The 43933-nt window shown below is 56.5% G+C and carries 54 protein-coding genes and 1 other annotated feature (1 of these 55 cut by a window edge); of the genes, 38 read left to right on the top strand and 16 right to left on the bottom strand.

From position 1 onward, the window contains the following. Positions 1 to 274 precede the first annotated feature (274 nt). From clpB to rluD, 3 genes are all read right to left on the bottom strand, one after another. Positions 275 to 2848, bottom strand: a complete 2574-nt coding sequence (gene clpB / locus PU683_RS09140; protein ID WP_277171189.1) for an ATP-dependent chaperone ClpB — start codon at positions 2846 to 2848, stop codon at positions 275 to 277. Between the two features lie 128 nt (positions 2849 to 2976). Continuing rightward, complete coding sequence (yfiH, locus tag PU683_RS09135; protein WP_277171188.1) at positions 2977 to 3708, bottom strand: purine nucleoside phosphorylase YfiH; 732 nt, start codon at positions 3706 to 3708, stop codon at positions 2977 to 2979. Continuing rightward, a complete protein-coding gene (gene rluD / locus PU683_RS09130; protein WP_277171187.1) occupies positions 3705 to 4685 on the bottom strand; it encodes a 23S rRNA pseudouridine(1911/1915/1917) synthase RluD in 981 nt (326 codons plus the stop codon). Before rluD ends, yfiH begins: the two co-directional genes overlap by 4 nt. 131 nt (positions 4686 to 4816) lie before the next feature. On the opposite strand from rluD, the gene bamD reads away from it, so the two are divergent. From bamD to pheA, 4 genes are all read left to right on the top strand, one after another. Then, positions 4817 to 5554, top strand: coding sequence for an outer membrane protein assembly factor BamD (bamD, locus tag PU683_RS09125; protein ID WP_277171186.1), 738 nt, complete (start codon positions 4817 to 4819; stop codon positions 5552 to 5554). A gap of 268 nt (positions 5555 to 5822) precedes the next feature. After that, entirely contained in the window at positions 5823 to 6158 is a 336-nt protein-coding gene (raiA, locus tag PU683_RS09120; protein ID WP_187799751.1) for a ribosome-associated translation inhibitor RaiA, read from the top strand. A 98-nt stretch (positions 6159 to 6256) separates the two neighbouring features. Next, positions 6257 to 6382 (top strand) — a sequence feature (Phe leader region). Further along, positions 6258 to 6308, top strand: coding sequence for a pheA operon leader peptide PheL (gene pheL / locus PU683_RS09115; RefSeq protein WP_223284335.1), 51 nt, complete (start codon positions 6258 to 6260; stop codon positions 6306 to 6308). (Overlaps the previous feature by 51 nt.) 22 nt (positions 6383 to 6404) lie before the next feature. Next, complete coding sequence (gene pheA / locus PU683_RS09110; RefSeq protein WP_277171185.1) at positions 6405 to 7565, top strand: bifunctional chorismate mutase/prephenate dehydratase; 1161 nt, start codon at positions 6405 to 6407, stop codon at positions 7563 to 7565. Here the strand turns inward: pheA and PU683_RS09105 are convergent. The 7 genes from PU683_RS09105 to PU683_RS09075 form a co-directional block, all read right to left on the bottom strand. Beyond that, a complete protein-coding gene (locus PU683_RS09105) occupies positions 7562 to 8434 on the bottom strand; it encodes an SMP-30/gluconolactonase/LRE family protein (RefSeq protein WP_277171184.1) in 873 nt (290 codons plus the stop codon). The two genes, pheA and PU683_RS09105, sit on opposite strands and share 4 nt — an antisense overlap. Before the next feature lie 68 nt (positions 8435 to 8502). Then, entirely contained in the window at positions 8503 to 9624 is a 1122-nt protein-coding gene (gene tyrA, locus PU683_RS09100; RefSeq protein WP_277171183.1) for a bifunctional chorismate mutase/prephenate dehydrogenase, read from the bottom strand. Positions 9625 to 9633: 9 nt separating this feature from the next. Continuing rightward, a complete protein-coding gene (gene aroF / locus PU683_RS09095; protein WP_277171182.1) occupies positions 9634 to 10704 on the bottom strand; it encodes a 3-deoxy-7-phosphoheptulonate synthase AroF in 1071 nt (356 codons plus the stop codon). A gap of 182 nt (positions 10705 to 10886) precedes the next feature. Further along, a complete protein-coding gene (locus PU683_RS09090) occupies positions 10887 to 12230 on the bottom strand; it encodes a PepSY-associated TM helix domain-containing protein (protein ID WP_277171181.1) in 1344 nt (447 codons plus the stop codon). Between the two features lie 60 nt (positions 12231 to 12290). After that, positions 12291 to 12758, bottom strand: a complete 468-nt coding sequence (locus tag PU683_RS09085; protein WP_277171180.1) for a DUF2946 domain-containing protein — start codon at positions 12756 to 12758, stop codon at positions 12291 to 12293. A gap of 172 nt (positions 12759 to 12930) precedes the next feature. Further along, complete coding sequence (locus PU683_RS09080; protein ID WP_277171179.1) at positions 12931 to 13980, bottom strand: site-specific integrase; 1050 nt, start codon at positions 13978 to 13980, stop codon at positions 12931 to 12933. Between the two features lie 6 nt (positions 13981 to 13986). After that, the gene (locus PU683_RS09075) at positions 13987 to 14832 is read right to left on the bottom strand and encodes a helix-turn-helix domain-containing protein (protein WP_277171178.1); all 846 of its coding nucleotides are present in this window, start codon (positions 14830 to 14832) and stop codon (positions 13987 to 13989) included. A gap of 193 nt (positions 14833 to 15025) precedes the next feature. Between PU683_RS09075 and PU683_RS09070 the strand changes: the two genes are divergently transcribed. From PU683_RS09070 to PU683_RS08930, 29 genes are all read left to right on the top strand, one after another. Further along, positions 15026 to 15316 carry a Cro/Cl family transcriptional regulator gene (locus PU683_RS09070; protein WP_431190956.1) on the top strand — a complete coding sequence of 97 codons (291 nt, stop codon included), beginning with the start codon at positions 15026 to 15028 and terminating at the stop codon, positions 15314 to 15316. A 38-nt stretch (positions 15317 to 15354) separates the two neighbouring features. Beyond that, positions 15355 to 15693: a DUF5347 domain-containing protein gene (locus tag PU683_RS09065; protein ID WP_277171176.1), complete on the top strand. Its 339-nt coding sequence runs from the start codon at positions 15355 to 15357 to the stop codon at positions 15691 to 15693. A 67-nt stretch (positions 15694 to 15760) separates the two neighbouring features. Further along, on the top strand, positions 15761 to 15988 hold the full coding sequence (locus tag PU683_RS09060; RefSeq protein ID WP_277171175.1) for a DUF2732 family protein: 228 nt from the start codon (positions 15761 to 15763) through the stop codon (positions 15986 to 15988). Next, positions 15988 to 16209, top strand: coding sequence for a TraR/DksA C4-type zinc finger protein (locus PU683_RS09055; protein ID WP_277171174.1), 222 nt, complete (start codon positions 15988 to 15990; stop codon positions 16207 to 16209). The genes PU683_RS09060 and PU683_RS09055 overlap by 1 nt, the downstream gene beginning before the upstream one ends. Then, entirely contained in the window at positions 16210 to 18249 is a 2040-nt protein-coding gene (locus PU683_RS09050) for a replication endonuclease (RefSeq protein WP_277171173.1), read from the top strand. An 89-nt stretch (positions 18250 to 18338) separates the two neighbouring features. After that, positions 18339 to 18524 carry a hypothetical protein gene (locus PU683_RS09045; protein WP_277171172.1) on the top strand — a complete coding sequence of 62 codons (186 nt, stop codon included), beginning with the start codon at positions 18339 to 18341 and terminating at the stop codon, positions 18522 to 18524. Positions 18525 to 18722: 198 nt separating this feature from the next. Next, positions 18723 to 18926 carry a tail protein X gene (locus PU683_RS09040; RefSeq protein WP_277171171.1) on the top strand — a complete coding sequence of 68 codons (204 nt, stop codon included), beginning with the start codon at positions 18723 to 18725 and terminating at the stop codon, positions 18924 to 18926. Then, the gene (locus PU683_RS09035; protein WP_277171170.1) at positions 18917 to 19138 is read left to right on the top strand and encodes an HP1 family phage holin; all 222 of its coding nucleotides are present in this window, start codon (positions 18917 to 18919) and stop codon (positions 19136 to 19138) included. Before PU683_RS09040 ends, PU683_RS09035 begins: the two co-directional genes overlap by 10 nt. After that, positions 19122 to 19631: a lysozyme gene (locus PU683_RS09030; protein WP_277171169.1), complete on the top strand. Its 510-nt coding sequence runs from the start codon at positions 19122 to 19124 to the stop codon at positions 19629 to 19631. Before PU683_RS09035 ends, PU683_RS09030 begins: the two co-directional genes overlap by 17 nt. Further along, on the top strand, positions 19628 to 20053 hold the full coding sequence (gene lysB / locus PU683_RS09025; protein WP_277171168.1) for an Rz-like lysis system protein LysB: 426 nt from the start codon (positions 19628 to 19630) through the stop codon (positions 20051 to 20053). Before PU683_RS09030 ends, lysB begins: the two co-directional genes overlap by 4 nt. Continuing rightward, the gene (lysC, locus tag PU683_RS09020; RefSeq protein ID WP_277171167.1) at positions 19941 to 20186 is read left to right on the top strand and encodes an Rz1-like lysis system protein LysC; all 246 of its coding nucleotides are present in this window, start codon (positions 19941 to 19943) and stop codon (positions 20184 to 20186) included. Before lysB ends, lysC begins: the two co-directional genes overlap by 113 nt. Further along, on the top strand, positions 20149 to 20616 hold the full coding sequence (locus tag PU683_RS09015; RefSeq protein WP_277171166.1) for a phage tail protein: 468 nt from the start codon (positions 20149 to 20151) through the stop codon (positions 20614 to 20616). Before lysC ends, PU683_RS09015 begins: the two co-directional genes overlap by 38 nt. A gap of 94 nt (positions 20617 to 20710) precedes the next feature. Further along, the gene (locus PU683_RS09010; RefSeq protein WP_277171165.1) at positions 20711 to 21346 is read left to right on the top strand and encodes a phage baseplate assembly protein V; all 636 of its coding nucleotides are present in this window, start codon (positions 20711 to 20713) and stop codon (positions 21344 to 21346) included. Next, positions 21343 to 21690, top strand: coding sequence for a GPW/gp25 family protein (locus PU683_RS09005; protein WP_277171164.1), 348 nt, complete (start codon positions 21343 to 21345; stop codon positions 21688 to 21690). The genes PU683_RS09010 and PU683_RS09005 overlap by 4 nt, the downstream gene beginning before the upstream one ends. A gap of 4 nt (positions 21691 to 21694) precedes the next feature. Continuing rightward, positions 21695 to 22603 (top strand): baseplate assembly protein, encoded by a 909-nt coding sequence (locus tag PU683_RS09000; protein ID WP_277171163.1) that lies wholly within the window; start codon positions 21695 to 21697, stop codon positions 22601 to 22603. Then, complete coding sequence (locus tag PU683_RS08995) at positions 22596 to 23207, top strand: phage tail protein I (protein ID WP_277171162.1); 612 nt, start codon at positions 22596 to 22598, stop codon at positions 23205 to 23207. The genes PU683_RS09000 and PU683_RS08995 overlap by 8 nt, the downstream gene beginning before the upstream one ends. A gap of 141 nt (positions 23208 to 23348) precedes the next feature. Beyond that, positions 23349 to 24311: a phage tail-collar fiber domain-containing protein gene (locus PU683_RS08990; RefSeq protein WP_277171161.1), complete on the top strand. Its 963-nt coding sequence runs from the start codon at positions 23349 to 23351 to the stop codon at positions 24309 to 24311. Between the two features lie 153 nt (positions 24312 to 24464). After that, positions 24465 to 25568: a phage tail protein gene (locus PU683_RS08985; RefSeq protein ID WP_277171160.1), complete on the top strand. Its 1104-nt coding sequence runs from the start codon at positions 24465 to 24467 to the stop codon at positions 25566 to 25568. Continuing rightward, positions 25568 to 26164 (top strand): tail fiber assembly protein, encoded by a 597-nt coding sequence (locus tag PU683_RS08980; RefSeq protein ID WP_277171159.1) that lies wholly within the window; start codon positions 25568 to 25570, stop codon positions 26162 to 26164. Before PU683_RS08985 ends, PU683_RS08980 begins: the two co-directional genes overlap by 1 nt. Before the next feature lie 202 nt (positions 26165 to 26366). After that, positions 26367 to 27320: a phage tail protein gene (locus tag PU683_RS08975; protein WP_277174251.1), complete on the top strand. Its 954-nt coding sequence runs from the start codon at positions 26367 to 26369 to the stop codon at positions 27318 to 27320. Position 27321: 1 nt separating this feature from the next. Beyond that, positions 27322 to 27753, top strand: a complete 432-nt coding sequence (locus PU683_RS08970) for a tail fiber assembly protein (RefSeq protein WP_277171158.1) — start codon at positions 27322 to 27324, stop codon at positions 27751 to 27753. Positions 27754 to 27883: 130 nt separating this feature from the next. Then, positions 27884 to 29065, top strand: a complete 1182-nt coding sequence (locus PU683_RS08965) for a phage tail sheath protein (RefSeq protein ID WP_277171157.1) — start codon at positions 27884 to 27886, stop codon at positions 29063 to 29065. An 11-nt stretch (positions 29066 to 29076) separates the two neighbouring features. Beyond that, positions 29077 to 29595 carry a phage major tail tube protein gene (locus PU683_RS08960; RefSeq protein WP_277171156.1) on the top strand — a complete coding sequence of 173 codons (519 nt, stop codon included), beginning with the start codon at positions 29077 to 29079 and terminating at the stop codon, positions 29593 to 29595. A 65-nt stretch (positions 29596 to 29660) separates the two neighbouring features. Then, positions 29661 to 29942, top strand: coding sequence for a phage tail assembly protein (locus PU683_RS08955; RefSeq protein ID WP_042713148.1), 282 nt, complete (start codon positions 29661 to 29663; stop codon positions 29940 to 29942). 32 nt (positions 29943 to 29974) lie between these two features. Then, positions 29975 to 30094 (top strand): GpE family phage tail protein, encoded by a 120-nt coding sequence (locus PU683_RS08950; RefSeq protein WP_034813568.1) that lies wholly within the window; start codon positions 29975 to 29977, stop codon positions 30092 to 30094. Continuing rightward, positions 30087 to 32156: a phage tail tape measure protein gene (locus tag PU683_RS08945; RefSeq protein ID WP_277171155.1), complete on the top strand. Its 2070-nt coding sequence runs from the start codon at positions 30087 to 30089 to the stop codon at positions 32154 to 32156. Before PU683_RS08950 ends, PU683_RS08945 begins: the two co-directional genes overlap by 8 nt. Continuing rightward, complete coding sequence (locus PU683_RS08940; protein WP_277171154.1) at positions 32156 to 32605, top strand: phage tail protein; 450 nt, start codon at positions 32156 to 32158, stop codon at positions 32603 to 32605. The genes PU683_RS08945 and PU683_RS08940 overlap by 1 nt, the downstream gene beginning before the upstream one ends. Then, a complete protein-coding gene (locus tag PU683_RS08935) occupies positions 32605 to 33765 on the top strand; it encodes a phage late control D family protein (RefSeq protein ID WP_277171153.1) in 1161 nt (386 codons plus the stop codon). The genes PU683_RS08940 and PU683_RS08935 overlap by 1 nt, the downstream gene beginning before the upstream one ends. Positions 33766 to 33824: 59 nt before the next feature. Continuing rightward, positions 33825 to 34019, top strand: coding sequence for an ogr/Delta-like zinc finger family protein (locus PU683_RS08930; RefSeq protein WP_277171152.1), 195 nt, complete (start codon positions 33825 to 33827; stop codon positions 34017 to 34019). A gap of 159 nt (positions 34020 to 34178) precedes the next feature. Here the strand turns inward: PU683_RS08930 and rplS are convergent, their stop codons facing one another. From rplS to ffh, 5 genes are all read right to left on the bottom strand, one after another. Beyond that, the gene (rplS, locus tag PU683_RS08925) at positions 34179 to 34526 is read right to left on the bottom strand and encodes a 50S ribosomal protein L19 (protein WP_006178051.1); all 348 of its coding nucleotides are present in this window, start codon (positions 34524 to 34526) and stop codon (positions 34179 to 34181) included. A 41-nt stretch (positions 34527 to 34567) separates the two neighbouring features. Continuing rightward, complete coding sequence (gene trmD, locus PU683_RS08920; protein WP_023480607.1) at positions 34568 to 35338, bottom strand: tRNA (guanosine(37)-N1)-methyltransferase TrmD; 771 nt, start codon at positions 35336 to 35338, stop codon at positions 34568 to 34570. Positions 35339 to 35368: 30 nt separating this feature from the next. Further along, positions 35369 to 35917 carry a ribosome maturation factor RimM gene (gene rimM / locus PU683_RS08915; protein ID WP_277174250.1) on the bottom strand — a complete coding sequence of 183 codons (549 nt, stop codon included), beginning with the start codon at positions 35915 to 35917 and terminating at the stop codon, positions 35369 to 35371. Positions 35918 to 35935: 18 nt separating this feature from the next. Then, complete coding sequence (gene rpsP, locus PU683_RS08910; protein WP_187799785.1) at positions 35936 to 36184, bottom strand: 30S ribosomal protein S16; 249 nt, start codon at positions 36182 to 36184, stop codon at positions 35936 to 35938. Between the two features lie 257 nt (positions 36185 to 36441). Next, complete coding sequence (gene ffh / locus PU683_RS08905; protein WP_277171151.1) at positions 36442 to 37803, bottom strand: signal recognition particle protein; 1362 nt, start codon at positions 37801 to 37803, stop codon at positions 36442 to 36444. A gap of 168 nt (positions 37804 to 37971) precedes the next feature. On the opposite strand from ffh, the gene PU683_RS08900 reads away from it, so the two are divergent. Next, positions 37972 to 38760 carry a cytochrome C assembly family protein gene (locus PU683_RS08900; protein ID WP_277171150.1) on the top strand — a complete coding sequence of 263 codons (789 nt, stop codon included), beginning with the start codon at positions 37972 to 37974 and terminating at the stop codon, positions 38758 to 38760. Between the two features lie 16 nt (positions 38761 to 38776). After that, complete coding sequence (locus PU683_RS08895) at positions 38777 to 40063, top strand: HlyC/CorC family transporter (RefSeq protein ID WP_277174249.1); 1287 nt, start codon at positions 38777 to 38779, stop codon at positions 40061 to 40063. Positions 40064 to 40096: 33 nt separating this feature from the next. On the opposite strand, the gene grpE is transcribed toward PU683_RS08895, so the two are convergent. Beyond that, a complete protein-coding gene (gene grpE, locus PU683_RS08890; RefSeq protein ID WP_277171149.1) occupies positions 40097 to 40693 on the bottom strand; it encodes a nucleotide exchange factor GrpE in 597 nt (198 codons plus the stop codon). Between the two features lie 122 nt (positions 40694 to 40815). Between grpE and nadK the strand changes: the two genes are divergently transcribed. The 3 genes from nadK to bamE all read left to right on the top strand — a co-directional run. Continuing rightward, a complete protein-coding gene (gene nadK, locus PU683_RS08885; RefSeq protein ID WP_277171148.1) occupies positions 40816 to 41694 on the top strand; it encodes an NAD(+) kinase in 879 nt (292 codons plus the stop codon). An 86-nt stretch (positions 41695 to 41780) separates the two neighbouring features. Next, positions 41781 to 43442, top strand: coding sequence for a DNA repair protein RecN (gene recN, locus PU683_RS08880; protein WP_277171147.1), 1662 nt, complete (start codon positions 41781 to 41783; stop codon positions 43440 to 43442). 147 nt (positions 43443 to 43589) lie between these two features. Beyond that, positions 43590 to 43933, top strand: partial view of an outer membrane protein assembly factor BamE gene (gene bamE, locus PU683_RS08875; protein WP_277171146.1) — the 5' portion only. It continues 1 nt past the right edge of the window; only the first 344 of its 345 coding nucleotides appear in the window; its start codon is at positions 43590 to 43592; only part of the stop codon is in view: it crosses the right edge, with 2 bases visible at positions 43932 to 43933.

Here is a 43933-nt window from a genome sequence, read left to right as displayed (position 1 = left end):
TTTTCGCTGCGGCGCGGGGTGTGCATATTACGCTTTCCCGCCGTGAAGTCAACTGATTATTTTCAGATTTCTTCACCTGACAGGCCGGTGTGTTTGCCGTTGTGCCGTGTCAGTGGAGGCGCATTATAGGGCGTTAATTTCCCCTGACAACCTCTAATTTCAAAAAAGTTACCGTTCGCTCAATTTCCAGGCAAAAACCGCGAAAGAGGTCTATTTATGCTTCTTTATTAAACAAAAACGGGCCTCGGGAGGCCCGTTTTTCATTTCTCATTTTTTATTGAACAGCGACAATGTGGTCATCTTTCACCACAAGCTGTACCGGTTGACCCGGAATCAGGGTGCCGGAGAGTATCTGCTGCGCCAGCGGGTTTTCAATCTGTTGCTGGATAGCACGTTTCAACGGCCGCGCTCCGTACACCGGATCGTAACCATTGGCGCTAAGCAATTTCAGCGCCTCATCGGAAAGCGTCACGCTATAGCCGCGCTCTTCAAGACGTTTATACAACCGCTGCAGTTGGATCTGCGCAATAGAAGCAATGTGTTTTTCACCTAATGGATGGAACACAACGACTTCATCTATACGGTTGATGAATTCAGGCCGGAAGCTCTGACTTACCACGCCCATCACCAGCTCTTTCATATGGCCGTAATCGAGCTCGCCAAAACGTTCCTGAATCAAATCCGATCCCAGGTTAGAGGTCATGATGACCACCGTATTACGGAAATCTACCGTTCTGCCCTGCCCGTCTGTCAGACGACCATCGTCAAGCACCTGCAACAGAATGTTGAAGACATCCGGGTGCGCTTTCTCGACTTCATCAAGCAGAATGACGGAATAGGGACGTCGACGAACTGCCTCTGTCAAATAACCGCCCTCTTCATAGCCGACATAGCCCGGAGGCGCACCAACCAGTCGCGAAACGGAGTGTTTCTCCATAAATTCAGACATGTCGATACGCACCATGGCGTCGTCGCTATCAAACATAAAGTTTGCCAGTGCCTTGCACAGCTCGGTTTTCCCCACCCCGGTCGGACCAAGGAAGAGGAAGGAGCCAATCGGGCGGTTCGGATCGGACAGCCCTGCGCGGCTGCGGCGAATGGCATTGGAGACCGCATCGACAGCCTCATCCTGACCAATCACGCGATGGTGAAGATCGTGCTCCATCCGCAGCAGTTTTTCGCGCTCGCCCTCCATCATTCGTGAAACGGGGATACCGGTCCAGCGCGCCAGCACTTCAGCAATCTCAGCATCGGTTACACGGTTACGCAGCAGGCGCATGGTTTTGCCTTCGCTCTGCGTAGCCGCCGCCAGCTGTTTTTCCAGCTCCGGGATTTTCCCATACTGCAATTCAGACATCCTGCCCAGATCGCCGTTACGACGCGCCTGTTCCATCGCGATTTTCGCCTGCTCCAGCTCAGCCTTGATGGTCTGCGTTCCGGAAAGGGAGGCTTTTTCCGCCTTCCACTCCTCTTCAAGAGAGGAGTATTGACGCTCTTTCTCCTCCAGCTCCTCACTCAGCATCTCAAGACGTTTTTTACTCGCTTCATCAGACTCTTTCATCAACGCCCGCTGTTCCAGCTTAAGCTGAATAATGCGCCGGTCGAGACGGTCGAGCTCTTCTGGTTTCGAGTCAATCTGCATACGAATACTGGATGCCGCTTCATCAATCAGGTCGATGGCTTTGTCCGGCAACTGGCGATCGGAGATATAGCGATGTGAGAGCGATGCCGCCGCGACAATCGCCGGGTCGGTAATTTGCACATGGTGATGCAACTCATAGCGCTCTTTCAGGCCGCGCAGGATAGCGATGGTGTCTTCAACAGAGGGTTCAGCCACCAGCACTTTCTGGAAACGCCGCTCCAGCGCAGCATCTTTTTCGATGTACTGACGATACTCATCAAGCGTAGTCGCGCCGACGCAGTGCAGCTCGCCTCGCGCCAGAGCCGGTTTAAGCATGTTCCCGGCATCCATTGCGCCGTCAGCTTTACCGGCACCAACCATGGTATGCAGTTCGTCAATAAACAGGATGACGTTGCCTTCCTGTTTGGAGAGATCATTGAGCACACCTTTCAGGCGCTCCTCAAACTCACCGCGGTATTTTGCCCCAGCGACCAGCGCGCCCATATCCAGCGCCAGTACGCGACGGCCCTTTAGCCCTTCCGGCACTTCGCCATTCACAATGCGCTGCGCCAGACCTTCAACGATAGCGGTTTTACCGACACCCGGTTCACCAATTAATACCGGGTTGTTTTTGGTACGGCGCTGCAGCACCTGGATGGTGCGGCGGATCTCTTCGTCACGCCCAATGACCGGGTCAAGTTTGCCCTGCTCGGCCCGTTCGGTCAGATCGACGGTAAATTTTTTCAAGGCCTGACGTTGGTCTTCAGCCCCCTGATCGTTCACGCTCTCTCCCCCACGCATGTGATCGATAGCCTGGGTCACATTCGCGGTGGTGACGCCAGCGGATTTCAGCAAATCCGTCAGCGTGCCGCGTGACTCCAGCGCAGCCAGAACAAACAGCTCTGACGAAATAAAGTTATCACCCCGTTTTTGCGCCAGCTTGTCGCAAAGGTTAAGCACGCGCATCAAATCCTGCGAAGGCTGCACATCACCGCCGGTACCTTCTACCTGCGGCAAGCGGCTCAGCGCCTGTTCGATGGCAATACGTAACTGGCCAGTATTAACGTCGGCAGAGGTTAATAAAGGTTGAACCGAACCGCCTTCCTGGTTCAGTAAGGCGCTCATTAAATGAAGTGGTTCGATGAATTGGTTGTCGTGCCCCAGTGCGAGCGACTGGGCATCGGCAAGAGCAAGCTGGAATTTATTAGTAAGACGATCCAGACGCATAACTCCTCCCATAACAGGTCAAATTTGCTACTGGAGATTAAATGAGGTCATCCCTCAATTATTCAAGGTGATTGACCTGATTTATGCGAAGAAAACTTACGCGTACTGGATCGTCTTGATTCGCTAGGTTATATCAGCCAAATGAAACTTGCCATACGCCCGGTCGTCTTGTCCCGACGGTATGAGAAAAAATCACTCTGCTGGCTGAAGGTGCAGTGTTCGCCGCCGTAGACATGCTCGACGCCAACGCTCGCCAGCCGCTGACGCGCCAGCTGATAAATATCAGCAAAATATTTTTCACCCTGCTGGCGAAACGCACTTTCGGCTGCGGCATCGTGAGCCATAAATGCCTCACGCACTTCCGGGCCCACTTCGAACGCTTCCGGACCAATCGCCGGGCCAAGCCACGCCAGCACGTTTCCAGGTTTGTCGGCAAAACAGGCTATCGTCTCTTCCAGCACGCCCGCACACAGGCCTCGCCAGCCAGCATGTGCTGCCGCCACTTCGCTGCCATCCCGGTTACAAAACAGCACCGGCAGGCAGTCGGCGGTCATCACCGCGCACACCGTGCCCGGCGTGTTGCTGTATGAGGCATCTGCGCGTTTCGAGGCATAGGGCCCGCCGTCGAGCTTCAACACTGCCGTGCCGTGCACCTGCTCGAGCCAGACCGGTTTTGAAGGCAAACCCGCCGCCGCAAACAGGCGTGCGCGGTTCTCTTCGACATGCTCGCTGTTGTCGCCACAGTGCGCGCCGAGGTTCAGAGCATCGTAGGGCGGCTGGCTTACACCACCGATACGGGTTGAGCTACAGGCCGCCACGCCTTTCGGTAGCGGCCAGTCCGGGACGATCAGTTTGGTCATAACCAGGCGACATCATCCTTATGGGTTTCAAAATCTGCGCGCATGGCAGCGATCAGATCGACCATATCCTGTGGAATTGGCGCATGCCACTCCATTTCGATACCGCTAATCGGATGGTAAAGACGCAGCATAGTGGCGTGCAGCGCCTGGCGGTCAAACTTACGCAGCACATCAATAAACTCATCCGACGCGCCTTTCGGCGGGCGAGGACGACCGCCATAGAGCTGATCGCCCACCAGCGGATGGGTGATATGCGCCATATGCACACGGATCTGGTGCGTACGGCCGGTTTCAAGTCGCAGACGCAGGCGCGTATGGATACGGAAATGCTCCATAATGCGGTAGTGCGTCACGGCCGGTTTGCCCATCGGGTGAACAGACATATGGGTGCGTTTGGTCGGATGACGGCTGATAGGCTCTTCCACCGTACCGCCCGCGGTCATATGACCAATGGCAACCGCTTCATATTCGCGGGTGATTTCACGCAGTTGCAAGGATTCAACCAGTCGGGTCTGCGCCGGAACAGTTTTTGCCACCACCATCAGGCCAGTGGTGTCTTTATCCAGACGGTGTACGATACCTGCGCGCGGTACATCGATAATGGGCGGATAGTAGTGCAGCAGCGCATTCAGCACGGTGCCGTCAGGATTACCGGCGCCTGGATGCACAACAAAGTCGCGCGGCTTATTGATGACGAGAATATCGTCATCTTCATAGACGATATTGAGAGGAATATCCTGCGGCTCAAAGCGCGCTTCTTCTTCAATTTCAGCATTGATGGCAATGCGCTCACCGCCCAACACTTTCTCTTTCGGTTTGTCGCTAACGACATCGTTGACCAGCACACGCCGATCGAGAATCCATTCTTTTATACGCGAACGTGAATAATCAGGGAACAATTCGGCCAAAGCCTGATCTAAGCGTTGACCGAGTTGATTCTCGGATACCGTTGCGGTGAGTTGTACCAGTTGTGCCATATACAGCTTCTTCGTTAACGTTGGGTTTTACGGCTTCGCCGTTTAATATAGTGTGCTATTGTAGCTGGTCTTAGTCGGGAGCAGGAGTAAAGAATCTCCCGCATGAACATTCTGAGGAAAGTCTAAACGTTATGACGCGCTTGAAATATCTGGTGGCAGCCGCCACGTTAAGTCTGGCTTTGGCAGGTTGCTCCGGTTCTAAGGAAGAGGTACCTGATAATCCACCAAACGAAATCTACGCGACCGCCCAGCAAAAGCTGCAAGACGGTAACTGGAAGGCGGCAATAACGCAACTGGAAGCTCTGGATAATCGTTATCCGTTTGGTCCTTACTCCCAGCAAGTGCAGTTAGATCTCATCTACGCCTACTACAAAAACGCCGACCTGCCGCTGGCGCAGGCCGCCATCGATCGCTTTATTCGTCTCAACCCCACGCATCCGAACATCGACTACGTGATGTATATGCGCGGCTTGACCAACATGGCGCTTGATGACAGCGCGCTGCAGGGCTTCTTCGGCGTTGACCGTAGCGATCGCGATCCGGCTCATGCGCGTGATGCATTCAATGACTTCTCACGCCTGGTGCGCGGTTACCCGCAAAGTCAGTACGCGACGGATGCGAATAAGCGTCTGGTCTACCTGAAAGATCGCCTGGCGAAGTATGAATACTCCGTCGCGCAGTATTACACCGATCGCGGTGCCTGGGTGGCGGTAACGAATCGCGTGGAAGGCATGCTGCGTGATTTCCCGGATACCAAAGCAACGCGCGATGCGCTGCCATTGATGGAGCGCGCTTACCGCGAGCTGCAGCTGAATGCGCAGGCTGACAAAGTGGCGAAAATTATCGCCGCCAATAACAGCAACGCATAACGCTCAGAAACGCAAAACGGCAGCCCGCGGGCTGCCGTTTTTTTATCCGTTGACTGCATGGATGAAGCGCTTTCGCATCGATGCAACCTGTCAACTATGACTGCTAACATCTCATCCGACAAGCTATATTTCCCCTCTTCCTGCCCTGCCTCACAAATCACTGGTCTTTGACAAAAAGTGACAAAATTACGTGATTTTAATCACACATTTTGACATTAGGCGCGTTATGCTGAAATGACTTAGACGGAAAGACAGAGAGGTAAGATGTATGACAATGAACATTACCAGTAAACAAATGGAAATTACTCCGGCAATCCGCCAGCATGTCACCGACCGTCTCGCCAAACTGGATAAATGGCAAACTCAGCTGATTAATCCCCATATCGTCCTCTCTAAAGAGCCACAGGGTTTTACCGCCGATGCGACCATCAACACGCCTAACGGGCAGCTTGTCGCCAGCGCTAAACATGATGATATGTATATCGCCATCAACGATTTGATCAACAAGCTGGAACGGCAGCTCAATAAAGTGCAGCACAAAGGCGAAGCGCGTCGCGCCGCAACCTCGGTTAAAGATGCCAACTTCGTTGAAGAAGAAGAGTAGTCTCTACATTGAGTTTCCAACGCGCCTGCGGGCGCGTTTTTTATTGACAGGGCGAAAAGAGAGCAGTTACTTTAACTTCCTCGCTCGACAGGAAAAATGATGAAAAACACCCCGTTCCTCTTCGCACTCTTTTTTACCTTCCCCAGTTAGGGAGGCGATTCGTTTTGTGAGAAAAAGTGCGAAGACGAACAATAAAGCCTCCCAAGCCGGGAGGCTTTTTTATTGATAACAATGAAAGGCAACAACATGACGGCTGAAAACCCCTTACTGGATTTACGCGTGAAGATCAGCACGCTCGACGAGCAACTGCTGACGCTGCTGGCCGAGCGCCGCCAGCTCTCCGTTGAAGTTGGCAAAGCGAAACTCGCCTCCCACCGCCCGGTGCGCGATATCGACAGAGAGCGGGCTCTGCTGGAACATTTAATTGAGCTTGGCAAAGCGCATCATCTGGATGCCCATTACATCACCCGCCTGTTTCAGCTCATCATCGAAGACTCTGTTCTCACTCAGCAAGCCCTGCTCCAGCACCATCTCAACAACATCAACCCACGCTCGGCACGTATCGCCTTCCTCGGCCCGAAAGGCTCCTATTCCCATCTCGCGGCGCGCCAGTATGCCGCGCGCCATTTCGAGCAGTTTATCGAGAGCGGCTGCGCACGTTTTCAGGATATTTTTAACCAGGTCGAAACCGGCCAGGCAGATTACGCCGTCGTGCCGCTGGAGAACACCAGCTCTGGCGCGATTAATGATGTCTACGACCTGCTTCAGCACACCAGCCTGTCGATTGTCGGCGAGCTAACCGTACCCATAGACCACTGCGTGTTGGTGTCGGGCACGACGACCCTTGAGCAGATCCAGACCGTCTACAGCCATCCGCAGCCGTTCCAGCAGTGCAGCCAGTTCCTGAACCGCTATCCGCAGTGGAAAATTGAGTATTGTGAAAGCACCTCGGCGGCGATGGAGAAAGTCGCCCAACTGAACTCACCGCACATCGCGGCGCTGGGCAATGAACCGGGCGGCGCGCTGTATGGTTTACAGGTGCTGGAGCGCAACCTGGCGAACCAGACGCAGAACATTACCCGCTTTGTGGTGCTGGCGCGTAAAGCGATTGACGTCTCTGAGCAGGTGCCGGCGAAAACCACGTTGCTGATGGCGACCGGGCAACAGGCAGGTGCGCTGGTGGAAGCGCTGCTGGTGCTGCGCAACCACAACCTCATCATGACCAAGCTGGAGTCGCGCCCGATCCACGGCAACCCGTGGGAAGAGATGTTCTATCTGGATATTCAGGCCAACCTGCACGCCAGCGCGATGCAAAAAGCGCTGCGCGAGCTGGGCAGTATCACCCGCTCGCTGAAAGTGCTGGGCTGCTACCCCAGCGAAAACGTCGTGCCGGTCGACCCGGTTTAACGCTCGATAAAGAGCGCTTTCTTCATCCCTGCTACCGACACCGGCAGGGTGAAGATTGCCCCCGAAAGCGGATAATCGGCAATCTCCTGCTCATCCATGTTTTCGCGGGTGGTGGTAATAAACAGGGTCTTCATATCCGCCCCGCCAAAACAGACCATCGTCGGGCAGCGCACCGGCAAACGATACTCCTCCAGCTGTTCGCCCTGCGGTGAGAAACGCACAACCCGCCAGCCGTCATACATCGCGCTCCAGTAGCACCCTTCGACATCCATCGCCGCGCCGTCCGGGATCCCTTCGCCCGGGTTGAAGCGACGGAACAGCTCGCGCCGCCCCGGCTCACCCTGCTCATCCAGCGGTGTACGGTAAATCACGCCGTGCGGCGTGTCGGAGGTGAACATCCACTGTTTGTCATGGCTGAAGGCCAGCCCGTTTGCGCCGTGAATATCGCACTGCACCACTTTCGGCGTCAGATCGTTATCCACCCGCAGCAGCAGCGCGCCATTGTAATCGCCCGGTGCCCAGAAGGTGCCCGCATAAAAGCGGCCATGATGATCGGTGCCGCCATCGTTAAAACGCGCCAGCTGCGGGTTCGATGGGTTATCGCACACTTTCTGTCGCAGCAGACCGCGCGCGTCCGTCAGCCAGATGGCCTGACGCATGGCAACGATAAAACCGCCCTTCTCACGCAGCGCGAAGCAGCCCACCTCTTCCGGAAATGAGAGCACCGTATGCTCGCCTGTTTCCAGCCGGTAACGATGGATTTCACCCTCCAGAATATCAGCCCAGTAGAGCGCCTGTTCGGCTTCGCTCCAGGTCGGACACTCAGGTAAATGTCCGGTGTAATCAAACAGTCTCTGCAACTCAGCCATTGCGCATCCCTTAAATAAAAAAAGCCAGCGGGTGACCACTGGCTTTTCAGTATAAACGGCTTTTGAAGTTACGCCCGGCTGTCGTTGGCCTGGCGTAACAGGGTACGGCTTTCGCTCTGGAAACGCTGGGCATAATCGCCAAACCAGTGCTCAACTTTGCGGAAGCTGTCGATAAACGCCTGCTTATCGCCCTGCTCCAGCAGACCAATCGCTTCGCCGAAGCGCTGGTAGTAACGCTTGATCAGCGCCAGGTTATCGGGCGAGGACATAATAATATCGGCATAGAGCTGTGGATCCTGGGCGAACAGACGGCCCACCATCGCCAGTTCAAGGCGATAAATCGGCGATGAGAGCGACAGTAGCTGCTCAAGCTGCACATTCTCTTCCGCCAGGTGCAGACCATAGGCGAAAGTGGCAAAGTGGCGCAGCGCCTGAATAAAGGCCATATTCTGATCGTGCTCGACGGCGCTGATGCGGTGCAGCCGCGCGCCCCAGACCTGAATCTGTTCCAGGAACCACTGATAGGCTTCCGGCTTGCGTCCATCGCACCACACCACCACCTGCTTGGCGAGGCTACCGCTGTCCGGGCCGAACATCGGATGCAGACCAAGCACCGGGCCTTTATGCGCCGACAACATCGCCTGCAGCGGGCCACTTTTCACCGAGGCCAGATCGACCAAAATGCAATCCTCCGGCAGCGGTGGCAGCTTCGCAATTACCGCTTCGGTGACGTGGATGGGCACACTGACAATCACCATGCCCGCATCCGCCAGCAGCGTCTCAGCCTGAGCCCACTCCTCTTTCTCCAGCGTACGCACCTGGTAGCCCGAGAGCGTCAGCATTTTGCCAAACAGTTTTCCCATCTGACCGCCGCCGCCAACAATGACGACCGGACGCAGCGCAGGACAGAGCGTTTTAAACCCTTTGTCGTTTTCACTGGAGTAGGATTCACGCATTACGCGGCGCAGCACATCCTCAATCAGATCGGGTGGCACGCCCAGCGCCTCGGCCTCTTTACGGCGCGAGGCCAGCATTGAGGCCTCGCGCTCGGGAACATAAATCGGTAGCCCATAGTGGCTTTTGACTTCACCCACCTGTGCCACCAGCTCCAGCCGGCGCGCCAGCAGCCCCAGCAGCGCCTTATCCACCTCATCAATTTGATCGCGTAGCGCGGTCAGTTCAGCAGCCATAACACCCTCTTATGCAAAACGCGCCGCCAGGCTATTGCGCAGATCGCTGTCGATTTCACGCAGCAGCACTTCGGTCGCCTCCCAGCTGATGCAGGCATCGGTAACAGAAACACCGTACTTCATATCACAGCGCGGCTGCTCGGATGATTGATTGCCTTCGTGAATGTTGCTCTCAATCATCAGGCCGGTAATCGAACGGTTGCCATCTTTGATCTGTGCGACAACAGATTCAGCAACGGCAGGCTGGCGACGGTAATCTTTATTGGAATTCCCGTGGCTGCAATCTACCATCAGCGACGGTTTCAGTCCTGCCTGCTGCATCTCTTTTTCACACTGCGCGACATCCGCCGGGCTGTAGTTTGGCGCTTTACCACCGCGCAGGATCACGTGACCATCCGGGTTGCCCTGGGTTTGCAGCAGGCAGACCTGGCCGGCCTGGTTGATGCCAACAAAGCGGTGCGGCATGGCGGCAGCGCGCATCGCATTGATGGCGGTGGCCAGGCTGCCGTCGGTACCGTTTTTGAAGCCGACCGGCATTGATAAACCGGACGCCATTTCACGGTGCGTCTGTGACTCCGTAGTACGCGCGCCAATTGCCGACCAGCTGAAGAGATCGCCGAGGAACTGCGGGCTGTTCGGATCGAGCGCTTCGGTCGCCAGCGGCAAGCCCATGCTGACTAATTCTACCAGCAGACGACGCGCAATCTTCAGGCCAGCTTCCACATCAAACGAGCCATCCATGTGCGGATCGTTAATTAGCCCTTTCCAGCCGACGGTGGTACGGGGTTTTTCAAAATAGACGCGCATCACCAGGTAGAGGCTATCGCTGACCTCTGCGGCAAGGGTTTTAAACCGACGGGCATACTCCAGCGCCGCTTCCGGATCGTGAATCGAACAGGGGCCGCAGACCACCAGCAGACGCGGATCGCGCCCGGCAATGATGTTGGAGATGGTCTGGCGGGATTGCGCGATTTGCGCCTCTTGTTCGCCGGTCAGCGGGAAGGCATTTTTCAGCTGCTCCGGGGTGATCAGAACCTGCTCGTCGGTGATGTGTACGTTGTTCAGCGCGTCTTTTTGCATGATCAAATCCTGTATGGCTCGTGTGCGATAGGTTTCCTCAGGCGAGGGAGCTGACACCATATCACATCAGGTAAAGATTTCAATCCACAATACGTACAGATATCGTTACACAACCAACTTTTGTAGCGTTAACATGGCTGCCGCATGTAATTTTAAGTTTACATAAAGCAGCCAGTGACGTTTTACACCGTGTTGGCGCGCTGCGTTTTCCGCTGCCAGCGCAGGGCATCGACCAGCATAAACAGCAGTAAGCTGCCGCCCATTACCGGCATCATTAGCCCCAGCAGCAGGGCAATGGCTAACACTACACAGCGGCCCGGAACAGGCAGTTGCAGCCAGGCGTGCAGCAGCGTCTCGCTCACCGCCGGGCGGCGGATCCACCACAGACGATAGCCGACGATAATCATCACGCACAGCGCGCTGCCAAAGGCAATTAACAGCAGCTGGTTGGCAAGGCCGAATAGTACGCCCATATGGAAATCCACACCCCAGCGCGTCAGCTTCGCCATCAGCGGGAAATCAGCAAAGTGCACATGATCTATCACTGCCAGCGAATTTCCTGCAATGGCGACCGCATCCACCTGCGTCGGCCAGCGGCGATCAATCTCCGTAACCATCCAGCCGTGCTCCGCATCGCGCGGTGGGCGGATCTCCACTTTACTCGCTGCAATCCCGGCGGCCTGCGCGCGGGCGAGCACTGCGTCAAACAGCGCCGGGTTAAGCGCCATGTCGGGCATCGCCATCCCTTCGTGGTGCATCTGATGCTCGGCGTGCGGATCGGCCGGCGCGGCTTCGCCTGTTAGCTGGGTATTGACTTGCGGCGTCATCCAGTTGAACGCGGCGCGCATTTTATCAACGTTGCCACCCGCCCACTGCGACCAGGTAAGGCCGGTGGCGGAAAAGAGCAGCATCCCGGCCAGCAGCAGCCAGCCGAGCGTAACGTGCAGGCGGCGATGATTCTGTACGCGGTTGTTGATGCGTCGTTTTGGCCGGGTGAAAAACCACAGCGCAATGCCGCCCAGCGCGGCGATCCACATCCACGATGCCGCCAGCTCACTGTAGAGCCTGCCGGGATCGCCCAGCAGCAGCGAACGGTGCAGGTAATCAATCCACTGGCGCAGCGGCAAAATACCGCTGGTGCCGTAAACGGTCATATCCCCTTTCACCTGTAGCGTCACCGGATCGATAAAAATCGCCCGGCTCTCAGAGACGCCAAGCTGCGGATCGGCAAACATCACCCGCGTCGTCTCGCTGTCGCTCAGGCCGGGGCGCACCGCCTGCAGGCGCAGATGGCCGCCCGTCACCTGTTCGGCAACGCGAAGCTGGTCGGCCAGCGGCTGCCGCTCGCCGCTCTCCACGCCATACAGCGCATCGTGATAAAGCCAGCTCTCCAGTTGCGGCGTAGCGACATAGAGCGTGCCGCTCAGCGCGGCGATAAAGATAAAGGGGCCGACAAACAGGCCAATATAGAAATGGAGGCGTCGCAGCAGGTTAAGCCACGCCGCACGAGGGGTACAGGAAGTCATACTTTTCCTCAAAAAGCGCAAAAGTGTGCCATTCCGCGCAGGCGGAACGTCGTTTTGGGGTCAGGAAAAGCGGGAGTACGGCGGGGCGCGGGTATCGGGCCAAAGCCAGGGGATAAAGTGCCACAGCCGTGGGCGCGTGCGGGCAGGCGCGCGGGTCACGCGCAGCACGCGTCCCAGCAGCAGCAGGACAAGCAGGAAAATCAGGCCGGGAACGTGGGCCAGCAGCACGCAGTAACCGCACGCTTCAGCATGATCGAGCGGCATGGCTGACGGTCGGCTCTCCGGCTGCGACATCTCATGATGAGAATGGTCGTGGTGTGCATGATCGTTCTGCGCGGGCATTGGCATACTCATCTCATGATGCATACCGGGCATCGCGCTCATTGGATCTTTTTGCAGGGCTGTTGAAATAAGAGGGGCAACGAGGATCAGCAGGATCGCAAACAGCGCCAGCCACAGGGCTGAGCGTTGTGCTCTTGTAGGATGAAAAAGGTGCTTCACCGCGTCTCCTTCAGGTCGAAGCGGCATTGTAAATTAAACATCATCAGAAGGTTAATAATTTTACCGGCAAAGGCAAAACATCGCGCTAAAAAGACCAGAAAAGTTAGTTAAGCCGCTTTTGCCAGCCCGCCCACCCCCTCTGGCCTGCGCCCTGATTTTCATGGCACACCAGACAGGTTAAGTGCAGTGAAATGCAGGGTTATGCATCTTCTGCCGCCACGTTGCCGCCATTAAAGGTAGAGAGCGGGTTAAGCGTCACCGCCTCCTCGAGATGATCGGGAGCAAAGTGGGCATAACGCATGGTCTCACGAATATTGGCATGACCGAGGATACGCTGCAGCACAAGGATATTGCCGCCATTCATCATAAAGTGTGAGGCGAAGGTGTGGCGCAGAACGTGGGTTTTCTGCCCCTCGGCAAGGGCGATAGAGGTGGTAGCCAGCATGCGGGTAAAGTCAGGATAGCAGGGCTGAAACAGCGCCCCCTCAAGCGGCGCAAGCTCGTCGAACAGCCACTGCGGGATAGGCACAGTGCGGTTCCTGCCGCCCTTGGTTTTAACAAAGGTGAGCTTGTTGGGCACCAGCTGGGTACGGGTGAGAGATTCAGCTTCGCGCCAGCGCGCGCCAGTGGCGAGGCAGATTTTTACGACCCGCGTTAAATCGGCATTGCCGAAACGGACACAGGCCGCCAGCAGTTCGGCGATCTGCGCCTGGGTAAGCCAGCTCATCTCGCGCTCTTTTTCGCGAAACGGCCGTACACTCTCCAGCGGATTGGGCAGCGACCACTCGCCAAGACGCGTAAGTTCGTTAAACACCGCGCTGAGATAGTGCTGCTCGCGATTGACGGTGATGGGCTTCACTTTCCACTTTGCCGGGTCCGGCGTGTAGCCATTATCGATCTCACCGCTCAGGCGCTTATCGCGGTAGTGCGCCCAGGCTTTCGCCGTCAGCTGCGCGGCGATGGGATCGCCCAGCCCACGGCAGACAATCTCCAGCTTCGCCAGCCGCGATTTGCTCGCCGCCAGGGACTGGCCATGCAGCTTGTACCACAGCGCAATCAGCTCGCTTAAGCGGCGACGGTCGGCCTTCTCACCCAGCCAGGGTTTCTCTTCCGCTTCCCGCTTCGCCCACGCCTCAAACGCTTCCGCTTCACCTTTGGTGGAGAACTGTCTGCGAATTCGCCGCCCGTCGCGCCCCTGGGGATAGACTTCGCAGAGCCATTTCCCGCTCTTCTGTTTACTGACCGTCATTGCCGCTTACACATGTTTTTCCAGCGTAAAGAGCACCACGCCGAACGGCGCGATCTCCGCTACACCGCACTCAAAATCGACCGCGTTATTGCTCAGGCGCACTTTGCCACCGGGCAGGCGCACGACATCAAAGACATCGAGGGCGTCATCAACGCCAATCACCCAGCGCCCGTTGCCAATCTTCTGCGCAGCGGTATCCACCAGCCAGCCAGCATGCAGGCCGTCGATAAAGCGCAGGCTATCGGTGGCGGCAGGCGCCAGCGATGGATCCAGTGTCCAGACGCCCGCCTCTTTCAGCTCACCGGACTCATGGCGGAATTTCGGAATGGTAATGACGGCATCGTTCTGCGCGGCGACCGGTGCCGGGTACATCTCACCCTGCCCGGTTGCCAGCCACTTCAGCGAGACGCCGGTATCCAGCGCGCAGGTCACAACGACATCGCCGGGGAAGAAGTCGCGGCGCACCCACGTGCTGATGGTGCCTGAAGAGATATCGAGCAAATCGCCCAGATCCTTTTGCATCTGGAAGCCATAGGCATCAAGGATTCGACGCAGCACCGGACGCCCGCCCGCCGAGAGGATCTCCTCATACAGCGCCTTGCCTTTGACCTGCGGCTTCTCAACCAGATTCGCATTTGCAAACTCACCGTTCACCAGCCAGTGCAGATCCGCGCCGGTATCGAGCGCGCATTTGACCACCGCCTTATAGGGCACGCTTTCCCGCTGGATCCAGCTGCTGATATTGTTCGCCGGCACATCCAGCGCCTCGGCAAGCGCTTTCTGACTGGATACGGAGTAGGACGCTGCAATGCGATCCACCACATCCTGAACACTCATCTTGTTTTCACTCATGGACACCAACATCGAAAAAGTGATTTACACAATCGCATTTGCGATTTATATTGCTGTTCATCGACCAAAATGCACAGCAGTGCACTACATTTCAAACAACAGGAGATAATGCGATATGTCAGATGCAAAATCAATGCCGTCGCATCCGTTATCCGGCTCACAAATGCAATTCAGCACATTTTCACATGGACAGATGGATGAGCTGATCTCCGCCCTGCTACCGGCGCTGCAAACAGTGATCCGCTCGGCGATGTCCGATGCGATGACGGTGAAGGATTTCGCCGCAATGCGCGGTATCAGCGAGCGTCTGGTGTGGCAGTGGCTGGATGAAGGCGTGTTGCTGAAAGCCCCGACCCGCGAGCATAGTGAGGCCGGTAAACGCAGCCGCACGCTGATTAATGTCAAAGCCTGGCGCGATAAGTTAACGCAGCAGGCTATCGACTGCCGTTACATCGACCGGCGCTCCGCCACCTCATTCGGTTAATTTTGCATTTGCGAGTTCACGGTCACGCAGGAGGATCTATGGCGATCACCTCACCTGCCGCCAGCGCACCGCTGAGTGCCGGCGAGCGGCTTACCGGGTTAAACCACATCAGCGAACTTCGCGGTCGCCACTGGGGCGACAGCTGGAGCGAGGTGGCGCGCTTTATCGACGATATGCGCGACCGACGCGACGAGCAGTATGAAGCAAACGCCCGGGCGCTGGCGGCGATCTTCTTTCTCGCCCGCGTCCCCACGGCCCGCCAGGCGCTTGACCCGCATCTGCTTACCCTCGAGGAGAAGCGCGCGCTGATCGCTGCCATGAACCACTTTCGCGCCGTTGTCAGTCTGTTTCCGAAACGGCTAACCATGCCGCTTTAACCCCCAGGTTCAATCCCAGGACGTCAACCCGTCGGGCATCCCTTTGCCCAAATTCAGGAGAGTTAACATGAGAAAGACCGCAAATCACGCCCCCGCCCGCAGCGGCGATGAAGTTACGCTGCTGCTGGCTGAAGCCCGCAATAACGAACGCTTGCGCTGCGCCGGTGCTGTTTCTGCCCGCCTTGATACGCTGGCAAGTTTTATTGCCTCCCGGCGCCTCGACTGGAGCGATGCCGCCGAGTTGCTGCGCCAGGAGGCGACCCATATTGATAACCAGGCGCTGGAGCTGCACTGATGGCCGATGAAATGGATGGCGTTCAACAACGCGAAATGGAGGAGCGCGAGCGGCATATCCTGCACGCGCGCCGCCGCTTACTGCTCCCCTCCCGCTTGACCTGCGAGTGCTGCGACATGCCGATCCCTGAGGCGCGTCGCATGGCGCTGCCGGGGGTAACCTGCTGCGTCAGTTGCCAGCAGATCGCTGAACTGAAAGATAAGCACTTCAGGAGAAGATAAGTGGCTGTCAGCCTGGCTTACCCCTGGAATGCGCCGCGCCGCGCTATCGCCAGCCCCTATCTGACCCATGCCGAACAGCACCGCCGCAATCAGCACATTGCGGCGGTGCTGCAGGCGCGTCATGCGCTGGCGCTGCAGCCTGCCTGTGTGCGCCTCTCCATTAGCCGCACAGAGCAGGCGCTGGAAAAGGCACATGGCGCTGCGCGGGCGCACGCCTTCCTGCTGCGCTTCGCCAGGCAAACCCTGCCACGGCTACAGGCGGTGAATGACCGCTACCAGATCGATGGCCTGCAATCACGCGTCTCGAAGGCGCTCTTTCACGGCCATTTCGATACGGCATTCCAGCAGGCGCTGGCCGGCCGGCTGGTCGATCTGGTTAACCGTTACAACCAGTTAGCGGACAGCAACCAGGCCAGCGTCGACCGGCTGGCGGAAGATATCGCCCACTTTATTCGCGGCGAGCTGGCGGACAGTGATGCCGATGAACAGACCGAGCTGAAAACCCTGCACCGCTGGTACCACCACGCTGCTCTTATCGCCCTGCAATTTAACGTCACCCCGCCGCACTGGCAGCGCGTCACGCAACGCCGCGTCTGCGCAGAGGATATCGCCCCGGCGGTGATCCGCCTCTTCAGTGAGCAGTGGTGGCGCAGCCATCTTCGCCGGGCGGCCGCCCAGTGGCGCGAGCATCTGCATATCGCGCTGGGCCTGGTGAGCCGCAAAACACAGCCCTACGCCAGCCAGGACTGCATCACCGCCTGGCGCGAGCAGAAGCGCCGCCAGCGGGCGTTCCTCAAAAGCATGGAGCTAGAGGATGAAGAGGGAAATCGTATCAGCCTGCTTGATAAGCATGACGGGTCAATAGCCAATCCGGCGATCCGCCGCTGCGAGCTTATGACGCGCATCCGCGGTTTCGAAACTATCTGTCAGTCACTCGGCTATGTCGGCGAGTTCTACACGCTTACCGCGCCTGCCGCTTTTCACGCCACCTCCCACACCGGGCATCGCAACCTGAAATGGAACGGCGCCAGCCCGGCGCAAACCCAGGGATACTTCACCCGCCTGTGGGCGCGCATTCGCGCCAGGCTGCACCGCGACGGCCTGCGTATTTTTGGTATTCGCGTTGCGGAACCGCATCACGATGGCACGCCGCACTGGCATCTGCTGCTGTTTATGCAGCCGCAGGATAGAGAGAAGGTGCGCGAGATCCTGCGTGATTTTGCCCACCAGCAAGATAGTGAGGAGCTGCGCAGCGACAAGGCGCGAAAAGCCCGTTTTCATGCTGAAGCGATCGATGCGCAAAAAGGGAGCGCGACGGGGTATGTGGCGAAGTATATCGCCAAGAATATCGACGGCTACGCGCTGGATAATGAAACCGACCACGAAACGGGCGCGCCGCTGAAAGAGAGCGCCTGCGCGGTCTCCGCCTGGGCAGCGCGCTGGCATATCCGCCAGTTCCAGTTTGTCGGCGGCGCGCCGGTCACCGTCTACCGGGAATTACGCAAAATGGCCGACAGCGCCACGGCCAGAGGGCTGAGCGTCGAGTTCGCCGACGTGCATGATGCCGCCGATAACGGCGACTGGGCCGGCTACGTTAATGCCCAGGGCGGCCCGTTTGTGCGCCGTGACGATCTGCAGGTACGCACGCTGTATGAAACCGAGGAGGCGTTTAACCAGTACGGCGAACCGATGGTGCGTATTCGCGGCGTTTATGACACGGTCATCGGTAGCGGTTCGCCGGTGCTGACCCGCCTGAAAAAATGGACCATTGTGCCGAAGCGTGCGTCAGCGATTTTTCAGGGCGCAACTGCGCCCGCTTGGAGTTCTGTCAATAACTGTACGCCCTTCGAGCCGGGTAAACCGCTAACAGATTACGAGCGACGGCAACTTACCCGCCGGCTGCGGGAAGGGATCCTCAGTGAACGAAACGGGAGGTTACACACCGATCTAAACATCATTAAGAATAATGACTTTTTGGCAAGGGATAGATGGTCAGAATATTTGTCACTTCACAATACTGTTTTTTTATCAGCGACATAGTGATTAGACAAAATAATCTTCGCTTCCCATAAATATCCAGCCTATGATACTGTATAAACATACAGTAAGAGAATTCATGAGAGGAATTCATGGTCTTTGAACGACTAAATCAGACTCAGCGCAAATGGGCATGCGTGCAATTCATTGCCGAGGTGTCGCTTATTGCTAACTGCAAGCCTTCCGACCTGAAGCTGGCCTTAAGCCTGATCGCGGACCTGGCGGAGAGCGAGAACACCACTCCCGATGATGAGGATATTTATTACAAAGCCGAATAGCCCCCACCGCCCCCGAAACCGGCGACTCTCTTTACCGTACTTTTACGCACCGGCTAGCGTTTACCTCGCCCGGTGCGTCACTTTTCCCTTCCGTTGTTGTACCAGCCACGCGCCAGCGTCAATCCATAGCTCTTAGCCTCGCTCCTGCGGAAACTTAACCATGGAAAAAACCTTCCGGATGGTAAGAGACGCAAAACGATGAATGCGATAACACAACAAGGTGACACCCTCGATCTGATCTGCCTGCGCTACTACGGGCGAACGGCGGGCGTCGTCGAACACGTGCTGGCCGCCAATCCCGGTCTTGCCGAACTCGGCGTCGTGCTTCCGCATGGCACCCCCATCACCCTGCCCGATGTCGCGGTCCAGGTCACGCAGGAGACGGTAAATCTATGGGCGTAAGTATCGAGAGATTCAGTTCGTCGCTGGCCTACTGGATTAGCGTCGCCCTGACCTTTTTTGGCGCCATGACGCCGCAAGACTTTGCCGCTTACTTCGGCGCACTCGGCGTCGCCATGACCGTCGGCGTGAACTGGTATTACCGCCGTAAAAGCTATCTGTTCCTCAAATCCTGTGCGGTGAGCCAGGAGGTGGTCAATGGGCTTACCCGTTAAACGCTGTAGCGCGGCGGCCGTGCTGGCGCTGGCGCTGCTGCTGCCCGATTTTCATCTGCTGCGCACCTCGCAGGCGGGGCTGGAACTGATTACCGATCTCGAAGGCTGCCGTCTGCGCCCCTATCAGTGCAGCGCGGGAGTCTGGACATCGGGGATTGGCCACACGGCGAAAGTGATTCCCACGCGCGATATCAGCGAAAAAGAGGCCGCCGTCAACCTGGTGGCCGACGTGCTGCGCGTTGAACGCCGCCTGGCGCAATGTGTGCCGGTGGAGATGCCGCAACCGGTCTATGACGCGGTGGTGAGTTTCACCTTTAACGTCGGCAGCGGCGCAGCATGCGCCTCAACCCTGGCCTGGTACCTGCGCCAGAAAGCATGGAAGCAGGCCTGCGATCAGCTACCGCGATGGGTCTATGTCGATGGCGTACGCAGCCGCGGGCTGGAAAACCGCCGCCAGCGCGAGCGCGCCTGGTGTCTGCAGGGGGTGCAATGAGCGCCCGCCTGGTGGCAGTGCTACTGGCAGCGCTGGCCGGGCTTTGGCTGTTTCAGCAAAACCACGCCCTGCGCACCGCTTTGGCCAACGCACAGCAGCTGACGCGAGAGCAGAACGCCACGCTTACGCGCCTTAAAACCGCGCTCAACGCTACCGCCGAACTGGCGGCGAAAAATCAACAGGCGCAGGTCACGCTGCGCCAGCAGCTCGATGCCGCCAGCGCGCAGGCGCTGCAACGAGAAAACGCGATCGCGAGGTTATTAAATGAGAACGAGGCTTTTCGCCACTGGTATCGCACTGAGTTACCTGATGCTGTGCGCCGGGTGCACCAGCGCCCCGCCTGCCCCTCCGCCGCTCATTGTCTACAGCAGCTGCCCGCAGGTCAGCCTCTGCCCGATGCCGGCAAGCGCGCCGCACACTAACGGCGATCTGAGCGCCGATATTCGCCAGCTTGAGCACGCGCTGGTGCAGTGCGCGCTGCAAGTTGAAACCCTTAAACTTTGCCAGGATGAGATCAATGCTAAAACCCAACTCTCTGCGCAGCGCCCTGATTAACGCCGTCCCGGCGCTGCACGATACCCCCTCGATGCTGCGCCTGTGGGTCGATAAAGGCAGCAATATCGCTACGCTCGCCAGCTCCTTATCGTTTGAAAAAGCGTTCAGCCTCAACGTCGCCATTACCGGTTTCAGCGGCGATATCGACACGCTGTTTGTGCCGGTGATGGCGTGGCTGCGCGATAACCAGCCGGACATTCTCAGTGCCGAAGCGGGTCAGAAAGGGAGCTTTAGCTGGGCGCTGCTGACCAACGACGACGGCACGCAGGATGTCACGATGGTGCTTCAGCTGACCGAGCGCACCCAGGTGAAAGAGGTCAACGGGACGCTTATCGCCGAAACGCTGCCAGAGCCGCTGCCACCGGCCTTCGTCACCCGCCCGAAAGAGCTCTATATCAACGGCGAACTGGTGAGCCGCTGGCAGGCATGATCGCCTGCGCCACACGCCACGGGCTGCGTTGTGCCAAAAGCCGGACAGCCTTGTTCAATTTTCAAAACCGGGGACGCATAGCATCATTTCGCTTATGAACAGACAACTTTCGCTTCACGAACTGGCTCGCCAGCTTCGCAATATGATCCGCACCGGAATTATCGTTGAGGTCGACCTGAAAGCCGGGCGCTGCCGGGTAGAGACCGGCGGTATGGTGACCGACTGGCTACAGTGGTTAACCCACCGCGCCGGGCGTTCGCGCAGCTGGTGGGCGCCCTCCGTCGATGAGCAGGTGTTACTCCTCGCCGTCGGCGGCGAGCTGGAGACCGCTTTCGTTATGCCTGGGATTTACGCCAACGATCATCCGGCCCCCTCCGCCTCAGCGGACGCCTGGCATGTCACCTTTCCCGATGGCGCAGTGTTTGAATATGAACCGCAGACCAGCGCCCTGAAGGTGAGTGGCATTAAAACCGCCGATATCACCGCGTCCCAGTCGATTACCGCCAGCGTGCCGCAAGTGCTGGTGAAAGCGTCGACGCGCATCACTCTCGATACGCCGGAAGTGGTCTGCACCAATAAGCTGATCACCGCCACGCTGGAGGTGCAAAAAGGCGGCACGATGAGCGGCAATGTGACGCACAGCGGCGGCTCGCTCACCTCCAACGGCAAAGTGCTGCATAGTCACCAACACCCCGGCGACAGCGGCGGTACCACAGGAGCTCCTTTATGACAGCACGTTATTCCGGCCTCGATCGCACCACCGGGCGCAGCCTGACCGACGTCGACCATATTCGCCAGAGCATCAGCGATATTCTGCGCACGCCGGTAGGCTCGCGCGTGATGCGCCGCGATTACGGTTCACTGCTGTTCGATATGATCGATCAGCCACAAACCCCGGCGCTGGCGCTGCAAATTCAGGTGGCCTGTTATATGGCGCTGCTGAAATGGGAGCCGCGCATCACCCTCAGCGCGGTGACGGCCGAACGTCAGTTCGACGGCAAGATGGTAGTCAATCTGACCGGCCAGCTTGCCAGCACCGGCGAGTCCCTCTCTTTAACCCTTCCTGTGAGTTGATACCATGCCGATTATCGATCTGAGCCAACTGCCCGCGCCCGATGTCGTCGAGGCGCTGGATTATGAGCGCATCCTGGATGAGCGCAAAACCACCCTTGTTTCGCTGTTTCCCGCCGACCAGCAGGAGGCGATCGCCCGCACGCTGGCGCTGGAGTCTGAGCCACTGACCAAGTTTCTCGAAGAGAATGCTTACCGCGAAGTGCTCTGGCGCCAGCGCGTCAACGAAGCGGCCCGCGCGGTGATGCTGGCGTATGCCACCCGCAGCGATCTCGATGCCATCGCGGCGAATAGCAACACCGCGCGACTGGTGATCGCCCCAGCCGATGAGAGCACGCTTCCGCCTACGCCTGCAGTGATGGAGTCCGACACTGATTTACGCCTGCGCGCGCAGCAGGCTTTTGAAGGGCTAAGCGTTGCCGGCCCGGTAGGCGCTTATGAGTATCATGGCCGCAGCGCCGACGGTCGCGTGGCGGATATCTCTGCCATCAGCCCGTCGCCCGCCTGCGTCACGATCTCGGTGCTCTCCCGCGAGGGCGACGGTACCGCCAGCCCTGAACTGCTGGCGATTATCGATAAGGCGCTTAACGCGGAGGATGTACGGCCGGTCGGCGATCGCGTGACGGTACAGAGCGCGAAGATTGTGCCCTACCAGATTGATGCCACGCTTTTTCTCTATCCCGGGCCTGAGTCTGAGCCGATTCGTCAGGCGGCTGAGCAGAAGCTGAAAGCCTATATCACCGCCCAGCGCCGCCTGGGGCGCGATATTCGCCTGTCGGCCTTCTATGCCGCACTTCACGTTGAGGGCGTGCAGCGAGTGGTGTTGAACGCACCGCAGCAAGATATCGTGCTCGATCAGAGCCAGGCTTCCTGGTGTACGGCGTGGAAAATTACCACCGGAGGTACCGATGAGTGACGACCGTCTGTTGCCTGTTGGCTCATCGGTTCTTGAGGTGGCGACAGCGCACGCGGCGGCGCAGATTGAACGCGTACCGGTGCCGCTGCGCACACTCTGGGATCCGCTAACCTGCCCGGCCGAGCTGCTGCCCTATCTCGCCTGGGCACTCTCCGTTGACCGCTGGGATTTTAACTGGCCGGAAGCGACCAAACGGAAGGTGATCGCCTCCTCCTTTTTCGTCCATCAACATAAAGGGACGCGCAGTGCCATTCACCGGGTGGTTGAGCCGCTCGGCTTCCTGATTGAGCTGCGGGAGTGGTGGCAGGATAACGCCGAACCCGGCACCTTCCGGCTGGTGATTGGCGTCCAGGAGAATGGCATTACCGAGGAGACATACCTGGAGCTGGAGCGGCTGATTAATGATGCCAAACCGGCAAGCCGCCATTTGACGGAGCTGAATATCAGCCTCAGCAGCCAGGGTGAGTGCTACGTTGGCGCGGCCTGCTATCTCGGCGAAGAGCTCACCGTTTACCCCTATACGCCGGAAGAGATTGTTGTCGGCGGCGAAAGCTATGCGGCATCGGCGATCCACCTGATTGATAGCCTCACTATCACGGTGTAATCCTCCCCTTCGGGCTACGGCCCGTTTTTTTTATCTGCCCTGTTGTGTGCCCCTCAGACCAACGCCGCCGCGTGGCGTCCGCCAGGTGCTGAACGGAAAATATCGCTACCGTTCACTGCTCAACAAACCTGAGAGAATCCCATGTCTGTAAAATATTTCGCGATTTTAACCAATCAGGGCGCGGCAAAGCTGGCGAACGCCACGGCGCTTGGGACGACGCTTAACCTGACGCAGCTGGCCATCGGGGATGGCAACGGCACGCTGCCGATACCGGATGCGGCACAAACCCGGCTCATCAACCAGACACGCATCGCGCCGCTCAATGCGCTGTCGATCGACCCGGAGAACGCAAGCCAGATCGTTGCAGAACAGATTATCCCGGAGAGTGAGGGCGGGTACTGGATCCGCGAACTGGGGCTGTTTGATGACGAAGGGGTCTTGATTGCGGTGGCGAACTGCCCGGAGACCTATAAACCCCAGTTGCAGGAGGGCAGTGGACGAACGCAGACCATCCGCATGGTGGTGGTGGTCTCCTCAACGGCGGCGGTGACGTTGAAAATTGACCCGTCGGTGGTACTGGCGACGCGTAAATATGCCGACGAACTGCTGGCCGGGCACCTGAAGGCGGCGAATCCCCATCCGCAGTATCTGCAGATTGCCGATATCGCCTCCTTCACACCGGTCGGCGTGCCGCTGCCCTACCCGTCTGCTACTCCACCCGCCGGCTGGCTTAAATGCAACGGTGCGCCCTTTAATAAAGCGCAGTATCCGAAGCTGGCGTCCCTCTTTCCTTCAGGTAACTTACCCGATCTGCGCGGGGAGTTTATTCGCGGGTGGGATGATGGGCGCGGAATGGATAGCGGTCGTGCACTGTTAACCAGTCAGGCTGATGAGATGAAAAAATTCACGCTTAAATATCTGGGCCCGGGAGCGGGGACAGGTCCAGCAACAGTTTTTGCATTGCAAAGCGGTATGAACTCCATCTATACCAACGGGATTAATCAGCCTGCAAACAGTCCTACTGCCGATGCGTTTCAGATTCCGGGTGGGAGTGAAACCCGTCCACGCAATATCGCGTTCAACTATATCTTGAGAGCCGCATAACCTTCGCGTTCATCCCCCTACGGGCATCGCCCGTTTTTTTGCCCGCCCTGTTGTGTGAGTGCGTAACCAACGCCCCTTAATGGTGTTTGCCTGCGGCTGAGCGGAAAATATCGCCATCGTTCACTTCTCAACAAACAACCTGAGAGCGTATGCATGACCGCAAAATATTTCGCTATTTTGACTAACCTCGGGGCGGCAAAGCTTGCGAATGCTGCCGCGCTGGGCACGCAAATTAACCTCACGCAGATGGCCGTCGGCGATGCCAATGGCCAGTTACCCACGCCCGATCCCGCACAGACCCAACTGATTAATCAGAAGCGTATCGCGTCGCTAAACCGACTCTCGATTGACCCGAAAAACAGCAGCCAGATTGTTGCCGAGCAGGTTATCCCGGAAACCGAAGGCGGCTTCTGGATCCGTGAAATTGGCCTCTATGACGATGCTGGCGTGCTGATTGCGGTGGCGAACTGCCCGGAAACCTATAAACCGCAGCTGCAGGAGGGTAGCGGCCGCACGCAGACCATCCGGATGGTGGTGGTTGTCTCCTCAACGGCGGCGGTGACGCTGAAAATCGATCCGTCGGTGGTGCTGGCCACCCGCCAGTATGCTGATGACCTGCTGAGTAATCATCTCAAGGACGTCAATCCACATCCGCAATATGCACTGCTCGCCAGTCCGGTTTTTACGGGCATCCCGAAAGCACCGGACGCGCCGATTGGTAACTACGGCCAGCAGATTGCCAATACCAAATATGTGCATGATGTCGTGGCAAGTGATGTCTACATTCTGCCGGTCGGTGCACCGGTCGCCTGGCCGCTCGCGGAGCCACCGCAAGGCTGGCTTATCTGCAACGGCGCCGCGTTTGATAAAACCAAGTATCCGCGCCTGTCGACAGCTTATCCGGCGGGTTTACTGCCGGATCTGCGCGGCGAGTTTATTCGCGGCTGGGATGCAGGGCGCGGAGTAGATCCTGCACGTGCGTTACTAAGCTGGCAGAAAGGGACCATTAATATCAACGACCCCTCACTCAGCTCGGTAAACCTGGCAAGCCCGATTCATGCCAATGACAACGTGGCCACTGCCAGGAGTGACTTCGGGCTAGACCCCGTGATGAAAAGCGATTATGCAAATGTGATGAATGCGTTTTTTGTCACCCCTGATGCCGCCGCTGATATGAATGCCGGCGGGTTTGCCGAAGGCTATGGCAGTACCCGACCACGCAACGTTGCCTTTAACTTCATCGTGAGAGCCGCATAATGACAAACGCAATTTTGAACGAAAACCACTTAGCCAGCCAGGCGGGCACTGTCACCGTCTATAACTTTGACGCATTGAGCCGCGAGTGCCTCGGCAGCAGCATCGAGTATCTCGCCGTGGGCGTCGGTATTCCGGCGAACGCCACGCTTGATAACCCACTGGCGGAGAAAGCGGGTTTTGCGGTGCGCCGTAACGCGGCGCTGGATGGCTGGGAGTATGCTCCCGACCATCGCGGCAGCGAGGTGTATGACAAAATTACCGGCGAGAAAAAGACGCTGACGCAGTTGGGTGATTATCCGGATGATGTCACCCCGCTTGCCCCCGCCACACCCTATGATGTCTGGAACGGCAGCGCATGGGTAACGGATGACGCCACCCGGCAGGCCGCACAAATCGCGCAGGCCGAGCAGACCAAAGCCCGTTTGCTCACCAGCGCGAAAAATGCCATCAGCCTGTGGCAGACCGAACTGCAGCTCGGCATCATCAGCGATGATGATAAGACGCAGCTCACCGCCTGGATGCGTTACATTCAGGCGCTACAGAAAGTCGATACGGCTACCGCGCCCGATATCGCCTGGCCTGAACAGCCGCAATAAAAGATGACGGGCTGCGGCCCGTTTTGCCGGGTGGCGCTGCGTTTACCCGGCCCACAATTAGCCCTGGCCTGATAAGGCGAAGCCGCCATCAGGCCTTTTTTCGTCAGGTTGTCCCGCCCGGCAGCCAACCGCATTCGATAGCCCCTTCCCTAAACTGCCCACGACAATAGCGTTTACTCAATCGCTAACTGAGAGTGAACGCCTGACTATGAAATATTTTGCCATTTTGACCCACCAGGGAGCCGCGAAGCTTGCCAACGCTACCGCGCTCGGCACGCAGCTGAAGCTGACCCATATGGCCACCGGCGACGGTAACGGTACCCTGCCCACCCCCGATCCCGCACAGACAAAGCTGGTTAACCAGAAACGTATTGCGCCACTCAATATGCTCTTTGTCGATCCAGGTGACGCGAACCAGATTATCGCCGAACAGGTCATTCCGGAGAGTGAGGGCGGTTTCTGGATCCGTGAAATCGGCCTTTATGACGCCGATGGCACACTGATTGCCGTTGCTAACTGCCCGGAGACCTATAAACCGCTCCTGCTGGAGGGCAGCGCACGCACGCAAACCCTGCGGATGGCGCTGGTGGTCTCCTCTACCTCTGCAGTGAGCCTGAAAATCGATCCGGCGGTGGTGCTGGCGACGCGTCACTACGCAGATAAACTGATGAGCGACCATATCTACGCGCCGAATCCGCATGGTCAGTACCTGCAAATCGCTCAGTCGCTTAAAGAGATAGCCAACGCAGGGAGCGCGTCTGTCGCCGCTGCGCTTAAAAATCTTGGGCTGGGCGAGGCAGCCAAACGGGCAGTCGGTAACGGCAATGGCCAAGTTCCTGATATGAATTTGTTTGGAAAAATGTACCCGAACGGCGGCGTTGCTGGCGCTTTTACATTGCCAAACGGCTTGATTATCCAAACCGCGGCGATTACTTCGATTGCCGCGGGAGCGTCAGTTGAAGTGACTTACCCTATCCCCTTTCCTGTCGCCATGTGTTTTGCCACTGGTGTGGCAACCGGTGCGGCAGACTCCACCGTGCCCATTTCAATAGGTATTGATGCCCAAAACGTCGCTGATGCAAGAAAAACACTCTTATTGAGAAACTTTTCCACCCGCGCTAACGCAGGTTCCAGATATTTAGCAATAGGGTATTAATATGAGCACCTTTATTTTTAGTCCATCAAAGAATGCGTTTTACCTCTCCTCCTTGAAAGAACGTTATCTTGCCTCAGCAAGCTGGCCTTCTGATGGCAAAGAGGTGGATGATGCCACTTTTTACGAGTTCTCCAGTGCAGCTCCGGCAGGAAAAACCCGATATGTGACCGCTGATGGTTACCCTGCCTGGGGCGATTTACCACCGCCCACGCATGAGGAAGCTGTTGCCACTGCTAAAAATGTTAAAGCGCTACGCATTGAACAGGTGAATACCTTTATAGCTGCGCAACAGTGGCCTTCTAAGCTGGCACTTAACCGTCTCAATGAGAACGATAAAGCCGCATTTTTAATCTGGCTTGATTATCTTGATGCAGTGAGTGCCGTAGATACCTCTCTTGCGCCGAATATTAGCTGGCCAGTTGAACCGGCATAATCTCTACGGGCTGCGGCCCGTTTTTTTTAATTCCCGCTGTTGTATCAGCCGCTCTCCAACCCGGACAAATAGCGCGCCGCGACGCCACACTCGAAAATAGCACTCACCCCAACACCACGGAGTTAAACGGATGAGTGATTATCATCATGGCGTTCAGGTCGTCGAAATCAACGATGGCACGCGCGTCATTTCCACAGTCTCAACGGCCATTGTCGGCATGGTTTGTACCGCCAGCGATGCAGACGCAGGGATGTTCCCCCTCAATGAACCGGTTCTGATCACCAACGTGCAGAGCGCGATTGCCAAAGCGGGCAAACAAGGCACGCTGGCGGCTTCGCTGCAGGCGATTGCTGACCAGGCGAAACCGGTGATCGTTGTTGTTCGCGTTGCCGAAGGCAGCGGTGAGGATGCCAAAGCGCAGACCCTCTCCAACATCATCGGCACCACCGACGAAAACGGTAAATATACCGGCCTGAAGGCGCTGCTGACTGCCGAAGCAGTGACCGGCGTGAAACCGCGCATTCTTGGCGTACCGGGTCTTGATAGCCTCGAAGTTGCTACCGCGCTGGCACCGATTTGCCAGAAGCTGCGCGCCTTTGGTTACGTCAGCGCCTGGGGCTGTAAAACCATTTCTGAAGCGATCAAGTACCGCGAAAACTTCAGCCAGCGCGAGCTGATGGTGATCTGGCCCGATTTCCTCGCCTGGGACACCGCCAGCAACAGCTCTTCGGTCGCTTACTCGACGGCGCGTGCGCTGGGTCTGCGTGCGGCGATCGACCAGTCAGCCGGCTGGCATAAAACCCTCTCCAATGTCGGCGTCAATGGCGTTACCGGCATCAGCACCCCGGTGTTCTGGGATCTGCAGGAGTCCGGCACCGATGCCGATCTGCTGAACGAAGCGGGCATTACCACGCTGATTCGCAAAGATGGCTTCCGTTTCTGGGGCAACCGTACCTGCTCCGACGATCCGCTGTTCCTGTTTGAAAACTACACCCGTACCGCGCAGGTGATTGCCGACACCATGGCTGACGCGCATATGTGGGCGGTGGACAAACCGATCACCGCATCGCTGATCCGCGACATCATCGACGGCATCAATGCCAAATTCCGCGAGCTGAAAAGCAATGGCTACATCATCGATGCCACCTGCTGGTTCGACGAAGAGGCTAATGACGCCGCATCGCTGAAGGCGGGCAAGCTCTATATCGATTACGACTATACGCCGGTGCCGCCTCTGGAAAACCTGACCCTGCGCCAGCGCATCACGGATAAGTATCTGGCGAACCTGGTCTCCTCAGTTAACAGCAAGTAAGGAACAGATAGATGGCAATGCCGCGAAAACTTAAATATATGAACGTGTTCCTCAATGGCTTTAGCTATCAGGGGATCGCCAAATCCATCACGCTGCCGAAGCTGACCCGCAAGCTGGAGAACTACCGTGGCGCAGGCATGAACGGCGTAGCACCGATTGATATGGGTCTCGATGATGAAGCCCTGTCGATGGAGTGGTCGCTGGGCGGCTTCCCGGATGCCGCCATCTGGGAACTCTATGGCGCGACCACCGCGGATGCGGTACCGATTCGCTTTGCCGGCTCCTACCAGCGCGACGACACCGGCGAAACGGTCGCCGTTGAAGTGGTGATGCGTGGTCGTCAGAAAGAGATCGATACCGGTGAGAACAAGCCGGGCGAAGATACCGAGTCCAAAATTTCCGTCGTCTGCAGCTACTTCAAGCTGACGATGGATGGCCAGGAGCTGGTGGAAATCGACACCGTCAACATGGTGGAGAAAGTGAACGGCGTTGATCGCCTTGAGCAGCACCGCCGTAACATCGGCCTGTAATAACCGCCGCCCGGTCAGCCAGCTGGCCGGGCACCTTTTCCCGCGAAGAAGAGAGTGAGGATGCCATGAGCAACGAAACTGACAACGTGATTACCCTGGAAACGCCGATTAAGCGCGGAGAGCAGCTAATTAACAGCGTGACGCTGATGAAACCTAATGCCGGCACGCTGCGCGGTTTGAGCCTGGCGTCGGTGGCGAATGCCGATGTCGACGCGCTGATTAAAGTGCTGCCTCGCATCACCTCCCCGTCGCTGACGGAGCAGGAAGTGGGCGCGCTCGACCTGGTCGATATGGTCGCACTGGCGGGCAAGGTGGTCGGTTTTTTGTCACCGGCTTCGGCACAGTAACTTTTCCGGCCTCTCTGTCGGTTGACGATCTGATGGCGGATATCGCGGTGATCTTTCACTGGCCGCCGTCAGAACTCTACCCCCTGAGCCTGACAGAACTCATCACCTGGCGCGAGAAAGCGCTACAGCGAAGCGGAAACAGATATGAGTAACAGCGCAAAATTAGAGGAATTGCTCACGGCTGTTGATCAGGCGACGCGCCCGTTTAAATCGTTGCAGACAGAGAGTCTCTCTCTGTCTGACAGCGTGAAAGAGACGGAGAAAAACCTGCGCGGCTTGTACACCCAGCTTGCGCAGGTCGACGACATCATGCGCGCGGAAAAAGCCCTTGCCTCCGTCAATGCGCAGCTGAGCGACATAAAACAGAACAGGCAAAATGTCGCCAACGGCACAGCAGCGCCAGCGATGCCAGATCCCTGGGGCGGAAAACCTAAGTCAGAGAAAGCGCTCAAAAAGGAACGACTTACCCTGCGCAGAACGATCAACGCTAATAAGACCTCCCTGAAGACAGCCGGTATTGAGGCGAAAACGCCGTTATCTGCGCGACTTCAACTGAAAAGCCGTATCAGCGATGAGTCGGCACAGTTGATCACCCAGCGCCAGGCGCTCCAGCAGGAGCAGGATCAGAAGCGCCAGCAGCGCGCGGCAAAAATCCAGGCCGTGCAGCAGCGCCTTCTCGGCGCAGGCGAAAAGGTCTCTGCCATTGGCGCGAAAGGCAAGTCGATTGCCACAACCGGGTTTGAACTGGGCAAAAAAATCATGCAGCCGGGCTATGAAGCGTCGCTAAAAAATAGCCCGCTTGCACCTGCGACAACGTCCGATAACACACAACCAGGTGTGCAGAACACGCCTTCCGCTCCCGGAACAGCGGCCACTACACTGCAAAATAGCTCAGGAGAAGCCGTGGCTTCCCTGCAAAACAGTGCCATGGTTCCGGGAGTCGCGGTCGCAGCACTGCAAAACAGCGCCAGTGCCCCGGGAACCTCGGTCGCAGCACTGCAAAGTAGCGCCAGTGCCCCGGGAACCGCGGTCACAGCACTGCAAAATAGTGCCAGTGCCCCGGGAACCGCGGTCGCAGCACTGCAAAATAGTGCCAGTGCGCCGGGAACCGCGGCCGCAGCACTGCAAAATAGTGCCAGTGCGCCGGGAACCGCGGTCGCAGCACTACAAAATAGCGCTGCCGGCCCCGCCGCGGCGATGCAGAGCAGTGTCGGCAACCTGGGTAGCGATCTCGAAGCGCTGCAGGCGGCGTATCAGTCGCTGAGCGTTGATATTTTCAGCACCCAGGAGTCATCTCTGCGCTCGCTGGTGCAAACCGCCACCCGCTATGTCGGCAAGCTGCAAGAGTGGGTACAAAACAACCAGGGACTGGTGCAGAGCTTTGGGCTTATCGCCACGGTGGTGGTGGGTATCGCGGGTGCCGTCGGCACTGTCGCGGGGGTTATCGCGCCGGTGTTCACTGGCATCAGCACGCTTATCACCATCGCAACGACGCTCGGCAGCGTATTTACCACTATTTTTGGCGGGATAGCGGCCGTGATTGGCTCACTCACACTACCGATTGTCGCCATTATTGCCGGCGTCGCCGCCGCTGCGCTGCTGATCTATAAGTACTGGGAGCCAGTTAGCGCCTTTTTTGGTGGCGTTATTGAAGGCATCAAAACGGCTTTTGCTCCTATTGCCGAGTTGTTTGCGCCGTTCCAGCCGCTTTTCGACGCCATAGGTAAAGCAATCAGCGAGGTTGCCGGGTGGTTCGGCGATCTGCTTACCCCCGTCAAATCCAGCCAACAAACCCTGGAGAGCTTCGGTAACGCCGGAAAAATGTTTGGTCAAATCCTGGTTGAGGCACTGACAATGCCTTTCGAACCGCTAAAACTGCTAATCAAGGGGGTTACGTGGTTGCTGGATAAGCTCGGCGTTATCAACAAACAGTCGGCTGAAGCCAGCCCCGATAAGCAGACTCAACCTACTACTGGCGGCGCGGCGTTTGGCATGGTGCAACCTCCCCGCTTAGACAATTATCAGGCGGCGCGCCCGGCGGCCGGCGGCTCCTATGTCGATCAAAGCAAGAGCGAATATAACATCACTCTGCAGGGAGATATGTCACCCAACGGCGACGGCACACGCCAGTTAAGAGATCTGCTGGCGCAGCACGAGCAGGAGAAGCGCACCCACTCTCTTTCACAATTCAGCGCCGCAGGAGGATTTGCCTAATGATGCTGGCACTTGGGCTTTTTGTTTTTATGCGGCAGACGCTGCCCTATCAAACCATGAAACGCGATAGCAGCTATAGATGGCCCAGCAACGCGCGCATAGGTAAACGCAACGCCTTTCAGTACACCGGGCCGGAAAGCGACACCATTGATATTACCGGTGAACTTTTCCCTGAGATTACCGGCGGCATGCTGTCTCTCTCGGCGGTACGTCTGATGGCGGAACAGGGCAAAGCCTGGCCGCTGATTGAGGGTACGGGGATGATTTACGGGATGTTTGTGATTAATAGCGTCAGCGAAACCGGGACGCTGTTTTACCCGGATGGTTCGCCGCGCAAAATCAGCTTCACCCTGAAATTGACCCGCGTCGACGAGTCGCTGAAAGCGATGTTTGGCGACATTTATGACCAGAGTAAGCAGCTGGCGACCGATATGTTGGAGAAGTTCTGATGCTTAATGCATTCACAAACGGATTAGCACGGGTACGAACGCCAGCATTTTCGCTAAAGCTCGGGGAAAAGGATATTACGGGCAGCCTTCAGCCCCGGTTAATTGGGCTGACGGTGACGGATAACCGGGGATTTGAAGCCGATATGCTGACGCTGACGCTTGATGATGCCGATGGGCAAATCCAGATGCCGGAGCGGGGCAATATCATCACGCTGGCCATTGGCTGGCAGGGTTCTGCGCTGACTGAAATGGGCACCTTTATCGTCGATCAGGTCAACCATAAAGGCGCGCCGGATCAGATTACCGTCATCGCTAAGAGCGCGGACTTTCGCGGCAGTCTGAACAGCCAAAAGTCTGGCTCCTGGCATGATACGACGCTCGGTGCCATCGTTGAGGAAATTGCAAAACGTAATAAGCTGGATACCAGCCTGCCCCCCGTGCTGGCGCAAATTAAGATTGCCCATATCGATCAGTCGAAAGAATCTGACGCCGATTTTCTGACGCGCCTGGCACGGCGTAACGGTGCGGAGATCGCCGTCAAATCGGGCAAATTGTTCTTCATCGTTCCCGGTAAGTGTGTGATAGGCGGCAAGACGATGCCCTCCGCCACAATAGCCCGTAGCGATGGCGACAGCCATGATTTTTCGATTGCCGATCGCATCAACTACTCTGGCGTCACCGCATACTGGCAAGATACCGCCACGCCAAAAAACCAGAGTAGTGTTCAGTTGCAGAGAAAATCATCGCAACAGAAGGTCACGCCCATTTCCCATCCGCAGTCGGTCAGCAGCGCCACAGCCCCCAAAGAGAAAAAAGCGTCGCCAGGCTACACGGCGGGTGCAGACGACAACGTTCTGGTCCTTACCACCCTCTTCGCAAACCAGGAAGAGGCGATGCGGGCGGCTAAGGCAGAATGGAGCGCTATTCAGCGTTACGGCGCACAATTTTCCCTTACGCTTGCGCTGGGTCGGGCAGAGCTGCGGCCCGAAATGCCGGTAATGGTTACCGGCTTTAAAAAAGCGATCGACGAGACGTTCTGGGTCATCAAAAAAGTGACCCACACCATGAACACTCAGGGTTTTATCAGCAAAGTGGAACTGGAGGTCAGCATCCAGAACACAGAAATTGAAATCGTAGAAAAGGGCAAAAGCAACATATAACTTGCATTTGCAAGTTCTGGAGTTATCATAACTGGCATAAACACGAAGGAGGCCCCATTATGATGCATTGTCCGGTATGCCAGCAGGCCGCGCATGCGCGCTCAAGCCGCTACCTCAGTACCGAAACGAAAGAGCGTTATCACCAGTGTCAGAACGTTGAGTGTGGTTGTACATTTGTCACCCATGAATCGCTTGCGCGCTATATTGTCCGGCCTGTGACAGTGCCCACTGCTTCGCCTTCCAGTCTGCGCTGACGTCGCAGCCTCATTAAGCCTGCATCCGCAGGCTTTTTTATGCCTGTAGATCGCCTGATTTTCTGCCGCCACTCTGCCGCCACTGACAATAAAAAAGGGGTTAGCATTACGCTAACCCCTTGTTCTATAACACGCTTTGGATGTAGCGCGTGCGCAATCTTAGTTAAGACGCTCTTTAATACGAGCAGACTTACCGGTGCGCTCACGCAGGTAGTACAGTTTAGCTTTACGTACAGCACCACGACGTTTAACAGCAATGCTGTCAACTACCGGAGAGTGGGTCTGGAAGACACGCTCAACGCCTTCGCCGTTGGAAATTTTGCGAACAGTGAATGCAGAGTGCAGACCGCGGTTACGAATAGCGATAACCACGCCCTCGAATGCCTGCAGACGTTTTTTGGAACCTTCAACAACCCATACTTTCACTTCCACGGTATCACCCGGACGGAAGGAAGGTACGTCCTGCTTCATCTGCTCTTGTTCAATTTGCTTAATGATGTTGCTCATAATTTAATCTCTTATCCTGGGTAAACTGATATTTGGAGGGCTTAGGCCATCCCATCATGTTTCTGTTGCTGCTGTTGTGCGTGTTCGCTTTTGAACTCCGCCAGCAACCTTGCTTGCTCTTCAGTCAGAGCCAGGTTTTCCAGAAGTTCAGGTCTTCTAAGCCAGGTGCGGCCCAGCGACTGCTTCAGACGCCAGCGACGTATCTCGGCATGATTTCCCGACAGCAATACCGCCGGTACTTCCATCCCTTCTAACACTTCAGGACGAGTATAGTGCGGGCAGTCCAGCAATCCATCAGCAAAGGAGTCTTCCGTTGCTGAAGCTTCGTGGCCCAGTACCCCTGGAATAAACCGGGAAACCGAGTCAATCAGCGTCATTGCTGGCAGCTCACCGCCGCTGAGCACGTAATCACCAATAGACCACTCTTCGTCAATCTCGGTCTGGATTACCCGCTCATCTATCCCTTCGTAGCGACCGCACACCAGAATCAGTTTCTGATTGGTAGCCAGTTCGCTCACGCCCGCTTGATCAAGCTTGCGTCCCTGAGGCGAAAGATAAATCACCTTCGCGCCTTCACCCGCCGCGGCTTTCGCTGCGTGAATGGCGTCCCGTAAAGGGTTCACCATCATTAGCATTCCCGGTCCGCCGCCGTAAGGACGTTCGTCCACGGTACGGTGTCGGTCATGAGCGAAGTCACGCGGACTCCAGCTCTCAATGCTCAGCAGGCCTTTTTTTACTGCCCGGCCAGTTACCCCGTAGTCGGTAATCGCGCGGAACATTTCAGGAAACAGGCTGATTATGCCAATCCACATAGCGCCGTCTTTTACCGTATATCCGGAGGTTTAAAAACCAGGATCCCAATCTACTTCAATGGTTTGAGTAGCGAGATCGACTTTCTTGATAACCTGCCCATCGAGGAACGGAACCAACCGCTCCTTGATACCGAACGCATCTTTCAGGTTTGCCTTGATGACGAGAACGTCATTCGACCCGGTTTCCATCATATCGACGACTTTACCGAGGCTGTAACCTTCGGTGGTCACTACCTGGCAACCCATAAGGTCTTTCCAGTAATAGTCACCCTCTTCCAGTTCCGGCAACTGCGCGGAATCAACGAGAATTTCGCAATTCGTCAGAAGATTCGCGGCATCGCGATCGTCAACGCCTTTCAGCTTGATGACGATATCCTGATTGTGGTAGCGCCAGCTTTCCAGCTCGATGCTCTGCCACTGACCCGCCTTCTGGATAAACCAGGGCTGATAGTCAAAAATGCTTTCGGCGTCTTCGGTGGAGGAAAACACTCTGAGCCAACCACGAATTCCGTAAGAAGATCCCAGTTTGCCAACAATAATTGGCTCAGCAGGGGCCGATGCGGTTTGTTGCTTGCTCATCATGACCACCGTGACAGATTAAGCTGCTTTTTTTGCTTCTTTGATCAGCGCGGAAACGCGATCGGAAACGGTAGCGCCCTGGCCAACCCAATGAGCGATGCGATCCAGATCCAGGCGAGTGCCTTCTTCTTTCTCAGATGCGATCGGGTTGAAGAAACCAACGCGCTCAATGAAGCGACCGTTGCGTGCATTACGGCTGTCAGTTACAACAACCTGGTAGAACGGACGCTTTTTAGCGCCGTGACGAGCTAAACGAATAGTTACCATAACATCCTCTTGTGTGAATAAAACACCGGGCCCCATCGAGGAACGGAGCCTGGTGTCATATTAAAAGCCCGAAAATTTTACTGATTTTGGGGGGAATTGCAATCAGGATAAAGCAAACAAGGGAAATAAGGCGTATATCGGTGCGGCCAGTTTAGTTCCGGCGTGCGCACAGAAAGCGGAGCGTACACGTAGTACGTGAGCATTTCGAGCACACCCCGGGGCTAAAATGGCAAACAAGATAGCCTTATACCCTTGTTTTAGCGACCAGGGAAACCAGGCGGCATCATCCCCTTCATCCCGCGCATCATCTTCGCCATGCCGCCCTTCTTCATCTTCTTCATCATGCGCTGCATGTCGTCGAACTGCTTGAGCAGACGGTTAACATCCTGTACCTGCATACCACAACCTGCGGCGATGCGGCGTTTGCGCGAGCCTTTAATGATGTCCGGGTTAGCGCGCTCTTTGAAGGTCATCGAGTTGATGATCGCTTCCATACGCACCAGCACTTTGTCATCCATCTGCGCTTTAACGTTGTCCGGGATTTGCCCCATGCCCGGCAGCTTACCCATCAGGCTCGCCATACCGCCCATGTTTTTCATCTGACGCAGCTGCTCAAGGAAGTCGGTCAGATCGAAGCCGTCACCTTTTTTCAGCTTGTTCGCCAGCTTTTCAGCCTGCGCGCGGTCAACTTTGCTTTCGATATCTTCGATCAGTGACAGCACGTCGCCCATACCGAGGATACGCGATGCGATTCGATCCGGGTGGAACGGCTCCAGCGCTTCGGTTTTCTCACCGACGCCGAGGAACTTAATGGGTTTACCCGTGATGTGGCGGATAGAGAGCGCCGCACCGCCGCGGGCATCACCATCTACTTTGGTCAGCACGACGCCGGTCAACGGCAGCGCTTCATTAAACGCCTTCGCGGTGTTAGCAGCATCCTGACCGGTCATGGCGTCGACCACAAACAGTGTCTCGACGGGCTTAATCGCCGCGTGAACCTGTTTGATCTCCTCCATCATCGCTTCATCAACGTGCAGACGACCGGCGGTATCCACCAGCAGCACGTCATAAAACTTCAGCTTCGCCTCTTTCAGCGCCGCGTTAACGATGTCGACCGGCTTTTGTGCGACGTCAGAGGGGAAGAAATCGACGTCAACCTGCTGCGCCAGCGTCTCCAGCTGTTTGATCGCCGCCGGGCGGTAAACGTCCGCAGAGACGACCATCACTTTCTTCTTGTGCTTTTCGCGCAGGAACTTACCGAGCTTACCGACGCTGGTGGTTTTACCCGCACCCTGCAGGCCCGCCATCAGCACCACTGCCGGCGGCTGCGCCGCCAGGTTGAGGCTCTGGTTCTCTTCTCCCATCGCGGCAACCAGTTCGTTGCGCACGATTTTGACGAACTCCTGGCCCGGAGTCAGACTCTTGTTGACCTCGTGGCCTACCGCTTTCTCTTTCACGCGGTTGATAAAGTCACGCACTACCGGCAGCGCAACGTCGGCTTCCAGCAGCGCCATACGCACTTCGCGCAGGGTCTCTTTGATGTTGTCTTCAGTGAGGCGTCCACGGCCACTGATATTGCGCAGTGAGCGCGACAAACGATCGGTTAAATTATCAAACATTGTCTCTCGCCTGAGGTGATACGATTGGCCGCCAGCGCGACGCATAACAGAAATTCGCCGCAGTATAGCATGAAGACATCGCGGCTGTATGTGATGGAACTGTTGGAGGCTGGGTCACGTAACGTTATACTGCTTCTCTTTCTCTCTTGGTCAACTGTCGACACGCCTATGCCCGTTTTTGCCCTGATCGCTCTTGTCGCCTACTCAACCAGTATTGCGCTGATTGTTCCCAGCCTGTTACAAAAAAACAGCGGCTGGCGCAAAATGGCCATCTTTTCGGCGGTCCTTGCGCTTATATTCCACGGCTTCGGACTGAAAGAGCGCATCTTCCCCGACGATGGTGGTCAAAACCTCAGCCTGCTGAATGTCGGTTCACTGGTCAGTCTAATGATCTGTACGGTGATGACGATTGTCGCCTCGAAAAACCGCGGCTGGCTGCTGCTACCGATTGTTTATACATTCGCGTTAATCAATCTCGCTTTCGCCATTTTCATGCCGAACGAGTTCATCACCCATCTGGAAACGACGCCCGGCATGATGGTGCATATCGGTCTGTCGCTGTTCGCCTATGCCACCTTAATTATCGCGGCAATGTATGCGCTCCAGCTGGCGTGGATCGATTATCAGCTGAAGAATAAAAAGCTGGCTTTCAGCAGCGAAATGCCGCCGCTGCTGGTGATTGAACGCAAAATGTTCCATATCACCCAAGTGGGTGTGGTGTTGCTGACGCTGACGCTCTGCACCGGCCTGTTCTATATGCAAAACCTGTTCAGTATGGAAAATATCGACAAAGCGGTGCTCTCGATCATCGCCTGGTTTGTCTATATTGTCCTGCTGTGGGGACACTATCATGAAGGCTGGCGCGGTCGTCGCGTCGTCTGGTTCAACGTCGCAGGCGCTGGTATTTTGACGCTCGCCTATTTCGGCAGCCGCGTCCTGCAACATTTCGTAAGTTAAAGCAAAGGAGTTCCCCCTGGAACACATCTCCACCACGACGCTGATTATTACCCTTATCATCATGGTCGTGGTTTCAGCCTATTTCTCCGGTTCAGAAACCGGAATGATGACCCTCAACCGCTACCGCTTGCGCCATATGGCAAAACAGGGCAACCGTGCGGCCAAACGTGTCGAAAAGTTGCTGCGTAAGCCGGATCGCCTGATTAGCCTTGTGCTGATCGGCAACAACCTGGTCAATATTCTCGCCTCGTCGCTGGCGACCATTGTCGGCATGCGCCTGTACGGTAACGCCGGTGTTGCTATCGCCACCGGTGTGCTGACCTTTGTGGTGCTGGTCTTTTCTGAAGTGCTGCCAAAAACCATCGCCGCCCTCTACCCGGAAAAGGTCGCCTTTCCCAGCAGCCTGCTGCTCGGCCCGCTGCAAATTATCATGCTGCCGCTGGTGTGGCTGCTGAATGGCGTAACGCGGATTTTGATGCGCATGATTGGCATTAAAGCCGATGTGGTGGTTAGCGGCGCGCTCAGCAAAGAGGAGTTGCGCACCATCGTTCATGAGTCGCGCTCGAAAATTTCCCGCCGCAACCAGGATATGCTGCTGTCGATTCTCGATCTGGAGAAGGTCAACGTCGATGACATCATGGTGCCGCGCAATGAGATTGTCGGTATCGATATCAATGATGACTGGAAATCGATTGTTCGCCAGCTGACCCACTCCCCGCACGGGCGCATTGTGCTCTATCGCGACTCACTGGATGACGCCATCAGCATGCTGCGCGTACGTGAAGCCTATCGCCTGATGACCGAGAAAAATGAGTTTACTAAAGAGGTGATGCTACGCGCCGCGGATGAAATCTACTACGTGCCGGAAGGCACGCCGCTTAGCGTGCAACTGGTGAAGTTTCAACGTAATAAGAAGAAAGTCGGCCTGGTAGTAGATGAGTATGGCGATATTCAGGGGCTGGTGACGGTCGAAGATATTCTCGAAGAGATTGTCGGTGACTTCACCACCTCCATGTCGCCTGCGCTGGCGGATGAAGCCACGCCGCAGAATGACGGCTCGGTCATTATTGACGGCAGCGCCAGCGTGCGCGAGCTGAACAAAGCCTTTAACTGGCGGTTACCGGAAGATGAAGCGCGGACCATTAACGGTATGGTGCTTGAAGAGCTGGAAGAGATCCCGGCGGCGGGCACGCGCGTGCGCATTGAGCAGTATGATATCGATATTCTCGATGTGCAGGAGAACATGATTAAGCAGGTAAAAGTGATCCCGGTTAAAGCGCTGCGTGAGAGCGTGACGGAGTAAAAAAAACCCTCTCAGCATGAGAGGGTTTTAGTTTTACGCTTTTGCTTTAGCGACGGTGACCATCGCGGCGCGAATGGTGCGACCATTCAGGGTGAACCCTTTTTGCATCACACCCAGCACGTTGCCAGCGCTGACCTCTTCCGACTCGACCATCGCAATCGCCTGATGCACATTCGGATCCAGCGGAACGTTGGTGTCGGCAATCACTTCGACACCAAATTTCTTCACCACATCCAGCATGTTTTTCAGGGTCAGTTCGATGCCTTCGACCATCGGCGCCATCTCGGCATTCTCTTTGTCAGCCACTTCCAGCGCGCGATCCAGACTGTCGATGACCGGCAGCAGTTCATTAATGAACTTCTCCAGCGCGAATTTGTGCGCTTTCTCGATATCCAGTTCGGTACGGCGACGCAGGTTTTCCATCTCCGCTTTGATACGCAACACCGTCTCGCGCTCGCGGTTTTCCGCTGCTGCTAACTGCGCTTCCAGGTTCGCAATTTTCTCATCGCGCGGATCCACCTGCTCAGCGGCTTCGTCAGGCTCAACTACCGCCTCAACGTCGTCGTGCTGTTCCTTGATAATTTCTTCCGGGGACTGCCCGTCAGGCGTTTTCTGTTCTTCACTACTCATGAATTTCTCCGCGTTTTTTTGCAATCATCTCGCTAACCTGCATTATTATGGGGATACGTTTCCAGGATTCAAGGGAACAAGTCAGATTGTCATCATTCATTCGCCACAAGGACCCGCAGAAAATGACCCAACATTTCAAGTGTATTGGTATTGTCGGGCACCCGCGCCACCCTACCGCGCTCACCACACATGAAATGCTCTACCGCTGGCTGCATGCTAAAGGCTATGACGTGATGGTTGAACAGCGTATTGCCCAGGAGTTGAAACTCTCGCATGTGAGAACCGGCACGCTGGCAGACATTGGGCAGCAGGCGGATCTGGCGGTGGTAGTCGGCGGCGATGGCAATATGCTTGGCGCGGCGCGCACGCTGGCGCGTTACGACATTAAAGTGATTGGCATCAACCGCGGCAACCTTGGCTTTCTGACCGATCTCGACCCCGATAATGCGCAACAGCAGCTGGCTGATGTGCTTGAGGGGCATTACATTGCAGAGAAAAGATTCCTGCTTGAAGTGCAGGTGTGCCAACAGGATTGCCAGAAGCGCATCAGCACCGCCATCAATGAAGTGGTGCTGCATCCTGGCAAAGTGGCACATATGATTGAATTTGAAGTTTATATTGATGAAGTGTTTGCCTTCTCACAGCGCTCGGATGGCCTGATTATCTCCACACCAACCGGCTCAACGGCCTACTCGCTCTCGGCGGGCGGCCCGATTCTCACCCCTTCACTGGATGCCATTACGCTGGTGCCGATGTTCCCGCATACCCTGTCGGCGCGCCCGCTGGTGATTAACAGCAGCAGCACAATTCGCCTGCGCTTTTCCCATCGCCGTAGCGACCTGGAAATCAGTTGCGACAGCCAGATCGCGCTGCCGATTCAGGAGGGCGAAGATGTATTAATCCGCCGCTGTGACTATCATCTGAATCTCATTCACCCGAAAGATTATAGCTATTTCAACACGTTAAGCTCTAAACTCGGCTGGTCGAAAAAATTGTTCTGAAAAGCGGCTACGGGGCTTTACTGTATATAATTCCAGTTTATACTGTACGAAAACACAGTTATGGTTTTTCATACAGGAAAGCAACCATGTTGGCACAACTCACCATCAGTAATTTTGCTATCGTTCGTGAGCTTGAGATCGATTTTAATAGCGGGATGACGGCTATTACCGGCGAAACCGGCGCAGGTAAATCTATTGCGATTGACGCGCTCGGCCTCTGCCTTGGCGGTCGCGCTGAAGCTGACATGGTACGCGCGGGTGCCCAGCGCGCCGATCTCTGCGCTCGCTTCGCCCTGAAAGATACCCCTGCCGCACAGCGCTGGCTCGAAGAGAACCAGCTTGAAGATGGACGTGAGTGTTTACTTCGCCGCGTCATCAGCAGCGATGGCCGCTCGCGTGGCTTTATCAACGGCACTGCCGTTCCCCTTTCCCAACTCCGCGAACTGGGCCAGCTGCTTATTCAGATCCATGGTCAGCATGCGCATCAGCTGCTGATTAAATCCGAACACCAGAAAACTCTGCTTGATGGCTATGCCGGTGAGTATGCGCTCACTCAGCAAATGACGGAGCGCTACCGCGCATGGCATCAAAGCTGCCGTGAACTGGCGCAGCACCAGCAGCAGAGCCAGGAGCGCGCGGCGCGCGCCGAGCTGCTGCACTATCAGTTGAAAGAGCTTAATGAGTTCAGCCCGCAGCCGGGCGAATTTGAACAGATTGATGAAGAGTACAAGCGTCTCGCCAACAGCGGACAGCTGCTTTCCACCAGCCAGCATGCGCTGAATGTACTTGCTGATGGTGAAGACGTTAACCTGCAGAGCCAGCTCTACAGCGCTCGCCAGCTGCTCACGGAGCTGACCGGCATGGATACGCGTCTCTCCAGCGTGCTGGAGATGCTGGAAGAGGCGGCGATTCAGATCAGCGAAGCCAGCGACGAGCTGCGCCACTACTGTGACCGTTTAGACCTCGATCCGAACCGCCTTTACGAGCTGGAGCAGCGTATCTCTCGCCAGATCTCACTGGCGCGCAAGCACCACATCGCGCCGGAAGAGCTACCGCAGTTCCACCAGTCTCTGCTGGATGAGCAACAGCTGCTTGAAGATCAGGCAGATTCGCAAGAGACGCTGGCGCTGGCAGTTAGCCATCATCATCAGCTGGCGCTGGAGTGCGCACAGCAGCTGCATGCGCAGCGCGTGAAGTATGCGCAGGAGCTCAGCCAGCTGATCACCGAAAGTATGCACTTACTCTCCATGCCGCACGGCGTGTTTGAGATCGATGTGGCGTTCAATGACCATACGCTGACGGCGGACGGTGCGGATCGCATTGAGTTCCGCGTAACCACCAACCCGGGTCAGCCGCTGCAGGCGATTGCCAAAGTCGCTTCGGGTGGTGAGCTGTCGCGTATTGCGCTGGCGATTCAGGTGATTACCGCCCGTAAGATGGAAACCCCGGCGCTGATCTTTGATGAAGTGGACGTGGGTATCAGCGGCCCGACTGCGGCCGTTGTCGGTAAAATGCTGCGCCAGTTGGGTGAATCAACGCAGGTTATGTGCGTGACGCACCTGCCGCAGGTAGCCGGTTGCGGGCATCACCACTTCTATGTCAGCAAAGAGACCGATGGCGCGATGACGGAAACCCATATGCAGCCGCTGGATAAACGAGCGCGTCTGCAGGAACTGGCGCGTCTGCTGGGCGGAAGCGAAGTGACGCGTAACGCGCTGGCGAATGCCAAAGAGCTGCTGGCAGCGTAAACTTTTCGGTAATATGACGGTCTGACTTCTCGACAAAACGACAACAGACCCGGCCACAAAGGTTTTAAACTGGCGAAAGGTCTATTATTATCGGCATATTACATATGAGCCACGTACTGTTCGGGCCCGAAAAGGAATCAAATCACTATGCGCTGTAAAATGCTGACTGCTGCCGCAGCGGTTCTTCTGATGTTGACCGCTGGTTGCTCCACTCTGGAACGCGTGGTCTACCGTCCGGATATCAACCAGGGGAACTACCTGACGCCCACCGACGTTGCCAAAATCCGCGTGGGCATGACGCAACAGCAGGTTGCGTATGCACTGGGAACCCCGATGATGAGCGATCCGTTTGGTACCAACACCTGGTTCTATATCTTCCGTCAGCAGCCAGGCCATGAAGATGTAACTCAGCAGACGCTGACCCTCACCTTCAACAGCAACGGCGTGTTAATCAATATCGACAACAAACCGGCACTGACTAAGCAGCGCTA

It is taken from the genome of Candidatus Kosakonia sp. 282A-S69, assembly GCF_029433855.1.
Classification (GTDB): Bacteria; Pseudomonadota; Gammaproteobacteria; order Enterobacterales; family Enterobacteriaceae; genus Kosakonia; species Kosakonia cowanii_A.
This window is presented reverse-complemented; position numbering and strand designations above follow the sequence as displayed.

Bases quoted from the DNA above. Each gene is read 5' to 3' on its own strand.
- aroF (WP_277171182.1), bottom strand. From the start codon at position 10,704: ATGCAAAAAGACGCGCTGAACAACGTACACATCACCGACGAGCAGGTT.
- rluD (WP_277171187.1), bottom strand. From the start codon at position 4,685: ATGGCACAACTGGTACAACTCACCGCAACGGTATCCGAGAATCAACTC.
- pheA (WP_277171185.1), top strand. From the start codon at position 6,405: ATGACGGCTGAAAACCCCTTACTGGATTTACGCGTGAAGATCAGCACG.
- rpsP (WP_187799785.1), bottom strand. From the start codon at position 36,184: ATGGTAACTATTCGTTTAGCTCGTCACGGCGCTAAAAAGCGTCCGTTC.
- grpE (WP_277171149.1), bottom strand. From the start codon at position 40,693: ATGAGTAGTGAAGAACAGAAAACGCCTGACGGGCAGTCCCCGGAAGAA.
- rimM (WP_277174250.1), bottom strand. From the start codon at position 35,917: ATGAGCAAGCAACAAACCGCATCGGCCCCTGCTGAGCCAATTATTGTT.
- PU683_RS09015 (WP_277171166.1), top strand. From the start codon at position 20,149: ATGCTAAAACCCAACTCTCTGCGCAGCGCCCTGATTAACGCCGTCCCG.
- recN (WP_277171147.1), top strand. From the start codon at position 41,781: ATGTTGGCACAACTCACCATCAGTAATTTTGCTATCGTTCGTGAGCTT.
- PU683_RS09080 (WP_277171179.1), bottom strand. From the start codon at position 13,980: ATGACGGTCAGTAAACAGAAGAGCGGGAAATGGCTCTGCGAAGTCTAT.
- PU683_RS08985 (WP_277171160.1), top strand. From the start codon at position 24,465: ATGACCGCAAAATATTTCGCTATTTTGACTAACCTCGGGGCGGCAAAG.
- PU683_RS08965 (WP_277171157.1), top strand. From the start codon at position 27,884: ATGAGTGATTATCATCATGGCGTTCAGGTCGTCGAAATCAACGATGGC.
- lysC (WP_277171167.1), top strand. From the start codon at position 19,941: ATGCTGTGCGCCGGGTGCACCAGCGCCCCGCCTGCCCCTCCGCCGCTC.
- ffh (WP_277171151.1), bottom strand. From the start codon at position 37,803: ATGTTTGATAATTTAACCGATCGTTTGTCGCGCTCACTGCGCAATATC.
- PU683_RS08995 (WP_277171162.1), top strand. From the start codon at position 22,596: ATGAGTGACGACCGTCTGTTGCCTGTTGGCTCATCGGTTCTTGAGGTG.
- PU683_RS09075 (WP_277171178.1), bottom strand. From the start codon at position 14,832: ATGAGTGAAAACAAGATGAGTGTTCAGGATGTGGTGGATCGCATTGCA.
- raiA (WP_187799751.1), top strand. From the start codon at position 5,823: ATGACAATGAACATTACCAGTAAACAAATGGAAATTACTCCGGCAATC.
- PU683_RS09035 (WP_277171170.1), top strand. From the start codon at position 18,917: ATGGGCGTAAGTATCGAGAGATTCAGTTCGTCGCTGGCCTACTGGATT.
- PU683_RS08935 (WP_277171153.1), top strand. From the start codon at position 32,605: ATGCTTAATGCATTCACAAACGGATTAGCACGGGTACGAACGCCAGCA.
- PU683_RS09005 (WP_277171164.1), top strand. From the start codon at position 21,343: ATGACAGCACGTTATTCCGGCCTCGATCGCACCACCGGGCGCAGCCTG.
- PU683_RS09065 (WP_277171176.1), top strand. From the start codon at position 15,355: ATGGCGATCACCTCACCTGCCGCCAGCGCACCGCTGAGTGCCGGCGAG.
- PU683_RS09105 (WP_277171184.1), bottom strand. From the start codon at position 8,434: ATGGCTGAGTTGCAGAGACTGTTTGATTACACCGGACATTTACCTGAG.
- PU683_RS09040 (WP_277171171.1), top strand. From the start codon at position 18,723: ATGAATGCGATAACACAACAAGGTGACACCCTCGATCTGATCTGCCTG.
- PU683_RS09055 (WP_277171174.1), top strand. From the start codon at position 15,988: ATGGCCGATGAAATGGATGGCGTTCAACAACGCGAAATGGAGGAGCGC.
- PU683_RS09010 (WP_277171165.1), top strand. From the start codon at position 20,711: ATGAACAGACAACTTTCGCTTCACGAACTGGCTCGCCAGCTTCGCAAT.
- tyrA (WP_277171183.1), bottom strand. From the start codon at position 9,624: ATGGCTGCTGAACTGACCGCGCTACGCGATCAAATTGATGAGGTGGAT.
- PU683_RS09070 (WP_431190956.1), top strand. From the start codon at position 15,026: ATGGATGAGCTGATCTCCGCCCTGCTACCGGCGCTGCAAACAGTGATC.
- nadK (WP_277171148.1), top strand. From the start codon at position 40,816: ATGACCCAACATTTCAAGTGTATTGGTATTGTCGGGCACCCGCGCCAC.
- PU683_RS08980 (WP_277171159.1), top strand. From the start codon at position 25,568: ATGACAAACGCAATTTTGAACGAAAACCACTTAGCCAGCCAGGCGGGC.
- lysB (WP_277171168.1), top strand. From the start codon at position 19,628: ATGAGCGCCCGCCTGGTGGCAGTGCTACTGGCAGCGCTGGCCGGGCTT.
- PU683_RS08900 (WP_277171150.1), top strand. From the start codon at position 37,972: ATGCCCGTTTTTGCCCTGATCGCTCTTGTCGCCTACTCAACCAGTATT.
- PU683_RS09090 (WP_277171181.1), bottom strand. From the start codon at position 12,230: ATGACTTCCTGTACCCCTCGTGCGGCGTGGCTTAACCTGCTGCGACGC.
- bamD (WP_277171186.1), top strand. From the start codon at position 4,817: ATGACGCGCTTGAAATATCTGGTGGCAGCCGCCACGTTAAGTCTGGCT.
- PU683_RS08930 (WP_277171152.1), top strand. From the start codon at position 33,825: ATGATGCATTGTCCGGTATGCCAGCAGGCCGCGCATGCGCGCTCAAGC.
- PU683_RS08955 (WP_042713148.1), top strand. From the start codon at position 29,661: ATGAGCAACGAAACTGACAACGTGATTACCCTGGAAACGCCGATTAAG.
- PU683_RS09030 (WP_277171169.1), top strand. From the start codon at position 19,122: ATGGGCTTACCCGTTAAACGCTGTAGCGCGGCGGCCGTGCTGGCGCTG.
- PU683_RS08990 (WP_277171161.1), top strand. From the start codon at position 23,349: ATGTCTGTAAAATATTTCGCGATTTTAACCAATCAGGGCGCGGCAAAG.
- PU683_RS08970 (WP_277171158.1), top strand. From the start codon at position 27,322: ATGAGCACCTTTATTTTTAGTCCATCAAAGAATGCGTTTTACCTCTCC.
- clpB (WP_277171189.1), bottom strand. From the start codon at position 2,848: ATGCGTCTGGATCGTCTTACTAATAAATTCCAGCTTGCTCTTGCCGAT.
- PU683_RS09060 (WP_277171175.1), top strand. From the start codon at position 15,761: ATGAGAAAGACCGCAAATCACGCCCCCGCCCGCAGCGGCGATGAAGTT.
- PU683_RS08950 (WP_034813568.1), top strand. From the start codon at position 29,975: ATGGCGGATATCGCGGTGATCTTTCACTGGCCGCCGTCAGAACTCTAC.
- PU683_RS09000 (WP_277171163.1), top strand. From the start codon at position 21,695: ATGCCGATTATCGATCTGAGCCAACTGCCCGCGCCCGATGTCGTCGAG.
- PU683_RS08945 (WP_277171155.1), top strand. From the start codon at position 30,087: ATGAGTAACAGCGCAAAATTAGAGGAATTGCTCACGGCTGTTGATCAG.
- yfiH (WP_277171188.1), bottom strand. From the start codon at position 3,708: ATGACCAAACTGATCGTCCCGGACTGGCCGCTACCGAAAGGCGTGGCG.
- PU683_RS08940 (WP_277171154.1), top strand. From the start codon at position 32,156: ATGATGCTGGCACTTGGGCTTTTTGTTTTTATGCGGCAGACGCTGCCC.
- PU683_RS08960 (WP_277171156.1), top strand. From the start codon at position 29,077: ATGGCAATGCCGCGAAAACTTAAATATATGAACGTGTTCCTCAATGGC.
- rplS (WP_006178051.1), bottom strand. From the start codon at position 34,526: ATGAGCAACATCATTAAGCAAATTGAACAAGAGCAGATGAAGCAGGAC.
- PU683_RS09085 (WP_277171180.1), bottom strand. From the start codon at position 12,758: ATGCCGCTTCGACCTGAAGGAGACGCGGTGAAGCACCTTTTTCATCCT.
- PU683_RS09045 (WP_277171172.1), top strand. From the start codon at position 18,339: ATGGTCTTTGAACGACTAAATCAGACTCAGCGCAAATGGGCATGCGTG.
- trmD (WP_023480607.1), bottom strand. From the start codon at position 35,338: ATGTGGATTGGCATAATCAGCCTGTTTCCTGAAATGTTCCGCGCGATT.